The following is a 55,289-nucleotide window of genomic DNA, read 5'->3' as shown; positions in this document are numbered from 1 at the left end:
CGCGCAGCAAACGAGAGTCTCTTCAGGCAGCTGATTAAGTTTTTGAAATGACTCGAACATTTGCTCTGCAGTGCCTTCAAATAAACGCCCGCAGCCGCCAGAAAACATCGTGTCACCACAGAAAAGATAAGGGGAGCTGAAATATGAGATATGTCCTAAAGTGTGACCGGGTGTTGCGATGACACGGAAATTTAGCCCAAGCAGAGTAAATTCATCACCTTCGGCCACAATACGCTTCGCCCCTTTATCTGCAGTTTCCTGAGGACCGAAAACCGCCACATCGGGATAGTGCTGCAACAGTTCATCCACGCCGCCAACGTGGTCGTGATGATGATGCGTCAGCAAAATCGCCACGGGTTGCCAACGATTGGCCCTGATTTTATCCAGCACCGGCTGTGCTTCGCCGGGATCGACAATCAAACACCTATTGTCATCGTCCGTCAGTGTCCAGATGTAGTTATCCTGCAATGCGGGAATGCTGGTAAGATTCATAAACACCTCTCAGGTCGTAGAAAAAGGAAAATGGTAGAGCATGAAGCCGGCTAAAACACGCCAAATCCTGACTGCACCGCGCTCCTGGCGCGATATGCCAATGGGAGACTATTTTCGCGACGCACTCACTCAGCAACTGCAGCCTTATCTCGGCAAGCTGTATGGCTTTCATATGCTTAAAATTGGCAGCCTCAGCGCAGAAATCAACACCAGCCAGTGTGCCATATCGCATCAGGTGAATGTGGGCATTGAGGGCGATGAGTTGCAGGTTATCGCCAATAACACACAATTACCCTTTGAATCTAAATCAGTTGATGCCTGTTTAATGGCGCACACGCTGGCGTGGAGTCAGGATCCGCACCGCGTGCTGCGCGAAGTGGATCGGGTATTGATCGATGATGGCTGGATGATCATCAGCGGCTTCAATCCTTTCAGTCTATTAGGGATTAGCAAAGGCATTCCGGGTTTGCACTCGCGCGCGCCGTGGAGTGGACGGATGTTCAGCCAGGTGCGGCTGCTCGACTGGCTGGGCCTGCTGAATTATGAAGTGGTTTACCGCACCCGTTTTCAGGTGGTGCCGTGGCATCGGCAGGGCGGCAGAGTGATCAGCGCGCATTTGCCGGCGCTCGGTTGTTTGAACATTGTGGTGGCACGTAAACGTACGTTCCCGTTAACGCCCACCAAAATGAAGAAGAATCTGAGTCAAAGCCAGCTACGGCAAACCGTTAACGTTACGCGCCAGTTTCGTGAAGTGAAGGATCAGGATTCAACCTGATAACCGATATCATCCTGAGTAGGATTTCCCGCCGCGCTGCGCGCCAGTTCGTCGCAGCGTTCGTTCTCCGGATGCCCAGCGTGGCCTTTTACCCATTCCCACTTAATTTCATGGTTGCTGAGCGCCAGATCGAGGCGTTTCCACAGATCGACATTTTTCACCGGTTTTTTATCGGCGGTTTTCCAGCCGCGCTTCTTCCAGTTATGGATCCAACTGGTGATGCCTTGACGCACATATTGGCTATCAGTGCTGATCACCACGTCACACGGCTGCTTTAACGCTTCGAGCGCCACAATAGCCGCCATCATTTCCATGCGATTGTTGGTGGTGAGGCGATAACCTGTACTGAACTCTTTTTCATGCGCACCATAACGTAAAATGGCGCCATAACCGCCGGGGCCGGGATTACCCAGGCAAGATCCATCGGTGAATATTTCTACCTGTTTGCGCATCTCTGGTAGACTTCCTTCTGACAAAACGCCAAGTCTGACATAAAACGAGTCCTATGAGCACTGCAAATAACCGCCAGATCGTCCTCGATACTGAAACCACCGGCATGAACATGATCGGTGTGCATTATGAAGGACATCGCATCATTGAAATTGGTGCGGTTGAGGTGATCAACCGTCGCCTGACCGGCAACAACTTCCATATGTATCTGAAGCCCGATCGGCTGGTGGATCCGGAAGCGTTCGGCGTTCACGGTATCGCCGATGAATTCCTCGCCGATAAGCCGATATTTGCGGATATCGCCGACGAATTCCTTGAATACATCCGTGGCGCGGAGCTGGTGATCCATAACGCATCGTTCGATATCGGCTTTATGGATTACGAATTCGGCATGCTGAAGCGGGATATCGGCAAAACCGAAACCTTCTGCCAGATCACCGATAGCCTGGCGATGGCGCGTAAGATGTATCCCGGCAAGCGCAACAGCCTCGATGCGTTGTGCAACCGTTATGAGATAGATAACAGCAAGCGTACGCTGCACGGCGCACTGCTCGATGCCGAGATTCTGGCCGAAGTGTTCCTGATGATGACCGGCGGTCAAACCTCGCTGGCATTTTCTCTGGACGGTGAACAGAACAATCAGGGCGGCGGTGAGAACATTCAGCGCATTGTACGTCCGAGTTCAGGTCTGCGCGTGGTCAGCGCCAGCGATGAAGAGATAGTTGCGCACGAAGGTCGTCTGGATTTAGTGCAGAAGAAGGGCGGAAGCTGCCTGTGGCGCGTATAAAACGGCTGATTCTGCGTGCAAAATCGACGTTAAGCTGAAAAAAGCGCCAAACGAAACATTCCCACAGAAAAAGCGTTGACGGGTGTGAAAGCTGCTATTAATATGCGCCTCGTTCTCGACGGGGAACAAAGCGCGGAGCGGTAGTTCAGTTGGTTAGAATACCTGCCTGTCACGCAGGGGGTCGCGGGTTCGAGCCCCGTCCGTTCCGCCAATCTATTTAAAGAAGCCGATGCAGAAATGCATCGGCTTTTTGCTTTTTCCAAATCCTACACATTTGCCGTAGGGTCGCCATTCATGGCGACCCTTACCAACTTAATCCTTCTGCACCGCCACCGTCGCGCGATACGCCGCCACAGACTCTTCGCGGTCAGCGCGCGCCAGCCAGCGATAGCAGCCCGCACCCAACGCCACGCCGATAAACCAGCTAAAGTTCGCCACCGCATGCAGTGAAGGAATAAAGCTGATCACCAGACAAATGCCCACCGACGGCAGCAGCGCAGCAATCGCTTTCGGGTTGAAGCCACCGCGATACCAGTAACGGCCTTTCGGCGTGTCATCAAACAGGTCATCAACGTAGACTTTGCTGCGTTTGATCAGATAGAAATCGGCCACCAGGATGCCAAACAGCGGCCCAATGAACGAGCCCAGCACATCCAGCGTGTAGTGAATCAGTTCTGGCGACTGGAACAGGTTCCACGGCGTCAGTAACACTGAACCCACTGCGGCAATCATGCCACCGGTGCGGAAGCTGATTTTCTGCGGTGAGCAGTTAGAGAAGTCGAATGCCGGCGAGACAAAGTTCGCCACGATATTAATGCCGATAGTGGCGATAATCATGGTCAGCAGGCCAATCGCAACCGCCACGTCGTTACCCACCATGCTGACGGTTTCAATCGGATCGGTGATCATTCTGCCGAACAGCGATTGCGTACCGGAGACAATCACCACGGTGACAATCGAGAACAGCAGGAAGTTGAACGGTAAGCCCCAGCGGTTGCCGCGACGAATTTCGCCCATGCTTTTACCGTAACGCGAGAAGTCACCAAAATTCAGCAGCGGACCGGAGAAGTAGGAGACCACCAGCGCGGTGGCGGTAATCATCTGCCAGGTTTGCTCGCCGGTGCTCAACTGCTTGCTGGCCAGCGTGAAGGAGATGCCGTTGAAACCGGTTTTGTATACAATCCAGCCCGCCAGCGCCACCATCACCACGTACACCGCCGGACCGGCGACATCGATAAAGCGTTTGATCGCGCTCATGCCATGCCAGAACACCATCGCCTGCAGTAACCACATCACACCGAAACAGCACCAACCCAATTGAGATAAGCCGAGCCAGCTGCTTTGCGTCATGCTGCCCAGGGTTGGGAAGAACTTCAGCAGCACCAGCATCAGCGCGTTAGCCGCCAGATAAGTCTGGATGCCGTACCACGCAAAAGCGATCAGCCCACGAATAATCGCTGGGATGTTAGCGCCGAACACGCCAAACGCCTGACGCGAAATCACCGCATACGGTACACCCGCCATCTGGCTCGGTTTGGCCACCAGATTAGCGCACAGCTGCACAATGCAGATGCCCACTAACAAGCACAGCAACACCTGCCAGCTCGCCAGCCCGAGGGTAAAGAAGCTGGCGGCCACCACATAGCCGCCCATGCTGTGCACGTCCGACATCCAGAACGAAAAGATGTTGTACCACGACCAGTTCTGGTCGCGCGTCGGCGCCAGATCTTCATTACACAGGCGTGGACTGTATTGTGCGTTGGCTTCAGAGACCATCGCAGAGGTCACTTCAGTATGTTTTGGCATGAAACCTGCTCCTCTCTACATCATGGAAAAATAATCACAGCGTGAAACGGTATTGCAGGATCCAGGCCAGAATTGATTTCTTGTATACAAAAAATTAATTTCACGTATACGATGTGCAGCACACAGTCACTTACCGGAGCAGGTAATGAAGAGTGAAACAGGCCAGAAAACGGCTGCCGATCTGAACGATCGCGATGAACCTATCTATCAGGCGCTGCTTACCGCCATCGTTGAGCATCAACTGCCGCCGGGCAGTAAATTGCCGGAAGAAGCTTTATCGGACGTCTTCGGCGTGAGCCGCACCGGCATTCGTAAGGTGCTGCAACGCCTCGCCGCGGTGCAAATGATCACTTTGTCGCCCAGACGTGGTGCACAGGTGGCGACGCCGGGTGTTGATGAAGCCCGCGACATCTTTGCCACCCGCAGTTTATTAGAGTGCGCCAATTTGCCGGCGGTATTGAGCCACGTGCAGGCGCCGCACTTAGCGGCACTTGGCGTGTTAATTGAAGAAGAGCAGCAAGCACACGACCAGCACGATGGTGCCGCGGCGATTCGTCTCTCCGCCGCCTTTCATATTCAGCTGCAGGCGATCTCCGGTAACGAAGTGCTCACCGATATGGTGACGCGTCTCACGCAGCGTTCATCGCTGGTGATTGCCGCTTACGGTGCACCGTGGCAGCGCGGCTGCCGTTGCGATCATCACGATCGGCTGGTGGATCTGCTGCGGCAAAAAGATCTGCCGGGGTTAACGGCGGCGCTGCAGCATCACTTCGAACACATTGTTGCCAGCCTGCACTTTGAGCGCAGCGGCGAAACCTTGCCTGATTTCACCCGGTTATTTGCCGGTAACAAAGGAGCGGCATCATGAGCCTGATTCAGGTCATCAATCCCAATACCAGCTTAGCGATGACGGAAACCATGGGTGCCGCCGCGCGCGCCGTCGCCGCGCCGGGCACCGAGATTCTGGCGGTGTGCCCGACTCACGGCGTGGAGTCGATTGAAGGTCATTTTGATGAAGCCATCGCGGCGATTGGCGTGCTGGAGCAGGTGAAACGCGGCAAAGAGCAAGGCGTGAGCGGCCATATCATTGCCTGTTTCGGCGATCCGGGATTGCTGGCGGCGCGCGAACTGGCGAGCGGCCCGGTGATTGGCATCGCGGAAGCGGCCATGCACACCGCCACGCTGGTGGCGACGCGCTTTTCGATTGTCACCACCTTGCCGCGCACGCTGGTGATTGCGCGCCATCTGCTGCAGCAATATGGCTTCACTCACCATTGTGCCGCGCTGCACGCCATCGATCTGCCGGTGCTGGCGCTGGAAGACGGCAGCGGCGTGGCGCAGGAAAAAGTGCGTCAGCGCTGCATGCAGGCCAAACGCGAAGATGGCAGCGGCGCGATTGTGTTGGGCTGTGGCGGTATGGCTACGCTGGCGCAGGATCTCACCAAAGAGCTGGGCATGCCGGTAATCGACGGCGTCAGCGCCGCGGTAAAAATGGTGGAGTCGCTGGTGGCGCTAGGCTTTGGCACCAGCAAGCACGGCGATCTCGATTATCCACTCGAAAAACCGCTCAGCGGGGCATTTCAGCACCTAAACTAACCACTGGTTGAGCGACAGGAACTTACAGAATGAATGATGTATCTGGAAAGAAAGAGTACAGCTTCAACAAAAACTATCCGCGCGATCTGATCGGCTATGCTGGCAACCCGCCGCATGCGCAGTGGCCGGACAAAGCGCGCGTCGCGGTGCAGTTTGTCCTGAATTACGAAGAGGGTGCCGAGAACAACGTGTTGCATGGCGACGCCGGTTCCGAGCAGTTTCTTTCCGATATCATCGGCGCGGCCAGCTATGCCGATCGTCATATGTCGATGGATTCGCTGTATGAATACGGCTCGCGCGCCGGTTTCTGGCGCATCCACAATGAGTTTCAAAAGCGCGGTTTGCCGCTAACGGTGTTTGGCGTGGCGATGGCGCTGGCGCGTCATCCGGACATCGTCGAGGCGATTAAAGCGGCGGATTACGACGTGGTGAGCCACGGCTGGCGCTGGATCCACTATCAGGCGATGGATGCCAAAACCGAGCGCCAGCATATGCAGCAGGCGGTGGACGTGTTAACCGACCTGTTCGGCAAAGCGCCAACTGGCTGGTACACCGGCCGCGACAGCCCAAACACCCGACGTTTGGTGGTCGAGCAGGGCGGCTTTAGCTATGACAGCGACTATTACGGCGACGATTTACCGTTCTGGACGCAGGTCACCTGTCAGGACGGCACGGTTAAACCGCATCTGGTCATCCCTTACACGCTGGAGTGCAACGACATGCGCTTCGCCTCGCCGCAGGGCTTCAACACCGCGGAGCAGTTCTTCACCTACCTGCGCGACACCTTTGATGTGCTGTATGAAGAGGGCGAAACGGCGCCGAAGATGATGTCGATTGGCATGCACTGTCGTTTGCTGGGACGTCCGGGGAAATTTCGAGGTTTGCAGCGCTTCCTTGATCACATTCAGCAGCATGAAGATGTGTGGGTGTGTACGCGGCAGCAAATCGCCGATCACTGGATCGAGACGCATCCGGCACCGAGCGTTTAGCCCCTCATCCCAACCTTCTCCCGCCCCGATTCAACAAATCACACCACCTAATCATTCCCTCTCCCGCGTGCGGGAGAGGGTTAGGGTGAGGGACAAACCGCACCCAACTTAACTCATCAAACTCACCTGCGCCGCGACAATCCGCCAGCCGCACGGCAATCGCACCCACGTCTGCTGCTGGCGTCCAATCTTCTCCACGCCTTCACGCGTAAACTCCGTACTGCACACCGCATAGTCATCGCCAAAGGTGGTGATCACCGTATTACGCAACGTGCGATCCAATCCTTTCGACGGCCGCGCAGCGCGAAAAGCGCGAATCTCATCAATGCCATACAAATTCTCCCCCGCGCCCAAACGCACGGTACGTTTGTCGTGCCAGAACAGCTCATCCAGCACCTCCACATCATTGCTGATTAGCGCTTGCTCGTAGCGGTAAAAGGCGGCGGTGACTTCGGCGAGAATGGCCGGGCGATCGATATGTTCAGGTGTCATCTTCAGGCATCCATTAAGGTAGTTTGTGGCAGCGTCAGCCCTTGCTGTTGCAGCGCCCAGGCGGCGCGCAGTGCCAGATGTTCTTTAAACGGTGCGGCGATCAGCTGCAAGCCTATCGGCAAGCCGCTGGCGGTTTGCAGCGGCACGGTGCAGACCGGTAAGCCGAGGAAGGAAATCGGCTGGGTTAGCATGCCCATGCTGGCGCGCGTCGGCAAATCCTGGCCATTGATGTGAATGGTTTCCTGGCCGATGGTGGTGGCGGTGCAGGGCGTGGCGGGCGCAATCAGCACATCGAACTGCTCAAACAGCGGCAGCACCTGCTGCTGGAAGTGACGGCGGAAACGCTGGGCCTGTACGTACCACGCCGAGGGCAGCATCGCACCGGCCAGCAGGCGCTCACGCGAGTTGGGCTCGAACTGCTCCGGCTGCGTGCGCAGCATCGGCAAATAGTGATTGCCGCCTTCTGCGGCGGTCATGATAAAGGCCGCCGAACGTGCGATCTCCGCATTCGGCAAAGTCACTTCGTCGATTGCCTGCAGTGCTTTAGCCGCCACCGCCACGGCGGCGCGCGCTTCATCGCTGCACCAGGTTGAGAAGAATCCGCCGAGTACCGCGCTGCGCACGCCCTCTGCGCCCTTGCTGAGCCCCGCGCTGACTGGCGAGACGGGCTGTGCGGCCTGGAAGGCATCGCTGGCATCAGCACCTTGCAAGGTGTCGTACACCAGGCTCAAATCTTCAACCGAACGGGCAAATGGGCCGATGTGATCGAGGCTGGCGACAAACGGATGGCTGCCGCTACGCGACAGGCGGCCAAAGGTCGGTTTCAGACCGAAGATACCACACAGTGATGCGGGCACGCGGATCGAGCCGTTGGTGTCGCTGCCGAGCGAGAAGTGCACCAAACCCGCCGCCACCGCCGCCGCTGAACCGCCGGACGATCCGCCCGCCACGCGGGTTAAATCGCGCGGATTGTGCGTCGCGCCGTAATGAGTGTTTTCGGTGGTGAAGCCGTACGCATAGGCATCCATATTCAACATGCCGGAGAGCAGCGCGCCAGATTGACGCAGTTTGTTTACCGCCCACGCATCCTCGCGTGCCGCCGCCCGTTCGCTGAACAGGCTGGCCCCGGCTAAAGTGCTGTGTCCGGCGACATCAAACAGGTTTTTCACTGCGTAAGGAATCCCGGCCAACGGCGGTAAGGTCTCGCCGCGCTGGCGCTGCTGATCGATCTGATCGGCTTCGCGCAGCATGCGCTGGCCGGTGACTTCAGTCCAGGCGTTGATCGCAGGATTATGCTGTTCAATCGCCGCCAGCGTAGTTTGTGCGATATCGCGGGCGCTGATCTCGCCCTGGCTCAGCGCGTGCTGCAGGGCGTTAATCGATAAAGATGACAGTTTCATGGATGAAACACTCCCGCCACTTCCAGCCGATCGTCGAGCGGCAGCGCCATCAGCGGCTCGGCCATCGCGGCGATGCGGTTGAACTGCATCAGCAGCTCGGCGCGGCGCGCATCATCCAGCTCCAGCGCCAGAATCTGCTCCATTTGGGCGATATAGGTGGCCCAATCCGGTTGTGAACTCATCAATAATCTCCGTTAGAAACCGGCGGCGCTGCCGTTGCTGCGCGGATCGAACGCGCCTTCCAGCATGCCATTGTTGTGTCTGACGATCGCGCCCGCATGGCCGACCACTTCACTGAAATCGGCTAGCAGTTCAACCTCATGGCCGAGCGCGCGCAGCTGCTGCACCGTTTCCGGCGCGATGCGCGCTTCGAGCTTGAGCGAATCGGATGATTGTCCCCACGTGCGACCCAGCAGCCAGCGCGGCGCGCTCACCGCCTGTTGCAGCGGATGCCCCTGAATCACGTGACGGGTGAAAATCGCTGCCTGGGTTTGCGGCTGGCCGTCGCCGCCCATCGAACCGTACACCATGGTGCGGCCATCTTTGAGACGCGCGGCGGCGGGATTGAGGGTGTGGAACGGCTGTTTGCCCGGCTGCAGCGCCAGCAAATGGTCGGGTTGCAGGCTGAAAGCGGCACCCCGGTTTTGCCAGGTGATGCCGGTGCCGGGCAGCACCACGCCGCTGCCGAATTCGTGATAGACGCTTTGGATAAACGAAACGGCCAATCCGCTGCTGTCCATCACGCCCATCCACACGGTGTCGCCCGGTCCGCGCCCGGTGCCCCACGCAGCGGCTTGTTGATCGTCCACCTGCGCCGCCAGCGTTCTGAGATGCTCATCATCCAGCAGGCTCTGCACATCGATGTCGATGTGGCGCGGATCGGTGATGTGCTTGTCGCGCAGCGCAAAGGCTTTTTTGGTGGCTTCGACGATGCGGTGTACGGTTTGCGCTTCATCTGCGTCAGCCATATTGAGCCGATCGGTAATGCCGAGGATCGCCAGCGACACCAAACCTTGCGTCGGCGGCGTCATGTTCCAGATATCGCCTTCACTGTGCGCCAGATGCAGCGGCGTACAGCGCCGGGCTTGGTGAGTCTGCAAATCCTCCAGCGTGATTGGCATTCCCAGCGCGGTCATTTCGCGCGCCAGATGGTGCGCCAGTTCACCGCGATAAAAACTCTCGAGTCCGTGATCGCACAGCATGCTCAGCGTATTCGCCAGCGCCGGTTGGGTGAAGCGACTGCCGGCAACTGGCACGCTGCCGTCCGGTAAAAAGGTGGCGGCAAAACCGGGTTGATGCTGCAGCTCGTGCTGTTTGGCGGCGGTGGCGGCGGCTTGCGAGGCGGTGACCGGAATGCCGTCGGCGGCATAGCGAATCGCATCGTGCAGCAAGCGGGTTAATGGCAGCGGTGTAGCGCCGAGTTCCTGCGCCAGCGTCAACGCTTCCTGCCAGCCGCTGACGGTGCCCGCCACGGTTAAGGCGGCTTTGGGGCCGCGATGCGGAATATGTGTTTCGCCGTGATAGAAATCGAGATGCGCCAGTGAACCGGCTGCGCCGCTGGCGTCAATGGCGATGGGATCGCCGTTTGGCGGTACCACCAGCCAGAAGCCGTCGCCGCCCAAACCGTTCATGTGCGGGTAAACCACGGCGATGGTTGCGGCGGCGGCCACCATCGCTTCCAGTGCATTGCCGCCTTCGCGCAGTACGGCTAAGGCGCTTTCGCTGGCGAGATGATGTGGCGTAACGGCCATGCCTAACGGCGCCATGTTGCTCTGTATCATAGTGATTTTTTCTCTTGTTCTCTTTAAACACTCTGTTTAATCACCGCACATTCCGTAGCGGCGCGATTTATCGCGCAATAAATTGCGCCGCTACGGAATGTGCGAATTCGTGAATATCTGCAAATACTGCATAAATCTAAGCAAGAGCTGTTCCAGTTTTGGTCGGACATCAATCTGGATCGATTTATGCTAGCTTGTGATGAAACGAAAGTTACAGGACCGATGATGAAACAACTTGATGAACGCCTCCGTAGTCACTATCCGCAACTGTCGCCGCAGGAGCAGCGCATTGCCGACTTCGTGTTTGACCATTTTGATGACCTGATCAGCTACAACAGCGCCGAGTTGGCGCGGCTGAGCGGCGTGTCGAAGGCCACGGTCAGCCGTTTGTTCAAGCGTCTCGGTTACGAGAAATATAAGGATATGCGCGACGAGCTGCGCATCCTGCGCCAGAGCGGCATGCCGCTCACCGACAACCGCGATGCGGTGCAGGGCAACACCTTGCTGTCGCGCCACTATAAGCAGGAGATGGCCAACCTGACGCAGTGGGTCAACAGCATCGATCCACAGCAGTTTGGCGAGGTGATTAGCGCGCTGGGTGCGGCGAAACGGGTGTTTATCATCGGCATGCGTAACGCCTATCCGGTGGCGCTGCACCTGCGTCAGCAGCTGATGCAGGCGCGTCCGCAGGTGCATGTGCTGCCGCAGCCGGGCCAGACGCTGGGCGAAGAGCTGGTGGATATCACGCCCGACGATATCGTGGTGGTGATGGCGTTTCGCCGCCGTCCACGCATCATTCGTCCGCTGATGCAGCAGCTGCAGCAAAGCAACATCCCGGTGCTGGCGCTGTGTGAGCCGCAGGCGCAGGGCATTATCACCTTAGCGCGCTGGCAGCTTTGCGCGCCACTCGACAGCGTGTCCGCCTTTGATAGCTACGCCTCCGCCATGAGCCTGATTAACCTGCTGGCGAATGCGTTGCTGCATGAAATGTTGTCGCAGGGCCGTCAGCGCATCCATCAAATTGCCGATCTTTATCAGCATCTCGACGAGCTGGAACACCGTTAACGGGCGCCATTGTGGTGCATTGCACTGTTTTTGATCGTTCATTCCAACGGGCGCAATGCCCGTTTTTGCTGCCTTCAATGCGGTAAATCCCCGTTTTTTCCTCTTTCTTCTCGCGGCACTGCGGTTGGCACATTAGTTGCAGAATGATTCATCAAGAATCTTTTGTTTCACGTAAACTCACCGGGGTGCATAATGAAAAAAGTATTATTAGCGGTAGCGGGCGCGGCATTGCTGATGGCGCAGGTCGGGAGTGCGATGGCCGATCAGCTGCAGGATATTCAGAAGCGCGGCGTGATCCGCGTGGCGGTTCCGCAGGACTTCCCGCCGTTTGGTTCGGTTGGTACCGATTTGCAGCCGCAGGGCTACGACATCGATATGGCCAAGTACCTCGCGAAACAGATGAAACTGAAGTTGCAGCTGGTGCCCGTTTCCAGTGCTAACCGCGTGCCGTATCTGCAAACCGATAAAGTCGATCTGGTGATCTCCAGCATGGGTAAAAACGCTGAGCGCGAGAAAGTGATCGATTTCACCCGCGCTTACGCGCCGTTCTTCCTCGGCGTATTTGGTCCGAAGGGCGAAACGCTGAAAGATGCGGCGGCGCTGAGCGGTAAATCCATCGGCGTCACGCGCGGTGCGGTTGAAGACATGGTGTTAAGCGATATCGCCCCGAAAGAGGCGCAGGTGAAGCGTTATGAAGATAACAACACCACGCTGTCGGCCTACCTTTCCGGACAAGTGCAGTACGTTGCGACGGGCAACCTGGTGGTGGCGGCGATTGCGCGTCAGAACGCCGAAAAAGCGCCGGTTGCCCAGTTCATGCTGAAAGATTCACCGTGCTACATCGGCCTGAAAAAAGATGAGCCGGCGCTGAAAGAGAAAGTGAATGCGCTGATTGAGCAGGGCATCAAAGACGGCACGCTGAACAAGCTGTCGGAAGAGTGGCTGAAAGCGCCGCTGCCAGCCAACCTCGGCGCATAAAGCATGGCGCAACTTAACTTCGCCGATCTCTGGCCGCACTGGCCAGAGTTACTGGCCGGACTGTGGGTCACGATTCAGATCACCGTGCTCGCCACCGTGGGCGGTGTCAGCCTCGGTATTCTCGGCGCGGCGCTGCGCAGCGGCAAACCGAGCTGGGCGAGCCGCATTTGGGGCGTGTACGTCGAGCTGATCCGCAATACCCCGTTTGTGGTGCAGCTGTTTTTTATCGTCTTTGGTTTGCCCAATCTGGGTCTGAAACTGACGGCGGGCGAAGCCGCGCTGCTGGCGATGTTGATTAACCTTGGTGCGTACAGCACTGAAATAATTCGCGCCGGGATTCAGGTGACGCCGCGCGGGCAGTGGGAAGCGGGGCGCGTGCTGGGATTGACCCGCACGCAAACCTTTATCCGCGTGGTGCTGCCGCCGTCGCTGCAGCGCATTTATCCGGCGCTGGTCAGCCAATGCATCATTGTGATGCTCGGCTCGTCGGTGGTGTCGCAGGTGTCGTACGAAGAGTTGACCTTCGCCGCCAACCTGATTCAGTCGCGCACCTTTTTGAGTTTTGAAGTCTATTTCGTGACCACGTTGATCTATCTGGCGTTGTCGATTGCCATGCGCCAACTGCTGCTGGCGCTGGGACGTAAATGGTTGGGAGCGCAGCCGGCATGACGACTTTTACCGACTGGGACATCCTGCGCAACCTGCTGCTGGCAGCGCGCTGGACAATTTTACTCTCGCTGGTGGCGTTTTTTGGCGGCACGCTGGTGACCTTGCCGCTGCTGTTTATGCGCCTGCTGAAACGTAAATGGCCGATGCGCTTTGTGCGCGCGTACACCGAGCTGTTTCAGGGCACGCCGCTGCTGATGCAGCTGTTCCTCGCCTTCTTCGGCGTCGGCTTGTTCGGCATCGATGTCGCGCCCTGGACCGCCGCCTCACTGGCCTTAACGCTCTACACCAGCGCGTTTCTGGTGGATATCTGGTACGGCAGCATTCGCGCCCTGCCAAAAGGGCAATGGGAAGCGTCGCGCTGTCTCGGCCTGACGTTTGGTCAAACGCTGTTTCGCGTGGTCGCGCCGCAGGCGATTCGCATCGCTATCGCGCCTACGGTTGGGTTTGCCGTGCAGGTGATTAAAGGCACCGCGCTGGCCTCGATTATCGGTTTCGTCGAGCTGACCAAAGCCGGCACCATTTTGAATAACGTGACGTATGAGCCGTTCAAGGTGTTTGGCCTGGTGGCGCTCGGTTACTTCCTGATGTGTTATCCGCTGTCGCGTTACAGCCAGTACCTGGAGAAAAAATTCAATGCCGCTCATCACCATTAATCAGGTACAGAAGTACTACGGCGACAACCACGTATTGAAAGGTGTCGATCTCGACGTCGATCACGGCGAAGTGATCTCGATTATCGGCCGCAGCGGATCGGGTAAAAGTACCTTGCTGCGCTGCATGAACGGGCTGGAAGGCTATCAGGAAGGCAGCATCAAACTCGGCGGTATGACGATTACCGACCGCGAATCGCAGGCGCGTGAAATCAGCCGTTCGGTCGGCATGGTGTTCCAGAACTTCAACCTGTTCCCGCACATGACGGCGCTGGAAAACGTGATGCTGGCGCCGCGCCGCGTGCTGAAGAAAAGCGAAGCCGAATGCCGTGCGCTGGCAACGCAGATGCTGGAGAAAGTCGGCCTCGGTGAGCGCATCAATTACTATCCGGCCAATCTCTCTGGCGGTCAGCAGCAGCGCGTGGCGATTGCCCGTGCGCTGGCGATGCAGCCCAAAGTTTTACTCTGTGATGAGATCACCTCCGCGCTCGATCCCGAGCTGGTCGGCGAAGTGCTAAAAGTGCTGGAGCAGCTGGCCGCCGAAGGCATGACGCTGATTCTCGTCACCCATGAAATGAACTTCGCCCGCGACGTGGGCGATCGCGTGGTCTTTATGCATCAGGGGCGCGTCTGGGAGCAGGGCGACAGCAAAACGCTGTTCGCCAATCCGCAAACTGCGGAGCTGAAGCAGTTTATCTCCACGGTCCGCCTCTAAGCTTTCTTTAAGGAATACAACATGGATATCAGCCAATTTTCGCAAATCAATCCGCCACAGCGTCTGTTGATGGGACCGGGCCCGATCAACGCCGATCCGCGCGTGCTGCGCGCCATGTCGAGCCAGCTGATTGGCCAGTACGATCCGGCGATGACGCACTACATGAACGAAGTGATGGCGCTGTACCGTGGCGTATTCCGCACTGAAAACCGCTGGACGATGCTGATCGACGGCACTTCACGCGCCGGTATCGAAGCGATTCTGTTGTCGGCGATCCGTCCGGGCGACAAAGTGCTGGTGCCGGTGTTTGGCCGTTTCGGTCATCTGCTGTGTGAAATTGCCCGCCGCTGCCGCGCCGAAGTGCACACCATCGAAGTGCCGTGGGGCGAAGTGTTCACGCCGGATCAGATTGAAGACGCGATCAAAAAAGTGCAGCCGCGCCTGCTGCTGACGGTGCAGGGCGATACTTCCACCACCATGCTGCAGCCGCTGGAAGCGTTGGGCGCAATTTGCCAGAAATATGGCGTGCTGTTCTACACCGATGCCACCGCGTCGCTCGGCGGTAACGCGCTGGAAACTGATGCGTGGGGGCTGGATGCGGTGTCGGCTGGCATGCAGAAGTGCCTTGGCGGACCGTCCGGTACGTCGCCAATCACGCTGAGCCCGCAGATGGAAGCGGTGATCCGCAAGCGCAAATGCGTGGAAGAGGGCATCCGCACCGCCGATCATCAGGATGGCGACGACGAGATGATCTACTCCAACTATTTCGATCTTGGCATGATCATGGATTACTGGGGACCGGAACGCCTCAATCACCACACCGAAGCCACCACCGCGCTGTTTGGCGCGCGTGAATGTGCGCGTCTGATGATGGAAGAAGGATTAGATAACGGCATCGCGCGCCACAAGCTGCACGGCGATGCGCTGCTGAAAGGCATTCAGGGCATGGGCCTCGAAACCTTTGGCGATCTGCAACACAAAATGAATAACGTGCTCGGCGTAGTGATCCCGCAGGGCGTGAATGGCGATCAGGTGCGCAAGCTGGTGCTGGAAGATTTCGGTATCGAAATCGGCACTTCGTTTGGTCCGCTGCACGGCAAAGTGTGGCGCATCGGCACCATGGGCTACAACGCGCGTAAAGATTGCGTGATGCAAACCCTGAGCGCGCTGGAAGCGGTGCTGAATCATGTTGGCTTCCGCACCACGCAAGGCGCGGGGATGCAGGCGGCGTGGGATCTTTACGGGAGCCGCGCATGAATAAAAGCCTGATGACCGCCAGCGAGGCGCAGATCGCCGCCGCTCGCGTCATGGCGCGCTGTGATGCGCTGGCTGAGATCAGCGAAAGCGAAGATGGCCTGACGCGCGTTTATCTGTCGCCGGAACAGCTGCGTGCCAACGCGCGCGTCGGCGAATGGATGCAGGCCGCGGGCATGACGACGTGGCAGGACGCGGTGGGCAACATTTGCGGTCGCTACGAAGCGGCGCAGTCGGGCGCGCAGGCGCTGCTGCTCGGTTCGCATCTGGATACGGTGCGCAACGCCGGTCGCTACGACGGCATGCTCGGCGTGTTAAGTGCGATTGAAACCGTGCAGTGGCTGCACGATAGGCAGCAGCGTTTGCCGCTGGCGATTGAGATTGTCGGCTTCGGCGACGAAGAGGGCACGCGTTTCGGCATTACGCTGCTCGGCAGCCGTGGCATTACCGGCAGCTGGCCGGAAAGCTGGGTGACGCACCCGGATGGCAACGGCATCACCGTGGCGGAAGCGATGCAGGATGTCGGTTTCGATGCGGCGAAAATTCTCGACGCGGCGCGTGAGGTCAATGAGATCGCCGCCTATCTGGAACTGCATATCGAGCAAGGTCCGTGCCTTGAGCAGGAAGATTTGGCGCTTGGCGTGGTCACGGCGATCAACGGCGCGCGTCGTCTGAATTGCAGTTTTATCGGTGAAGCCGGCCACGCGGGCACCGTGCCGATGACGCATCGTAAAGATGCGCTGGCCGCTGCCGCCGAATGGATGGTGTTTATTGAGCACATCACGCAGGAGCACGATCCCCAGCTGGTGGCGACCGTCGGCACGCTGAGCTGCTTGCCGGGCGCGGTCAACGTGATCCCCGGTGAAGTGCAGCTGTCGCTCGACGTGCGCGGTCCGCAGGATGAGCCGCTGGAGCGTTTACTCTCCACGCTGCTCACTCAGGCGCAGGCGATTGCGCTGCGTCGCGGCTTAACCTTCAGCGCCAACGAGTATTACCACATTGCCGCCACCGCCTGTGATGCGCGGTTGCAGCAGGCGCTGAGCCACGCGGTAGAAACCGTGCAAGGGCGCAGCCTGTCGCTGCCGAGCGGCGCGGGACACGATGCAATTGCTATCGCCGAGCGCTGGCCGGTTGGCATGCTGTTTGTACGCAACCATCGCGGTATCAGCCATCATCCGGCGGAATCGGTACAAACCGCTGATGTGGCGCTGGGCGTGCAGGCGTATCTGCAAGCGGTTTGCGATATTGCGCGCGCTAAGGAATAAAGATGGATTTGGTAAGCTTCAATCAGCTTTCACCCCAAGCTGCGCAGGCGGCGATTGCGCACTGCGTGGCGATTCCCGCCTGGCAACAGGCGCTGGTGGCAGCGCGACCTTTTGCCGACGTTGCGGCTTTGCAGGCCGAAGCCGATCGTTTGGCGCAGTTGTGGCAAGCCGCTGATCTTGAGCAGGCGCTGAGTGCCCATCCACGCATTGGCGACAACGTGGCGGGCGCAGACAAAGAAGCCACGCTGTCGCGCAGTGAGCAGTCGGCGATGCAGCAGGCGGACGGCGCGCTGCAGTTGGCGATGCTGGCGGGCAATCAAACCTATGAGCAGCGCTTTGGCCGGGTATTTCTGATTCGCGCCAAAGGGCGCAGCGGCGAAGAGATGCTGGCGGAATTGCAGCGTCGGCTTAACAACGATGCAGCGAGTGAACAGCGTGAAGCGCTGGCGCAGCTGCGTGAAATTACCCTATTGCGGCTAAAGGAGAGCATCACATGAGCACCATTACGACGCATATTCTCGATACTGCGCTGGGCAAACCGGCGATTGGCGTGGCGGTTTCGCTCGAGCAAAATAGCCCGGAAGGTTGGCTGCCGCTGGTGGAAGGCAAAACCGACAGCGACGGACGCATCAAAGATCTGACGCCTGAACCGCTGGCGCCAGGTCATTACCGTTTAACAGCGGAAATTGGCGACTACTTTGCCGCCGAAGGGCGCGATGCGCTCTACGTGAGCGCGCAGATCGATTTCGTGATTGGCGCCACAGGCAGCCATTATCATCTGCCGTTTCTCATCTCGCCGTGGTCGTGGTCGACCTATCGCGGCAGCTGATAAAGCGCACCTGTCGTAGCGGCGCGATTTATCGCGCATCTTTTTCGCGATTAAATGCGCAATAAATTGCGCCGCTACGAAAGGTGCATGCCTTAATCGCGATAATGTGCGGCACTTCACGCGCTGCGCTTGAAAGCCAGTAACTATCAAAACCTTCGGTTCATCCAAATATATTCTTGGCTAAAGTACGGTTAATCTTAGTCGCATATTAGAAAGCAATGTGAAGCCAATGGAGCCGATAAACATGAGCACGCACGACAATAACGATAATGCAGCAGCTGCAGGCAAGTGCCCCTTTCATCACGGGGCGTCTGAAGAGAAGAGTGTTCTGGCGCGCGGCGCCGGTGGCGGGACATCCAACCGCGACTGGTGGCCCAATATGTTACGCGTCGATCTGTTAAACCAACACTCCAACCGTTCCAACCCGCTTAGTGACACCTTCAACTACCGCGACGAATTCAGCAAACTGGATTACTCCGCGTTAAAAGCCGATATCCGCGCACTTCTCACCGATTCGCAATCCTGGTGGCCAGCCGACTGGGGCAGCTATATTGGGCTGTTCATTCGCATGGCGTGGCACAGCGCGGGTACTTATCGCACCATTGATGGTCGTGGCGGTTCAGGTCGCGGTCAGCAGCGTTTTGCGCCACTGAATTCATGGCCGGATAACGTCAGCCTCGATAAAGCGCGCCGCCTGCTGTGGCCGGTAAAACAGAAATACGGTCAGAAAATTTCCTGGGCCGATCTCTACATTCTGGCGGGCAACGTCTCGCTGGAAAACGCGGGCTTCCGCACCTTCGGCTTTGGTGCCGGTCGTGAAGACGTGTGGGAACCGGATATGGATGTGGATTGGGGCCACGAAACCGAATGGCTGGCGCATCGCCATCCAGAAGCGCTGGCCAATGCCCCGCTGGGCGCCACCGAAATGGGCCTGATCTATGTCAACCCGGAAGGCCCGGAAGCCAGCGGCGATCCGAAATCCGCCGCGCCGGCGATTCGTGCCACCTTTGGCAACATGGGCATGAACGACGAAGAGATCGTGGCGCTGATTGCTGGCGGTCATACTTTGGGTAAAACCCACGGCGCGGCAGAAGCCAGCCATGTGGGCGTGGATCCTGAAGAGTCACCTATTGAAGCGCAGGGCCTTGGCTGGACCAGCAGCTACGCCAGCGGCGTGGGTAAAGATGCCATCACTTCCGGTCTGGAAGTGGTGTGGACGCAAACCCCAACGCAGTGGAGCAACTACTTCTTCGAGAACCTGTTTAAATACGAATGGGTGCAGACGCACAGCCCAGCGGGCGCGATCCAGTTTGAAGCCGTTGATGCCGAAGCGATTATCCCGGATCCGTTTGATCCAGAGAAAAAACGTAAACCGACCATGCTGGTGACCGATCTGACGCTGCGTTTCGATGAAGAGTTCGGCAAGATCTCGCGCCGCTTCCTCAACGATCCGCAGGCGTTCAACGAAGCCTTTGCCCGCGCCTGGTTCAAACTGACGCACCGCGATATGGGGCCAAAAGCGCGTTACATCGGTCCGGAAGTGCCGAAGGAAGATCTGCTGTGGCAGGATCCATTACCGCAGGCGATTCATCAGCCAACGCCGGCTGATATCAGCGAGATTAAAGCGCGCATTGCCGCTTCAGGCTTGAGCGTTAGCCAGCTGGTTTCTGTGGCCTGGGCTTCGGCCTCGACCTTCCGCGGTGGCGACAAACGTGGCGGTGCCAACGGTGCGCGTCTGGCGTTAGCGCCGCAGAGAGATTGGGCGGTGAATGCCAGCGTGATTTCAGATGTGCTGCCAACCTTGCAGAAGATTCAGCAGGAATCAGGCAAAGCCTCGCTGGCCGATGTGATTGTGCTGGCAGGTAGCGTGGGTATCGAGCTGGCCGCTTCAGCCGCTGGCGTGGCAACGCAAGTGCCGTTTACGCCGGGGCGTGTGGATGCGCGTCAGGATCAAACCGACGTTGAGTCGTTCAACTTCCTGCAGCCGCTGGCCGATGGTTTCCGTAACTATCGCCGCAGCGCCAAAGGTTCTTCAACCGAAACGCTGCTGCTGGATAAAGCACAACAGCTGACGCTGAGCGCGCCAGAGCTGACGGTGCTGCTGGGTGGCCTGCGTGTATTGGGCGCCAACTTCGACGGCGGCCAGCACGGCGTATTCACTGACCGCGTTGGCGTACTGAGCAATGACTTCTTCGTCAATCTGCTCGACATGCGCACCGCGTGGAAAGCCACCGATGAGAGCGAAGAGTTGTTTGAAGGTCGCGATCGTCTGAGCGGCGAAGTGAAGTTCAGCGCCACACGTGCCGACTTAGTATTTGGATCGAACGCTATCTTGCGCGCGCTGGCCGAGGTTTACGCCAGCAGCGATGCGAAGCAGAAGTTCGTGACCGACTTCGTTGCCGCCTGGACCAAAGTGATGAACCTGGATCGCTTCGAGCTGTAAGCTAAAAAAGCCGCAGCGGATTTCTCTGCTGCGGCTTCCTCTTTTAATCTTCGCGAAATGCTTCGAAGGGCAGGTTAAAACGTTTAGCCAGCGCGGCTTTGTGTTTGTCTGTCAACGAACGTTCTCCTTTCAAAATTCGGTTCACGTAAGAACGCTGACCAATTTCATTCACAAAGGATGACTGGTTGAGATTATGTTGATCCATCAATACCCGCAGTAACGCGACTCCGCCAGGTAATGCAGTGATACGCGCGTTAAACGCGGCAAACTCCGGCGCACTATCTTCATATTTCGCCACTTTATCGGTGAGCATTTCAATCAGCGGATGATCAGGTTGATGTTCAATCAGATACTCCACCAGTTCTAACGCCTGCTCATAATCAGCTTTCGCGTTACTTCCGCCCAGCAGCGGGACGGCTTTAATCAGATTGTTGCTGGCCTGGATGGCTTCGGCGATCATTCTTTGTTCTCCCGATAATGCTTTACCCATTTGTCATACTCGGCATGCGTTACAACGTGTTTAATGAAGATTCGTTGGGCTATAAAATCAGCAAAAAACATCACTCTGAGATTATTTCCACCCACGTTAATCACCCACCATTTCGCCCGGTATTTCATTCGGTCAAGACTTGGAAAATAGGCTCTGAGCGCATCGGGATCGGCAAAATCGTTGCCATTTAAAGTTCGATAAGTGGCATCCAATGCTGCTGCATCATTTGGAAAACTCCGTGTCGCTTCTGTGAACACTTTCCTTGAGATAACGTGCATCATTCCCTCGACATGTTCCAACATGGAAACATTCTAGCGCAACAACGCCACGTTTCCAAGAAGGAAACAAAATTTTAGAGGTTTTTAAGAGAGGGGAAAATGTGCCGCGCAGTGTCCACGCGGCCAAGAGGTTACTTCAGCGTATAACCATCCGCATCGCGCCATGCCGGGAACCGCTCACGGTAGGCTTGCAGCTCTTCCAGCGATAGCTCCGCATCAAGACGTGCGCGCGCAAAAGGCTCTCCGCTCGCCAGAATCTCGCCCAGCGGCGAAATAATTCGGCTGTCTCCACTGTACTGATGCTGATTGCCATCGCTGCCGACGCGGTTACAGCCAGCAACGTAAGCCTGATTTTCAATCGCACGCGCTAATAGCAGCGACTGCCAGTGCAGCGCACGCGGTGCGGGCCAGTTGGCGACATACAGCGCCAAATCGTAATCGTTATGGCTGCGCGAAAACACCGGGAAGCGCAGGTCGTAGCAAATTTGCGGCAGAATACGCCAGCCGCGCCACTCAAACACTTCACGCGTTTCACCTGCCACATAGTGCTGATGTTCATTGGCCATGCGGAACAGATGACGTTTGTCGTACTGATGCAGCGTGCCGTCTGGCTCGACCAGCAAGAAGCGGTTCACCGCGCCTTTTTCCGTCTGGATTGCCGCGCTGCCGCCGACTAACGCATTGCTGGTTTTCGCGTGCGCGTGCAGCCACGCCACGACGTCATCCTGCGGCAGCGAACTTTCGGCGGCTTCCATAGCAAAACCGGTGGTGAACATCTCCGGCAGCAGAATGATGTCGCGGCCTTCAATGCCTTTCAGCACGCCATCGAAATGACGCAGGTTGGCCGCGCCATCCATCCAGCTCAGGGTTTCCTGCAGCACGGTAATTTTCAAAGCTGACATAAGCGCTCCGCAGCGGCGTCGAGCGTCGCTTCCTGTTTGGCAAAGCACAGGCGAATCAGCTTGTGTGGGAAAGGTTCGGCGCAGAACACCGACAGCGGAATCGCCGCCACGCCGACTTCTTTGGTCAGCATCTGGCAGAAGCTCACGTCATCCAGATCGGAAATTGCGCTGTAATCCACCAGCAGGAAGTAAGTGCCTTCACACGGCAGCACCTTGAAACGGCTGGCGGAGAGCGCCTGGATAAAGCGATCGCGGCGTGCGCGGTAGAATTCCGGCAGTTCGCGATAGTGCTCAGGCTCCTGACGCAGCATATCGGCAATCGCCAGCTGTGCCGGCGTATTCACCGAGAAGGTTAGATATTGATGCACTTTGCGGATTTCAGCGCTGATCGCCGCCGGTGCAATGCAGTAACCCACTTTCCAGCCGGTCATGTGGAAGGTTTTACCAAAGGACGACACCGCGATGGCGCGCTGACGCAGTTCAGCATGCGCTAACACGCTGGCGTGGCCCTCTTCAGTGAAACAGATGTGCTCATACACTTCGTCGCTCAGCACATAGATTTCCTGCTCAGCAATCGCCTGCCACAGCTCGGCATAATCGCTTTTGCGCCACACGGTGGCGGACGGATTGTGCGGCGTGTTCAGAATCACTAAGCGGGTTTTGCTGCTCAGCAGGCTGCGGAATTCGCGCCAGTCAACGCGGAAACCCGGCGGCTGCAGGGCGATGCGTTTCAACACGCCGCCCGCCAGCTGTACCGCAGGCGCATAGCTGTCGTAGCTTGGGTCAAAGCAGATCACCTCGTCACCAGGACGCACCAGCGCGGTAATCGCAGCGTAGAGCGCTTCGGTCGCGCCTGTGGTAATGGTGATGTCGCTGTTAACGTCAGGCGTGTGGCCGTAAAGCGCAGCGGTTTTCTCAACAATCGCCTCACGCAGTGGCAGTACGCCAATCATCGGTGCATATTGGTTGGCGCCCTGGCTCACGTGATGCGCCAGGCGCTCCTGCAAATAGCGCGGACCGTCAAAATCGGGGAAGCCTTGCGAAAGGTTGATGGCGTTGTGCTGCTGCGCTAACGCGCTCATTTGCGTAAAGATGGTGGTGCCGAGCGCCGGTAATTTGCTCTCGGGGATCAGGTTGTGCTGCGTCATTGTTTTGTGGCCTTAAGCGCGAATGTCGTTGCGGAGAAACCCTGTGTTGCTGCCACTATAAACAGGATGTTAACATTTGGCAATCGAGACGCTTAGACGTCTAAACTAACCTGCGGAGCCTGTATATCGCTATGACGGATTTTCTTCCACTGGAACATTTAGTGGCTGCCTGCCACTGGATTGGTGGCAAAGGCTGGGCACCCGCAACCGGCGGTAATATGTCGGTGCGGCAGGACGCGGAGTATTGTCTGCTGAGTGCGTCCGGCAAAGATAAAGGCAGCCTGACGCGTGATGATTTTATCCAGGTTGAGATCGCTAGCAACGCGGTGCCATCGGGCCGCACGCCCTCAGCGGAAACCGGCCTGCATACCTTGATTTATCGTCTGTTTCCGCAGGCGGGCGCGGTGCTGCATACGCACACGGTCAACTCGACGGTGCTGTCGCGGGTGGAGAAGGGCAACGCGCTGGTGCTCAGTGGTTATGAGATGCAGAAAACGCTGGCCGGGCAGCAGACGCATCTGAACACCGTCGCCATCCCATTATTCGATAACGATCAGGACATTACGGCGCTGGCGCAGCGTATTGAAGCTTTTGCCGCCGATACGCCGCTGCAATATGGTTTTCTGCTGCGCGGCCACGGTTTGACCTGCTGGGGCAAGGACGTGAACGAAGCGCGTCGCCATCTCGAAGGTTTGGAATTCCTGTTTGAATGTGAACTGCAACGTCGCCTGCTGGAGGCCAAATGATCCGCGCCATAGTTACCGATATTGAAGGCACCACCAGCGATATCCAGTTTGTGCATCAGGTGTTATTCCCTTATGCACGTCAGCATTTAGCGGCGTACGTGCGGGAAAATCATACGGATGAAAACGTCGCCGCCGCACTCAACGCGGTGCGTGCAGAGTCCGCTGCGCCTCAGGCCTCGCTGGAGGAGCTGATTACTACACTCACGAATTATATCGATGAGGATCGCAAGTCGCCGGGCCTCAAAGCCTTGCAGGGCATGATTTGGCGCGCCGGCTACGTTGAAGGCCAGTTCACCGGCCATCTTTATCCCGACGTGCTGCCGGCTTTTGAGCGCTGGCAGCAGCAGGGGATTGGCCTGTATGTTTATTCCTCGGGATCGGTCGCCGCGCAAAAACTGTTATTTGGCTACAGCGATGAAGGTGATTTAACCTCGCTGTTCAGCGGCTATTTTGATACCGGCGTCGGCGCGAAACGTGAAGCGCAATCGTATCGCAATATCGCCGAAAAAATCGGCCTTGCGCCTCCGTCATTGCTGTTCCTGTCGGATATTTATCAGGAGCTGGATGCGGCAGCGGATGCGGGCTGGCATACCGTGCAGTTAATTCGTGGCGAGGCGGATAACGCCAGTCGCCATCACCAGGTCAACGATTTTTCCCAGATTAAACCGGAGTCGATTTAACATGAGTGCATTGACCATTTTTACCGATACCGAAGCCCAGCAACCGGTGTGGCACAGCACCGATGCCGAGGCGATTCGCGAGCGTCTCAACGCGAAAAACGTGCGCTTTGAACGCTGGGAAGCCGATCGCGATCTGGGTGCGGATCCTGATGCAGAGACGGTGATCAACGCCTATCAACATGCAATTGATCGTCTGGTGGCTGAGAAGGGCTATCAGAGCTGGGATGTGCTGAGCATGCGTGCGGATAATCCGCAGAAAGAGGTGTTGCGCACCAAGTTCCTCAATGAACATACGCATAGCGAAGATGAAGTGCGTTTCTTCGTCGAAGGTTCAGGGTTGTTTTGTCTGCATCTGGATGGCGAGGTGTATCAGATTTTGTGTGAGAAGAATGATCTGATCTCGGTGCCGGCTGGCACGGCGCACTGGTTTGATATGGGTTCTGAGCCGCACTTTACCGCGATCCGTATTTTCGATAATCAGGAAGGTTGGGTGGCGAATTTCACCGGCGATAAGATTGCTGATGCGTATCCGCGCTTAGCATGATTGTAGGGTCGTCATTTATGACGACCTTTTTATCACCCGCACCCAACCCTACGGCTGAAACATCCCCTCCTGAACCTGCTCGGGCGTCACCACGCCAGTATCCAGCACCCAGCCGCTAATCAACGCCGCGGGCGTCACATCAAAAGCCGGGTTATAGACAGCCGCACTCTCTGGTGCCCACTGTACGCTACCAAAACTGCCTGCAACGCCGGTCACTTCGCTGGCGGCGCGCTGCTCGATGGGGATGGCGTCGCCGTTTGGACATTGACGATCCAGCGTGGTGTGCGGTGCGGCGACGTAGAACGGAATGCCGTGATAGTGCGCCAGCACGGCCAGGCTATAGGTGCCAATCTTGTTCGCGACATCACCGTTCGCCGCAATACGATCCGCGCCGACCCAAATGGCATCGACCACGCCGCGCGCCATTAAACTGGCGGCCATAGAGTCGGTAATCAGCTGATAAGGAATGTTCAGCTCACCCAGCTCCCACGCGGTTAAACGGCCACCTTGCAGCAGCGGTCGCGTCTCATCCACCCAAACATTTTTCACCAAACCTTGCTGGTGGGCATAAGCGATAACGCCGAGCGCCGTGCCGACGCCCGCGGTCGCCAGCCCGCCGGTATTGCAGTGCGTCAGCAGTTGGCTGCCCGGTTTTACCAGCGTGCTGCCGGCGCGGGCGATGTTGTCACACAGTTGCTTATCTTCGGCCACCAAACGCAGCGCTTCGCGGCTCAGCGCTGTGACGAAATCACCTTCGGCCAGTGCAGTTTTCATGCGATCGAGGTTATTCATCAGGTTCACGGCCGTTGGACGCGCAGCACGCAGCACCTCCAGCGCCGCCGCTAATTCCGTGCGCGCGGCGCCTTGTTCACCCAGCAGCGCCAGCAGCAAACTGGCTGAGAGGCCAATCAGCGGCGCACCGCGCACGCGCAAAGCGTGAATGTGTTCGACCAACTGCGCGACGCTGTGCGCAGGCAGCCAGTTTTGTTGTTGTGGCAGCGCCTGCTGGTCAAGGATCCACAGTTGATTATCGCGGACCTCAAGGCTGGTGGTACGAAGTGTTTGCATGATGTGAAATCCCTGTTGCGTTAATGCTGGCTATTGTGCCAACATGCGTAACGGATGTATAGACGTCTGAACGGCTTATTACTATCGATAATCGAGGAACAGGCAATGTCGCAATACCGTACGTTCAATGCTGCCGATGCTGTGGAATATGCTAAACAATTTGGCGGCGTGGACGATCCGTCAGCGCTGGTGAGCGCCGAGGAGATCGGGGATGGCAATCTCAACCTGGTGTTTAAAATTTTCGATAATCAAGGCCGCAGCCGTGTGGTGGTAAAACAGGCGCTGCCTTATGTGCGTTGTGTCGGTGAATCCTGGCCGCTCACGCTGGATCGCGCGCGTCTCGAAGCGCAGACGTTGATTGAGCACTACAAACATTGCCCGCAGCACACCGTTAATGTCACCCATTACGACGCCGAATTGGCGGTGATGGTGATGGAAGATCTCTCCAGCCATCGTATCTGGCGCAGCGAGCTGGTGAAGGGCGCATATTATCCGCAGGCCGGTCGTCAGGTTGGCGAATATCTGGCGCAGACGCTGTTCCATACCTCCGATTTCTTCCTGCATCCGCATAAGAAAAAAGCCGAAGTGGCGCGTTTCATTAATCCGGAAATGTGCGAAATCACCGAAGACTTATTCTTTAACGATCCGTTTATTGACCATGAACGCAACAAATATCCTGCGGCGCTGGAATCGCTGGTGGTCAGCCTGCGCAGCGACGATGCGCTAAAAATCGCCGTAGCCGGTCTCAAGCATCGCTTTTTCGCCGATGCGGAAGCATTGCTGCATGGCGATGTGCACAGCGGTTCCATCTTTGTCGCCGATGGCAGCCTGAAAGTGATTGATGCGGAGTTCGGCTACTTTGGGCCGATAGGTTTTGATGTCGGCAGCGCGATTGGCAACTTGCTGATTAACTACTGCTGCCTGCCGGGCTTGCTGGCACCGCGTGAGGCGGCTGAAGGGCGTGAACGTCGTCTGAGCGACGTGCAGGAAGTTTGTAATCAGTTCGCCAGCCGCTTCCTGGAATTGGCGAAAGAGAAAACCCGCGATGTGGCGCTGGCTTATCCCGGTTACGCCGAATCCTTCCTGCGCAAAGTGTGGCGCGATACCTTGGGTTATTGCGGTACCGAGTTGATCCGCCGCACGGTGGGAATGTCTCACGTTGCGGATTTCAAACAGATTGAAGATGAGACCATGCGCACCGAGTGCATTCGCAGCTGTATCACGTTGGGACGCACGCTGATTCTGGCTGCCGATCATGTTGCTGATGTCGATGCGCTGATTGCGCGGATTCGTCAGGCGGGTTAATGCTGGTGTCGGGAAATCAAGCAGGGGCTGCAGAATAACCGGCTGACGCTGCGCAGCAAAAAACCAGATAGTCAAACTGCGGGGCGACGGGAGAGGTCATTCCCGAGAGTGGAGAAAGAGAGGCCCTGGAAGTACCCGACAGCCAAAAGAAAAAATGCCAGTCAGGCTTAACTGACTGGCATTAGCCCCGTTTCTGAGGCTTTTTTTTTTCACGTTTAAGCTGGATTTTTTAGCTTCATAACGATGTATTCAACACCCGGCTCATTCGGTAACAGCTGAAGGGACGATTCAATGACAGTAATTTTCCCTACGTTGATGTCATCCAGGCGGCCACGCACAATCTTATCGGTGTGAACGTTTAAGTCGATGCTAAAAACATCAGCGCTTGCGATCATTTTGTCACGTTCAGACTGTGGCAAGGCATAAACTTCTTCGAAGTTCATTGGAAAACCTTTATTTGCTGAGTGAAAGTTAATTACTAACGGATTACGCAGAAAGACGTTCGTTCCATGCGTCCCTGTACTGGATATTACCATCCACAATACGCCAGGTGATTTTTTCATACTGCAGGCTGACGCTTTCCGTGTGGTTCAGCTTGTCATTGCCCGACAGTTTTGTGTTGGCCACGCCGCAGTTAACGCCGGTGACTTTCACGTTTTCCATCAGCACGGTGTAATAGCACACCTCTTGGCCCGCATCGCTGATGTTGTAGAAACGAATTTCGGCGCTTTTCAGCGTCTGGCCGGTGGCCGCTGCTTTATAGAGATAAGGCGTTGAGCTATCCACCTCTTTCTCGATCATCATTGATGAATGCTGGCGCGTGCCGGTTATTTTGCCGTTAGCGGTGTCTACCGGCAGGTTAATACCGTGGCTCAGGCCGATAATTTCAATGCTGCCTTCACGTTCGTGAACATCGACAGAACCTCTAATATCCGCGCCACCATCGTCTTTAAGCCACATATACGGAGGAATTGGCATTTATTTGCTCCTTATTTTTTTGATTAACTTCATTGTTAAAATGTAAATAACAACCGTGATGGGAATCACTGTGCATACGGACATGTAGAAATAGATGTCGTAAAAACGATCCGCTCCAATCTCTTCATTCCCGTAGATCATTTGGCCGATTTTCAAGGCTAATTGTTCGTTAAACCATAACTCTGGCGGGCCAAGAGTACGGGCGACAACGAGCATCAGCGTGAGAAAAAAAGCGACTTTGGCCGCTCTACGGGCAAGTGTTTGAATAACCACCGGCAACCACCTCAATGTATCCGCGCGCCATTAAATTTTTCATGCAAGGAACCGGGATCGGCGCTGTTCTCAGAAGGGCATTACGAATTAGCGCATAGTCTGAATTAAGGTGGAGAGTTATACATCCTTCAGATACGCGGCCGGGATGGAGGCGAAATAATCCGCGTTTGACGTCATTAATCCACGTTTCATCATCAATGCTCAGATCGTCACGATATAAAGCAAACCATTCGTCGCGATCAAATTCAGCACCGTTAAAAACGCGGTTATATAAATCCTGTGACTTTGCCTTAGCTCATGAAAGCAGGCCACCCCTCCCACGCTCAACGATCCAGTATTTACCCGGTGGGATAGGTCCAACGTTTGGGACGGCCATACATGCAGTAATATTTCTGTAGGCACCTTTCCCGGAAAACGCCATGAAGACGCCCACGCCATACAGATTCAACGGCACGAAATCTGCGCCGTTCAAAATCATCTTACCGATAATTGGCATCGTTAATCCCTAACCTTTAATCCATGTAGTAACTAATGTTTATGTTACATTCCTCAGATTATCAGGACCAGAAATAATTAGAGTTGATAATCAATAAAGCTTTTACGATCACGCTTTGCTATTGGCGTTGTTAACACAACAACGAGAGATATAGAATCTCAACGAACAACCCCCTTTCGCGCAAGACGTACGACACAAACAGGATATTCGTTATGTCGCAGACGCTGAACGATCAGGATTTTAAGAACGCCGCCACCAAACTCAGCTGCAGTGAAGCCGCCGTGCGCGCCGTTGCCGAAGTAGAGAGCTCCGGTATCGGGAAATCAAGCAGGGGCTGCAGAATAACCGGCTGACGCTGCGCAGCAAAAAACCGGAGATGGTGCGTCAGGAGCTATGGGGCGTGCTGCTTGCGTATAATCTGGTGAGATATCAGATGATAAAAATGGCGTCGACGCTTAAGTGATACTGGCCTAATCAGCTGAGCTTCAGCGAGTCTGCGGCCTGGGTAATGAAGCTGCTCTGGACGCTTGAGGGCGCGTTACCGGGGCGGATCCCGGAACTGGTGAAAAATGTGGGCGCGATAGCGCAGATAGTCAAACTGCCGGGGCGACGGGAGAGGTCATTCCCGAGAGTGGAGAAAGAGAGGCCCTGGAAGTACCCGACAGCCAAAAGAAAAAATGCCAGTCAGGCTTAACTGACTGGCATTACTCCCAGCGGAGGCTTTTATGTTTTATGCGGCTTCACTGGCCCGCGGGTTGGATTTCGTCTGCGGCTTTGGCACCGCCAGCGCTTCCGGCGCGAAATCATCGACGTTAATCGCTTTCAGGCGGCTGGCTTCAGCACGAATCAGCACCTGCGCTTCGCTCTCATCAATCCAGCCCTCTTTCAGACCACGTTGCGCCAGCGCATCCAGTCGGGTAAACGACAGATGTTTTTTCTGCTGCTTGCATAAACGATCGTGAATCACTTCGGCGGCCATCACATCCTGCAGCGCCTGCTCCAGCTGACCTGCAGGATTATGTGCGCTTGGTGCCAGATATTGACCACGGCCCAAACGGGTACGGGTCGCAGAAGGCAGCTGCAGCAGTTTCGCCAGCTTGTGGTCCAGTTTATCGGACGGTGCCGGGCAGTGATGACCACCGGCGAAAATCACCAGTCGCAGCGCACCGGCCACCATGCGGTTCGGGAAGTTGCGCAGCAGATCATCCATCGCCACTTCAGCCTGATGCAGCGCATCCTGCACGCCCCAATGTACCAGCGGCAAATCGGCTTCGTTGCGGCCTTCATCGTCATAGCGCTTCAGGGTGGCGGAGGCCAGATACATCTGGCTCAGCACATCGCCGAGACGCGCCGAGATACGTTCACGACGTTTCAGGCTGCCGCCCAGCACCGCCATCGATACATCTGACAGCAGCGCGAGGTTGGCGCTTAAACGGTTGAGGTGCTGATAGTAGCGGCGCGTGGCGTCGCGGGTTGGCGTGGCGCTGGTGCGGCCGCCGGTTAAGCCCAGCCACAGGCTGCGCACTTTATTACTGCCTACGTGGCCAATATGGCTGAACAGCGCGCGGTCAAAGGTCACCAAATCGTTTTTCGCTGCGGCGTTCATCTCTTCCAGCACCCACGGATGGCAGCGGATCGCGCCCTGGCCGAAGATGATCATGCTGCGCGTCAGGATGTTAGCGCCTTCCACGGTGATGGCGATCGGTGCGCCCTGATAAGCACGCGCCAGGAAGTTGTTTTCGCCCAGCATAATGCCTTTACCGCCGGCGATATCCATCGCGTCGATAATGGCGCGCTGACCGCGATGGGTGCAGTGGTACTTCACAATCGCCGACAGCACCGCCGGTTTTTCACCAAGCATAATGCCGCTGGTGATCAGCGTCGCGGCGGCATCCATCACGTAAGCGTTACCGGCAATGCGCGCCAGCGGCTCTTCGATACCTTCCATCTTGCCGATGGAGACTTTGAACTGGCGACGGATATGCGCATAGGCACCGGTCGCCAGCGCAATGCTTTTCACGCTGCCGGTTGAGTTCGAAGGCAGCGTGATGCCGCGACCGACAGACAAACACTCCACCAGCATGCGCCAGCCTTGCCCGGCCATTGACGGGCCGCCGATGATGAAATCGATCGGCACGAAAATGTCTTTACCGCGCGTTGGACCGTTCTGGAACGGCACGTTGAGCGGGAAGTGGCGCTGGCCAATCTCCACGCCAGGCGTGTGCGTTGGGATCAGGGCGCAAGTGATGCCGAGCTCTGCGGTATCGCCCAGCAGGTGATCCGGATCGGAGAGTTTAAACGCCAGGCCAAGCACGGTGGCAATCGGTGCCAGCGTGATATAGCGCTTGTTCCAGGTAAGGCGCATGCCCAGCACTTGCTGGCCTTGCCACTCGCCCATGCACACCACGCCGGTATCGGGAATTGCACCGGCATCAGAACCCGCTTCCGGGCTGGTCAGGGCAAAGCACGGGATCTCATCACCGCGCGCCAGACGCGGCAGGTAATGATCTTTCTGCTCATCGGTACCGTAATGTTGCAGCAGTTCGCCTGGGCCGAGTGAGTTTGGAACGCCGACGGTGATCGCCAGAATGCCGGAGACGCCCGCCAGTTTCTGCAGCACACGCGCCTGCGCATAGGCGGAGAATTCCAGGCCGCCATACTCTTTCTTAATGATCATGGCGAAGAAGCGATGCTGTTTCAGATATGCCCACAGTTCCGGCGGCAGATCGGCCATTTCATGGGTGATTTCGAAGTCGTTCGCCATGCGGCACGCTTCTTCTACCGGGCCGTCGATAAAGGCTTGCTCCTCTTCGGTCAGGCGCGGCTGCGGATAGTTGTGCAGCTTCTGCCAGTCCGGTTTGCCGCGGAACAGATCGCCTTCCCACCATGTGGTGCCGGCGTCGATCGCCTCTTTTTCAGTACGCGACATCGGCGGCATCACTTTCTGGAAGCTGTGCAGCGCCGGTTTCGAGAACAGGCTGCGACGCATCACCGGCAGGTTAAACGGCAGCAGAATGATCGCCAGCGGCAGCAACATCCACGGCGTCCATATGTCAGCGGCCGCCAGCGCGCCGGTCCACAGCAGCAGAATCACGCTGCTCAGCTGAAGCGAAATTTGGTGGTAGAACAACACGCTAAGCAGGATTAGCGTCGCAACGATTGAGGCAACCAACATAATGAACCACTCCATAAGTAGTAAGAGGTCTGACCTGTTATGGGTGTAGGTTTAGAATATGGGGCAAAATTTATCAATCTGTTTACATCGCAATTACAACACATCTCACAAATTCGTTGCACGATGCGCAACAACTGCCAAACTTCCTCGAGACGCCGCGCTTTTCCTTATGGCAGGCGCTTTGCGGCTTAGCCCCATTCCGTTAAACTTGCCGGGTCAATCTTTCCTCTAAAGGACATCTCTATGTATCAGGACATTATTCGCTCAGAACTCAATGAAGCAGCCGATACGCTCAACACGTTCCTGAGTGACGAAGCCAACATTCACGCGATTCAGCGCGCCGCAGTTCTGCTGGCCGATAGCTTTAAAGCGGGCGGCAAGGTGCTCTCCTGCGGTAACGGCGGCTCGCACTGCGATGCCATGCATTTTGCTGAAGAGCTGACTGGACGCTACCGTGAAAACCGTCCTGGCTACCCGGCGATTGCCATTTCTGATGTCAGCCATCTCTCCTGCGTGAGCAACGATTTTGGCTATGACTATGTGTTCTCGCGCTATATCGAAGCGGTAGGCCGTGAAGGCGATGTGCTGCTGGGGCTTTCTACCTCCGGTAACTCTGCCAACATCATCAAAGCGGTGGAAGCTGCGCGCGCTAAGGGCATGAAAGTGATTACCCTGACCGGCAAAGATGGCGGCAAGATGGCAGGTTCAGCGGATATTGAAATTCGTGTGCCGCACTTTGGCTATGCCGACCGCATTCAGGAGATCCATATCAAAGTGATCCATATCCTGATGCTGTTGATTGAAAAAGAGATGGTTAAGTAATGATGCGTTCCTCTCGCCGCGCGCGAGAGGATCTAACTTAAGGCGGTTGCTATGTGCGAATTGCTCGGGATGAGCGCCAATGTCCCCACGGACATCTGTTTCAGTTTTACCGGTCTGGTGCAGCGTGGCGGTGGAACCGGGCCGCACAAAGATGGTTGGGGCATCACTTTCTACGAAGGTAAAGGGTGCCGCACCTTCAAAGATCCGCAGCCGAGCTTTAACTCGCCGATAGCCCGTTTGGTGCAGGAATACCCGATCAAATCGCATTCGGTGGTGGCGCATATCCGCCAGGCGAATCGCGGTGAAGTGTCGCTGGAAAATACCCATCCGTTCACGCGTGAGCTGTGGGGCCGCAACTGGACCTATGCACACAATGGTCAGCTTAAAGGTTATCGTCAGCTGGATACCGGGCCATTCCGTCCGATTGGTGAAACCGACAGCGAGAAAGCGTTCTGCTGGATGCTGCACAAACTGACCGAGCGCTATCCGCGCACGCCTGGCAACTGGCCGGCGGTGTTCCGCTACATTGCCGAGCTGGCAGCAGAAATGCGTGAGAAGGGCGTGTTCAACATGCTGTTATCGGATGGGCGCTATCTGATGGCGTTCTGTTCGACCAATCTCTACTGGATTACGCGCCGTGCGCCGTTTGGCAAAGCCACGTTGCTCGATCAGGATGTGGAGATTGATTTTCAGCAGCAGACTACGCCGCAAGATGTGGTGACGGTGATTGCTACGCAACCGCTGACGGGTAACGAAACCTGGCACCGGATAGTGCCAGGCGAGTGGGCATTATTTTGCCTGGGTGAGCGCCAGGAATGATTTCGAGGCAGCATCCGGTGTAGAGATCACCGGCGTGCTGTTCACCGCATATTGGCCGGTGGCCGTCACGTTCACGGTTGGCGGCACACGGTACTTAGCGAAGTACGCATAGCCCGGCTGCAGTTCACGCCAGAATTTAATGTAGGTCGAATATTTATGACGCTGCATGTTGCTGTCGGTCATGCGGAACGGATAGATATTGACCTGAATCTCCTGCTGACCATTACGCAGCGCGGCGTTGGTGTAGGTGAAGATCTCATCCATCGATGCATCCGTCATTGCGTAGCAGCCCACTGACACGCAATCACCGTGAATCATTAAATAGTTACCGTTATAGCCTTTAGCGCGATCGTACTGATTGGGAAAACCGGTATTAATAGCGCGATAAAAACGGCTATCCGGTTTTAACTGGTTCAGCTTGACGTTATAAAAACCTTCCGGACTTTTGAAATCGCCCTGACGACGTTTAGGTCCTAAACCGCCAGAGAAATTACAGATGCGATAGCTGTCCAGTAGACGATATTCATTCCCGATTTTGCCGTACAGTTCCAGCGTACGCTCTTCCTTGAAAATCTGAATAAAAACGGGGGTGCCAATTAGTTGTTTCTTTAACTCTTTGCTCACCGGAGCCAGCGGTTGCGTAGGCTCGGGGTTCATTGCCCAGCTAAGGACCGGCATAAGAATCATCGCAAGCGTTAATGCGATTCTGCCCATTCTGTAGATACCTTGATGTGAAGAGAGACGATGACGCTGTGCGTCCGGGTATTGCATTATCGGAAATATCCGCTATCGCAGCGCAACATTAACATTGTCTGGCTTTTAATCAAGCCAGTGTCCGAGAAAATGGCGCGTTCCTAAAAGGAATACGACCACTAATTTGTAAACTTTAATTAGAGGAACAAAAAAATCGCTTTTTTGCGCTGCGCTTTAAAACCATTTAATCCTGACGATGAATAAGACATGTCTTGGGTGTTGAAAAAAATCACGTACCTATACTGCGCCGGTCATTTTCAACAGGTAAATATTAATGGAAACTCCAGCGCGCCCGTCTCTTTATCAGGTAGATAACCTGCACTATATGTTGTCGTCTGGTCCCGACATGATCAATGCACACTTACGCAGCGGCAAAGCGTGGGAGCCCACCACGCTGCAAATTGCTCAGTTACTTATTGAAGGTATTGAGCGTCCGGTATTGGTCGATGTGGGGGCAAATTTAGGCGCCTGGTCGGTGCCGATGGGCGATCACATTCGCGCCAAAGGTGGCACCTTGTATGCCTTCGAGCCGCAACGTCAGGTGTTCTATCAACTGTGCGCCAACCTGTTCAGCAATCAGCTGTTTCACTGCCATGCTATGCAAATGGCGATTGGTGATGTGAACGGTGAAATTGACGTTCCGGTGTTGGATATGCAAACCGAAGTAAATGTCGGGGCGCTGTCGCTGGATGCCGATATTCGTGCGCAGCAGAAGATGCTTAGCACCGACTTCACCAGCAGTGAATCCGTGCGCATCGCCACCTTAGATAGCCTGAAATTACCGGCGGCGCACCTGGTTAAAATCGATGTTGAAGGGCTCGAATTAGAAGTGCTCAAAGGTGCACGGCACTGGCTGGAAAGCTCGGGTTATCCTGCCATTTTGTTTGAAGTGTGGGGCGATTATCTGCCTGCATTAATTCCTAAACGTAATCGCCTGCTCAATTTGCTGAAGCGTGCTTTAGGCTACGAGGTCGATATGTTCGGCGAACTCGGTATCGCTCAGCATCCGCAAAATAAACGGCTTGAGATTAAAAGAAACGATCAGGGAATGGAGATTCGTCGCCTGTTTTAATCCTGCAATTTAGCAAGCCAACACTTTTGCATCTGTACAAATATCCAGTATTATAATGAGGTCTCGATTGATACTGGATTAGTGGCAAACGTGAAAATCATTCATGTCGATATGGACTGCTTTTACGCAGCGGTGGAAATGCGCGATGACCCGTCATTGCGCGATATCCCCATTGCGATTGGCGGCAGCCGTGAACGGCGTGGCGTGATCAGCACCGCGAACTATCCGGCACGTAAATATGGCGTGCGCAGCGCGATGCCAACCGGCATGGCGCTGAAACTCTGCCCGCATCTGCGGCTGCTGCCTGGTCGTTTTGATGCTTATAAAGAAGCCTCCCGCCAGATCCGCGACATCTTCTCGCGTTACACCTCGCTGATTGAACCGCTGTCGCTGGATGAAGCCTATCTGGATGTTACCGATAGCTTGCACTGTCATGGCTCGGCGACATTAATGGCGCAGGCGATTCGCGCCGATATCCTGCGTGAAACCGGGTTAACCGCTTCCGCCGGGATCGCGCCGATCAAGTTTCTCGCCAAGATCGCTTCCGATCTCAACAAACCCAACGGGCAATATGTGATTACGCCTGATGCGATGTCTGATTTTTTACTGACGCTGCCGCTGAGCAAAATTCCTGGCGTGGGTAAAGTGGCGACCAAAAAGCTGGAAGAGATGGGCTTGCGCACCTGCGCCGATGTGCAGCGCGCCGATCTGGCGTTACTGCTTAAACGCTTTGGCAAGTTTGGCCGCATCTTGTGGGAACGCAGCAACGGCGTGGATGAGCGCAATGTGGTGGTTGAGCGGGAACGCAAATCGCTCGGCGTTGAACGCACGCTGATGGAAGACATCCACAGCTGGGAGCAGTGTCTGGAGATTATTGATTTTCTCTATGCCGAGCTGGATCGCCGCTTAACCGCTATCAAGCCGGATAAGCAGATCGCGCGACAAGGCGTGAAACTTAAGTTCAATGATTTCCAGCAAACCACGCAGGAGCACGTTTGGCCGGTGCTGAATAAAGACGACATGATCGCGGTGGCGCGTCAGGCGTGGGATGAACGCAGAGCAGGGCGCGGCGTGCGGCTGGTGGGGTTGCATGTCACGATGGTGGATCCGCAGCTGGAGCGGCAGTTGGTGTTGGGGTTGTGAGATTGTGCGCGCTGCCCCTCATCCCGGCCTTCTCCCGCAAGCGGGAGAAGGAGAAAACAAACCGCACCGATCGGTTTCCTTTCCCGCCAGCATGAAAGCGAGAAGACAGCGCCGATCGGTTCCCTCTCCCACATGTGGGAGAGGGTTAGGGTGAGGGAAAACTACTTCTTACCGTACTTCGCTTCCAGCGTCGCAAACCACGGCGCGATGAAATCGCTGTTCTCGCCCCAGCCTGGAATGATCTTATTCAGCGACGCCACATTGACCGCGCCTTGCTGGCTGTTCAGCTGCTGCTGAGAAATTGAAGACGCTTTAAACTCGTAAGTCGCCGGTGTGGTTTCGCCTGCAATCTTGTTCGCCACCAGACGCATATTCACCGCGCCAATGGTTTTCGGATCCACCGCCACGGTTTGTACCCACGGACTGTTCTTTTCATGCATCAACTGCAGATCCTGATTGGATACGTCGATGCTGTACAGTTTGATCTCGGTACGACCATTCTCCTGCAGGGCTTTATACGCGCCCTGGCTGAAGGCATCCCACGAACCCCAGATCGCATCGATCTTGCCTTTCGGGTATTTCGCCAGAATCGCGCCAATCTTGTTGGCGGTATCGCCCTGAACGTCGGAAGAAACCGCGCCAATCGATTCCAGCTGATGAATGCCCGGATTCTCTTTCAGCAGCTTCTCATACACTACCTGACGACGATCCATCGCCGGGAAGCCAGCCACCCACAGCTTGACGATATTCGCCTTACCGTTGAAGTCTTTGATTAAACTGCCGAGCGATTCCTGTGCCAGCGAAGCATCGTTCTGCGCCGTCACGGTGACGCCCTCTACCGGCGTATTAACCGGCGTATCAAACACCGACAGCTTGATGCCCGCTGCGGCAATACGCTGCACCAGCGCAGTCGAGTAGGGATCTTTACCGTGCGACAGGATAATGCCGTCATATTTCTGGCTAATCGCCTGGTTCACGAAATCCTGGAAGCGCGCATCGTCGCCATTGCTGAGGAAAGTGCTGACCTTAAAGCCCAACTGGCGGCCTTGCTGAATCGCACCGGCGACAAACTGCGTAGTGTTATCGTCCGAACCCAGGTTGCGGATGATGGCGATGCGTACCGGGCCTTCATGGTTGGCGATAACCGCAGGCACTGCGGCATCGGCGAAGGCGGCGCTGGCGTTGAGCAGGCTAACCGCCAGCAGCGAAAGGGTAATTTTTTTCATTATGATCTCTTTCTGATTAAACGCGCCTTAACGGCGCTGGATGTAAGTCATCGCCAGCGCCAGCGCCAGTACCAGACCTTTAATAATGTCCATCGCGTAATAGGGCACCGACAACATCACCAGCCCGTTCTGCAACACACCAAGAATGATGGCGCCCACCAAGGTACCCAGCGCATTCGGTTTGCCCGAACCGGCCAGCGAGAAGCCGATCCACGCTGCGGCAACGGCATCCATCAGATAACCGCCGCCGGCATTCACCTGTGAAGAGCCGATGCGTGACGCCAGCAGAATGCCGCCCAAACCGGCCAGCAGCGAAGCCAGCACATACGCCAGTACGCGATAGCGCGTGGTACGAATGCCGGAGAGACGCGCCGCTTCCGGATTGCCGCCCAGCGCATACATACGACGGCCGTGCTTAGTCAGCGATAGCGCCAGCTGCGCCACAATGGTGACCACCAGCATGATAATTACGATGGTCGGCACCTGGCCGAGCAGACCAAAGGCCGCAGGAATGGTGCCCTCGGCCATGTCACCGCTCGGCAGCACCATATTCTCAGTGATGGAACCGCCAAAGCTGTAGGTCATCGCCACGCCCTGAATCACAAACAGCGTGGCGAGAGTGGCGAGCATGTCGGGAATACGTAGCACCACAATCAGGAAGCTGTTGAACAAGCCAACCAGCGTACACAGCAGCAGCGTAATAATGATGGCTTCGGTGGTGCCAAAGCCGTGCCAGACGAACAGCGAAATCACCAGCGCATTGGCCAGCGATGCGGTGGATCCCACCGACAGGTCAAAGCCGCCAATGGTCAGCGAAATCGACACGCCAATCGCAATCACCGTGACGATGGCGATGGAGCGCAGGATGTTGATGATGTTGGTCGGTTCGAGGAAGCTGTCTGAAGCGAGACCAAATGCGGCAATCAAAATCACCACCGTCAGCAACATGCCCCACTTATAGAGGAAATCAAACAGCTGATGGCGCAGAGAAGGCTGCGAGTTTAGGGATAGTTCTTTGCTGCTCACGCAGGTGTTCCTCCGGTGGAATAAAGCAAAAGTGCCTCTTCTGTGGCGGTGTTGCCCTCCATCTCTGCCACAATGCGCCCATCCCAGAGCACACAAATGCGGTCGCACAGACAGACCAATTCAGAAAACTCGCCCGAGGCATAAATGATGCCTTTGCCCTCGCGCGCCAGGCCATCGATCAGCGTGAACAGATCGGTTTTGGCTTTGATATCGACGCCTTTGGTTGGCTCATCAAAAATCAGCACATCGGCGTTGTTGCGCAGCCACTTGCCAATTGCCACTTTCTGCTGGTTGCCGCCCGACAAACGACGCAGGATTTGCCCCGGTCCGGTGGTACGCACATTCAGGCGCTGAATCACCTCTTCCGCCCAGCGCCACGCCTGGCGATGACCAAACAGGCTCCAGCGCGAGAAGCTGTTATCGGCGCTGATGCTCAGGTTCATGCTCACCGGTTCATCGATGAAAATGCCCTCTTTGCGGCGCTCTTCCGGGACCAGCGCCATGCGGTTTTCTACTGAATCATGCGGTGAACGCGGTCGCCACGGTTTGCCGTGCAGTTCGCCCTGCGTCACGCGGCTTTTACTGGCACCAAACAGCGCTTTGCACAGCTCGGTTTTACCGGCGCCCGCCAGACCAGCAATGCCCAGGATTTCCCCTTTATGCAGACGCAGCGAAATTTCCTGCAGTAAGCGATCGTCGTGTAAGCCTTCCACCGACAGCAGCAGCGGTTGAGTGGTACGGGCGCGACGCGGCGGAAAAACATCATCGAGCCGATGTCCCAGCATTTTTTCCACGATCTGCTCACCGCTTAGCGCCGCCATCGGGCTGCTTTCGATCAGACGACCATCGCGCAGCACCGTTAAGCGGTCGCAAATCGCTTTCAGTTCGTGAATGCGGTGCGAGATAAACACCACGCCAATGCCGCTGGACTGCAAGCGACGCACCACGGTAAACAGGCGCTCGCTCTCATGCTGATCGAGCGGGGCGGTGGGTTCATCCAGGATCAGGAAGCGGCAGTGATGGGACAGGGCGCGCGCCAGCAGGATTTGCTGCTTCTCCGCCAGCGAGCAACGCTCCACCAAACGGTTGACGTCGATGTTCACTTCCAGCTGCGCCAGTAACGTACGCGCCTGGCGGCGAATCTCGCGCCAGTTGTAGGCGTGACCCGGTTCGGCTAAACGATCGAGCAGAATGTTTTCGGCCACGCTGAGCTGTGGCACCAGCGCCACATCCACTTCCTGCTGCACCAGATGAATGCCGAGTTTTTTGGCATCGCGCGGTGAGCGAATGGTGACTGGCACATCATCCAGCAGAATCTCACCGCTGTAATCATCGTGTGCACCGGCCAGCACCGCCATCAGCGTAGATTTTCCGGCACCGTTAGCGCCCGTTAACGCGTGCACCGAGCCGCCTTCGGTCAGAAAATCCACCTGCGCGAGCGCGGCGAAACCGCCAAAGGCAATGGAGATATTACGCATCTCCAGGCGGTTGATCGCACTCATTGAGCCGGGCCTTTAATTAGTTGAGTTGGGGGCATTTTTTCCTGAACCATCACTCTCGGCAACGAACGAAAGGGCATAAGCTAGCACGAAATCTTATTAGCCATCCAGACATCTGGACGTGACGGCGGCTAAATCTGCATGGCAGGCAAGAGTTGGGGTAATCAGGAGGCGGTAAGCGAGATTATCAGGGGATTGTGCTGTGAAACCAGGTCGCCATAAATGACGACCCTACGAATTTTGTAGGGTGCGCATTCATGCGCACCTGGAAAATGGAAGGCTGTGGTCTGCGAAGAGATTACGCTTTTTCTGGCACCACGCTCAGCAGCGCGGTCAGCAGTTTCCAGTACAGGCCCACGCTTTCGATGTGAACCTGCTCATCCGGCGAATGCGGGCCGGTGATGGTTGGGCCAATCGAAACCATATCCATGTTCGGATACGGCTTTTTGAACAGACCACACTCCAGACCGGCGTGAATCACCTGAATGTTCGGCGTTTTGCCAAACAACGCTTCATAGGTTTTACGCGTCAGCGCCATAACCGGTGAATCGGCATCAGGCTGCCAGCCCGGATAGCCGCCTTTTGGTGCGCTTTTCGCCCCGGCCAGATCGGCCAGCGAGGTCAGCACTTCAACCACCCAATCTTTACCGGTATCGATCAGTGAACGAATCAAGCAGATGATTTCGGCATTATCCTGATCCATGGTCACCACGCCGACGTTCAGCGAGGTTTCCACCACGCCTTTTGCGACGTCGGAATTACGGATCACGCCGTTTGGCGTAGCGTTCAGCAGGTTAAGGAAGCGATCGCGGCTGTCAGCGTTCAGCGCCTGGCCTTGATGCGCCAGCGATTCGGTGACCACGGCGATGTTCTTCTCTTTAATGCCTAACTCGTTCAACAGCGTCGCCTGGAAATGTGCCGCAGCAGATTTCAGTGCATCAACCTTATGGCTGTCGATCGCCAGCGTAGCAAAAGCTTCACGCGGGATGGCGTTACGCAGCGTACCGCCGGTGAATTCGATCAGACGGACATCGAGTTCACGCGCGTGCAGCGCCAGGAAGCGTGCCAGCAGCTTGTTGGCGTTGCCGAGACCATGATGAATGTCGGCACCGGAGTGACCGCCTTTCAGGCCTTTCAGCGTCAGCTTCAGGGTTTCATAGCCCGCAGGAATTGCTTCACGCGTCAGCGGCAAGGTGGTGATGAAGTCGATACCACCGGCGCAACCCATGTAGATCTCACCTTCCTCTTCCGAGTCGGTGTTGATCAAAATGTCGGCCTGCAGCCAGTTCGGCTGTAAACCAAAGGCGCCGTCCATACCGGACTCTTCGGTCATGGTCAGCAGCACTTCAATCGGACCGTGAATCAGGCTGTTGTCAGCCAGCACCGCCAGCGCAGACGCCATACCAATGCCGTTATCCGCGCCCAGCGTGGTGCCGCGCGCTTTCACCCATTCGCCATCAACATACGGCTGAATTGGATCTTTGGTGAAGTCGTGCACCGTGTCATTGTTCTTCTGCGGCACCATATCGAGGTGCGCCTGCAGCGCCACCGGCGTGCGTTTTTCCATACCGGCGGTAGCGGGTTTACGAATCAGGATGTTGCCAACCTGATCGCGCTCAACCCAAAAACCTTGCTCTTTTGCCCAGCCTACAACGTGTTCGGCCAGTGCTTCTTCGTGGTAAGAAGGGTGCGGAATGGAACAGATTTTGGCAAAAATATCCCACAGCGGTTGGGGTGAAAGTTGCGACAATTCAGACACCATGCATCTCCTGTGTCAGCGTGGCGGACAGACCGCACGCACGCGGGTTTCCAGTAAAAATCGTCGTCAGAAAATCTGACGTGATGGGCCTGAGAATATCACTGTTTCTCGCCGGGTGCGTAATCAGGCGCGCTAAAAACCTGCAACCAGTAAGACAGATGCTGGTTTTTAAGGCGTCAGATCCTTATAATCTCGCGCAACCTTTTCCCCCTTGCATATTTTTTAAGCCAAGTTTCTTGGCCGGGATTCCTTTATATGAGCGAAAAATACGTCGTAACCTGGGACATGTTGCAAATCCATGCCCGTAAACTGGCCCAGCGCCTGCTTCCTGTGGAACAGTGGAAAGGTATCATCGCGGTGAGCCGTGGTGGTCTGGTTCCGGCATCGCTGCTGGCGCGTGAACTCGGTATTCGCTATGTCGATACCGTGTGCATCTCCAGCTACGATCACGATCATCAGCGCGAAATGAAAGTGCTGAAGCGTGCCGAAGGCGACGGTGAAGGCTTCATCGTGATTGACGACCTGGTGGATACCGGCGGCACCGCGCAGGCGATCCGCGATATGTATCCAAAAGCGCGTTTCTGCACCATCTTCGCGAAGCCAGCTGGCCGTGCGCTGGTGGACGACTACATTGTCGATATCCCGCAGAACACCTGGATCGAGCAGCCTTGGGACATGGGCGTGGTCTACATCCCGCCAATCGTCAAAAGCTAATTGATGCATCGCAAACAACGCCCGGTTATGCCGGGCGTTGTGCTTTCTGCGCCTCGCGCGCGTATGGCGGGTGCAGTACACTCTTAGCCATCGCCACGTTGTTGGCAGGAGAATAGCTGAGATGTCTGATAAAAACCTGAGCGAAGAACTGTTCAAACCGCGTTTTAAACACCCGGAAACCTCCTCATTAGTGCATCGCCAGCATCATGCCGCCGTGCAGGTGCATAACGCCCTTGAAGGGGATACGCAGCGCGGCTGGTATCGCATGCTGAACAAGCTGCTGTGGACGTGGCGCGGTCTGTCGCCGCAGGAGATCAGCGAAGTGCTGGCACGTATCGCGGTGAGCGAGTTCGAACGCACCAATGAAGCCTTGCTCGATACGGTGATTGGCTATCGCGGCGGCAACTGGAATTACGAGTGGTCGAAGCAGGCGGCGATCTGGCAGCAGCGCGCGTTAGAGAGCGAAAACCATGACGATGCCGGTCAGCATTGGCTGCATGCCGCCAATCTGTTCAGCCTCGCGGCTTATCCTTATATCAAAGGCGATGAGCTGGCCGATCAGGCGCAGGTGCTGGCCAATCGCGCCTACGAAGAAGCCACGCAGCGTCTGCCGGGCGAACTGAAATCCCTGACCTTCCCGATAGGCGGCGGCAGTCCGGTGACGGGCTTCCTGCACATGCCTGCGCAGGCCGAAGCGCCGTATCCCACCGTGCTGCTGTGCGGCGGCCTTGATTCGCTGCAGAGCGATCACTATCGCCTGTTCCACGACTATCTGGCGCCGCGCGGCATCGCCATGCTGACGCTGGATATGCCATCGGTAGGCTTCAGCAGCAAATGGATGCTCAATCAGGACACCAGCCAGGTGCATCAGCAGGTGCTGCGTGAACTGAGCAATGTGCCGTGGATCGATCACACCCGCGTGGCGCTGCTGGGCTACCGCTTCGGAGCCAACGTGGCGACGCGTCTGGCCTATCTGGAAGTGCCGCGAGTACGCGCGGTGGCGACGCTGGGTGCCATGGTGCACAGCGTGTTTGTGGATGCGCAACAGCAGCAGCAGCTGCCGGATATGTACATGGATATGCTGGCGAGCCGTCTCGGTATGTCCTCAACTTCCGACAGCAATCTGCGCACGGAACTCAATCGCTACTCGCTGAAGGTGCAAGGCTTACTCGGCCGCCGCACGCCAACACCGATGCTGGCGGCTTATTGGCCGGATGATATTTTCGGTCCGGAAGCGGACGCGCAGCTGATCGCCAACTCCTCGTCGCAGGGCAAGGCGCTGGCGATTCCCGCCAAGCCGGTATTTGCCAGTTTCGACAAAGCGTTGAATCAAATTTGTGACTGGCTGGAAAAACAGTTGAAAGGCTAACTGGCGAAATCTCTGAACTCTGCTACTACTTATATCCGGGATTTTCCATTTTTATGTTAATGGAAAGCTGGAAGTGCAATTTAAAGGGTTAAGGGAAAAGAGATGACATTACCGAGTGGTCACCCCCGTAGTCGCCTGCTTAAGCGCTTCACCGAATTGGGGCCGTATATCCGTGAAGGCAAATGTGAAGAGACACGCTTCTTCTTCGATTGCCTCGCAGCCTGTGTCAACGTCAAGCCTGCACCAGAACTGCGTGAGTTTTGGGGCTGGTGGATGACGCTGGAAGCCTATGAAGATCACTTCACATACGAATATCATTTTGGCCTGTTTGATAAAGCGGGTGATTGGGGCGCTGCGACTATCAAAGGCAAAGAGAACAATGCCAAAGTGGAAAGCACGCTGCGTAATTTCCATGAGCGTCTGAAAGCGATGCTGCTGGAACAGAAACTCGATCTGCGCCCGGCGGAAGGCTTCAAAGAAGAGCCGGTGAAACTGAGCGCCTGACAGGCATTTAAGGGTTTAAAAAGGAAAGAGCCGGTGATGAGCCGGCTCTTTTTTTATAGACACAACGAGGGTAAAGATAAATCAGAACTGATAGGTCAGGCCAACCGCCACAACGTCATCGTTGTTCAGGTTCAGCTTGTTGTTGTCATCCAGCTGGTTGATTTTGTAATCCACGAAGGTCGACATGTTTTTGTTGAAGTAGTAAGTCATGCCCACGTCGATGTATTTAACCAGATCCTCGTCACCGATCCCTTCGATGTCTTTGCCTTTGGTCTGGATATAGCCGAGGGACGGACGCAGGCCGAAGTCGAACTGATACTGCGCCACCACTTCGAAGTTCTGCGCTTTGTTAGCAAAGCCGCGGGTGCCGATTGGCGTCATGTTGCGGGTTTCGGTGTAGATAGAAGCCAGGTAGATGCTGTTCGCATCGTACTTGATACCGGCGCCCCATGATTCGGCTTTATCACCGCTACCCAGCGCTTGCAGCTGCTGCTGATTGGTACGGTCTGAAGAGGTGATGGCCGACATCAGGCTGATGCCGGTGTCAGCGATGGTGTAACCCAGTGACGCACCGTAACCGTCGCCGTTCTGACGCGACGTATCGGTGATGCTGCCACGGGCGTTAGCGCTGGTGGCGTCGTTTTTGCCCTGATATTGCAGCGCGAAGCGCAGGCCATCAACCAGACCAAAGAAGTTGCTGTTGCGGTAAGTGGCTACGCCAGTGGCACGCGCAGTCATGAAGTTATCGGTACGCGCCGTACCGTCACCGCCGAACTCTGGGAATACGTCAGTCCAGGCTTCGACGTCATACAGCACGCCGTAGTTACGACCGTAGTCGAATGAACCGTATTGGCCGAATTTCAGACCAGCAAAGCCCAGACGGGTTTTGTTGCCTGCGTTGGCATCAGAACCTTCAGAGTTATTCACGTTGTACTGATATTCCCACTGACCGTAACCGGTCATCAGGTCATTAATCTGCGTCTGGCCTTTGAAACCGATACGCACGTAAGATTTGTCGCCGTCGCTTGACGCGTTATCGCTGAAGTAGTGTTCAGCTTTAACACGGCCGTAGAAGTCCAGTTTATTACCGTCTTTGTTATACACTTCTGCGGCGTTTGCGGTGGAAGCCAGTGCCAGCGCTGATACAACTAATGCCAGTGTGCTCTTCTTCATTTTGCTATCAATCCCAATGAGTAAAATTTGTTGTACCCGTGAAAGGTTTTGTAAAACACCGACTTTTTACCGGTTGGTGATGAACGTTTTATGACAGTTTTTCGGATTTCTTGTTAATCGCGAACTTTTGGTCTACCGCATTGTCAGGGGATTTTTGTGCTTTTCCCCTTGCTGTTGTTGGCTTCCTTGCTCACTCCTGATAAAACGTCCCTTCGCAGATTTTTTTCTTACATGGCAGGAAAAACATGAGTGGCAGTCAGACCCTTGTGGTCAAGTTGGGTACTAGCGTCCTCACCGGCGGTTCACGTCGGTTGAATCGGGCGCACATGGTGGAGTTGGTTCGTCAGTGTGCGCAGCTGCACGCCGCGGGCCATCGCATTGTTATCGTTACCTCTGGCGCCATTGCCGCCGGACGCGAACACCTTGGTTACCCCGAACTGCCGCCTACCATCGCCTCAAAGCAGCTGTTGGCTGCGGTGGGGCAGAGCCGTTTGATCCAGCTGTGGGAACAACTGTTTTCGATTTACGGCATTCACATCGGGCAGATGCTGCTGACGCGCGCCGATATGGAAGACCGTGAACGTTTCCTTTACGCGCGTGACATGCTGCGTGCGCTGCTCGACAACCACATCGTGCCGGTGATTAACGAAAACGATGCGGTGGCGACTGCCGAAATTAAAGTGGGCGACAACGACAATCTGTCGGCGCTGGCAGCGATGCTGGGCGGCGCGGATAAACTGCTGCTGCTGACCGATCAGCAAGGGCTGTTCACCGCCGATCCGCGTACCAATCCGGAAGCGGAGTTGATCAGCGACGTGCACCAGATTGACGATGCGTTACGCACCCTCGCGGGCGGCAGCGTGTCGGGCCTGGGAACCGGCGGCATGGCGACCAAACTGCAGGCGGCGGACGTGGCTTGCCGCGCGGGGATCGATGTGATCATCGCCGCCGGCAGTCGTCCGGATGTGATCAGCGATGTGCTGCATGGCAAACCGGTCGGCACGCGCTTCCACGCGCAGCAGTCGCCGCTGGAAAACCGCAAGCGCTGGATCTTTGGCGCACCGCCTGCGGGCGAAATCACCATTGATGATGGCGCGCTGGCCGCAATGCTTGAGCGCGGCAGTTCGCTGCTGCCAAAAGGCATTCGTGACGTGCAGGGCAACTTCTCTCGCGGTGAAGTGATCCGCATTCGTAACCTGCAGGGGCGCGATATCGCCCACGGCGTGACGCGCTACAATAGTGATGCCATGCGCATGATTGCCGGTCATCACAGCCAGGAAATCGGCGAGATCCTCGGTTACGAATATGGCCCGGTAGCGGTGCACCGCGACGACATGATCGTCAGTTAAGGAGCGGATGATGTTAGAACAGATGGGTAAAGCGGCGCGTGCTGCGTCGTACAAACTGGCGGAACTCTCCACCGAACAAAAAAATCAGGTGCTGCTGACCATCGCCGATCGTCTGGAAGCGGAAAGCGCGGACATTCTGGCGGCGAACGAGCAGGATCTGGCGGATGCGCGCCAAAATGGCATGAGCGAAGCGCTGCTCGATCGCCTGACGCTCAACCCGCAGCGTCTGAAAGGCATTGCCGATGACGTGCGTCAGGTATGTCGCCTGGCCGATCCGGTCGGTCAATTGATCGATGGCGGCCAGCTCGATAGCGGCCTGCGCATTGAACGTCGTCGCGTTCCGCTGGGCGTGATTGGCGTGATCTATGAAGCGCGCCCGAATGTCACCGTGGATGTCGCTTCGCTGTGCCTGAAAACCGGCAACGCGGCGATTCTGCGTGGCGGCAAAGAGACTTATCGCACCAACGCCGCCACCGTGCGCGTGATCCAAAATGCGCTGACCCAGCACGGTTTACCGGCGGGCGCGGTGCAGGCGATTGAAAACCCGGATCGCGAACTGGTGAATCAGCTGCTGAAGCTCGATCGCTACGTCGATATGCTGATCCCGCGCGGCGGTGCAGGTTTGCACAAGCTGTGCCGTGAAAACTCCACCATTCCGGTGATTACCGGCGGTATCGGCGTGTGCCATCTCTATCTCGATGAAACCATGGAGACCGAAGCCGCGCTGGAGGTGATCGTCAATGCTAAGAAGCAGCGCCCAAGCGCCTGCAACTCGCTGGAAACGCTGCTGATCCATCGCGATCAGGCGGACAGCTTTATTCCCGCTTTCCTGCAACGTATGGCGCAAGAGAAGATTGCGCTGCACGCCGACGAAAATGTGCTGGCGCTGCTGCAAAACGGTGCCGCCGAGGTGGTGGCGGTGCAAACGGAAAATTATGATGACGAATGGTTGTCCAACGATCTGAACGTCAAGCTGGTGGCGGATATTGATGAAGCCATCGCGCATATCCGTGAGCACGGCACGCAGCACTCTGATGGCATTCTGACGCGCAGCATTGGCAACGCCAATCGCTTCGTCAACCAGGTTGACTCATCGGCGGTATACGTTAACGCCAGCACACGTTTCACCGACGGCGGCCAGTTTGGCCTCGGCGCCGAAGTGGCGGTCAGTACGCAGAAGCTGCACGCGCGTGGTCCAATGGGACTTGAAGCGCTGACCACCTACAAATGGATAGGGTGGGGCGACGATACGCTACGTCGCTAATGTTCGCTCCTGCATGATAATGGGCACCGAAAACGGTGCCCATTTTTTTCGCTTTCGATCCAGTTATTCCAAGAGCTTTTTGATTTATTTCTGTCATCTATGGCGGGCTCGCGGCTTTTCACCCATTTTTTCCTTTAGATGCTGGTCTTACTGCTACAGAACAATCCTGAAAACCCCTGTCAGAACAAGCGATATGGCACTGAACACTGGTTTCGCCCTAACCGAAGGGGATAATGATTGTCCAGCTTCATTGATAAAAGCGGTTGGGTAGTAAACTGCCGGTAATATAAAATGAACTGGTAGCAAAAATGAAAATAACATTCAGTCTTTTACTGAAGGCAGATTATTAACTGATGGTTAAAAAAGAAAGTACGAGACAAGCATTCACTGCCAGGCTGATTGCCGCATGCGAAAGCGCGGGAATTGTCGGACATGGACGGAACAAACAGGTTGCGCTTGCTCTGCAAGAGAGGGGATGCAAGATCTCAACGCCGGGGGTGTGGAAATGGTTTAACGGACAATCGATACCCGATGATAATAATTTACTGGCGCTCAGCCAGTTACTCGACGTGCGCGTTGAGTGGCTGCAATTTGGCATGGAAAAACCGGCCGCCTTGCTGACGCAGCGAAGTCTGGTGAATCCACAGCATCTGTTTCGCGTGGAGAGTCTGGATATCGGCCAGCACGGCGTACGCAGCAGCTCTACGCGCGATGAACTGGTGGAAACCATTCAAGCCATTGAATATGGGCTGGAAGAGGCGCGGGTGCTGTTTAACGGCCGTCCGGCGGAAAATATTCGCCTCATCGCACTGAACAGCGATTCGATGGCTGGCACCTTTGCGCCGCGCGATCAGTTGTTTGTCGATATCAGCGTGCATCGCTTCGATGGCGATGGCATTTACCTGTTCACGCTTGACGATCAGCTCTATCTCAAACGCCTGCAACTTCAGCACAAAAAGGTCGCGGTGATCTCCGATAACAAGCGCTATGAAACCTGGTATCTCACGCTGGAAGAAGCCAAGACGCTGCAAGTGGTGGCGCGGGTGATCATGAGCCAGGCGCGGGATTACCAAATCCTGGGCTGATCACAAAACGCCAGATTGCGACAAAAAAATATTTTGGCTGAAATCATAAATTTAACTGATGGTAAATAAAAAATTAACCATTGGTGTTTGCCAATGCATTAGAACCTGTTAATAATTTGAGCATGGATGGACAACATACCTGCTCACGGATGAGCCCGCTCTTAAACAATTGAGGCGCTGCACAAGCGCGATACATACCATCCAAAGTTAGTGAACTTTGGGATGGGGTGGATACGCACTTTGCAGCGTTGTCAGTTGCCCTCTGATTTTCACTCTCCTCTACTTCACCCTGGCCGCGAATGCAGCCGGGCGAGTTGACGTCGAGTATTTTCCAGAGGAACAGCGAACGCGTCGGCATCAGCCGAATTGCCGTGCCTGCCACCCCATCGCCAAAGACTCATTAACAGGAGGAGTTATGGCGATTATCCAGTACGGGAAGTCAGTATTTTCAGGCAATGCACGCACGCGCCGCCATCGGCGACGCCAGTCCCTCAGCCGCCTTAAGCGCAGCATCGACAGCGCACTCGGCATCGAATACGAAAACGTTACCTTGCGCACCGCTGAACGCATCTGCCAGCGCCAGACGCTGTCGCGCGTTGACAGCGCCGTGTTAGCGCCCGTTCGTGTTCAGCAGGCACAAGCCAGCTTCGATAACTGCTGTTTGCCCCACGTCTATCTGTATGCCGTGCGCTAAACCTGCATCACTTTCCCCAGTTTTAAACGGAACGTTTCATTGTTGCTCAATGTTTAACCATCCTTGAGCGTTTCGCTTATATGAAAACGCGCTCAATGTCGTAAACGATCAGCAGGATTTATGTTTTTTGCCGTTTTGCGCAGCCATTTTCAGACTGTTGCGCCCCGTCAAAGAGGAATTTCTATGAGCCAGATTATTGCCATCCTGAATTTCGAAGAGGGTTACCGCGAAGCGCCTTACCTCGACTCGCTGGGTTTCCCAACGGTCGCCGGCGGCATTCGCATCGGCCCCAAAGGTGCCTCGCTCAGCAACTACATCTTCCAGGTGCCGCGTCCCGTCGGCGATGTGTGGAAGCAGTGCATTGTCGAGGGCAAGGTGCAGCAGATGCATCAGCGTGCGCTAGTGCAGCAGGCGCTGGCCAAATGCAACGAGGCGCGCTGCGATGTGCTGATCAGCATGGGCTATCAGCTGGGTGTGGATGGGCTGGAGATGTTTCGCGGCATGCTCACCGCCATCACGCAGGGCGATTTCAACAGCGCGGCCAACGCCATGCTCGACAGTCTGTGGGCCAGCCAAACCTCGGGCCGCGCGCGCCGCCATGCTGAAGTGATGCGCAGCGGCACCTACGACATCTATCGGGGGCTGCTATGAATCTGAAACTGCTGATTTTTGTCACTGCGGTGCTGGCGGTGGTGGTGGTGGTGATGGTGATGCAGCGCTTCACCACGCTGGAGTTCGTGAAACATGCGCGGCTGTTATTCAAAACCTGGTCGGTGTGGCTGGCGTCACTCGGTTCGATGCTCAGCGCGTGGGTGCAATCGTTCCCCACCGCTGCGCTTGATGCCTGGAACAGCATGCCGCCCGACGTGAAAGCGATTCTGCCGCACAACTATTTGGGGCTGATTGGCGCCTTCATGGTGGCGATGGGCGTGATTGCCCAATTCGTGCGCCAGAAAGGCCTCAACCAGCAGAAAACGGCGATGGAGGAAAAAGCATGACACTTCTCATGACATTGTTCGGCGGCAGCTGGCACTGGGTTGCCGCCCTGGCGGGCGTCTTCGCCGCGCTGGTTGCCAGCTACTTCGGTGGCAAAAAAATCGGCAAGGTGCAGCAAGCATCCCAATCTGCCGTCGAGCACGCCGATAAAGCCGCGGCGCAAGCGGTAGCGGTTAACCAACAGCAGCAACAGCTGCGCGAGGAGGCCAAACGTGTGGAAGCCAGCAATCTTAATCTTGATGACGCTGCTGCTCGCGACAAGCTGCAGCAATCGAAATACCACCAGCGCTGAAGCGCCCGTCGTCATCGACTCTGCCTGTACCCTTTTTTCCCCGATTTACACCCACGGCAATGACGCCGAGCGCATGGACGTTCGCACCGTGCGCGCCATTAACAACCACAACGACCTTTGGGATCAGCACTGCGGCCAGCCGGCTCAGTAACGCTGCTCTCTTGAATTTGCATTACCTACCCGAAAAGCCGAGGAGGCTATGATGATCGAAGTTAACTCTTATGCAGAACTGCGCACCACTGTACCGGCCAAAAACGGCGATCTGGCATTCTTACGTCGCTACAACGCTGACTCCACCTTCCACGGTGGCGGTGATTTTACCGGTTTTATCGGCACCACCACGGCGGTAGAAGATGGCGGTACGCTGGTGATCGGTAACGGTTTTTACTGGAAACGCGTGATTAACGATCCGTCGGAGATCAACGTTTATCACTTCGGTGCGAAAGGCGACGGTTACGCCAACGATACCGATGCGTTTAACCGTATGCTGGCGTGGACGCAAAACTACTCGGGCAACATCACCGCATTACCGGTGCGTTTCCCAGGCGGTAAATTCCTGATTAGCCCAATCGACATCAGCGGCACCGAGCGCGCCTTCTTCGGCTTGCAGGGCGATGACGTGGAGCTGGGTTCGCTGCCGCGCACCACCATCATTTCCGACAAAAGTGCCAACACGGTGTTCAAGGTGAAGGCGCGTCGTACCTCAATCCGGGGTATCGCGTGGAACGGCCAGGCATCCGCCGATATCACCACCAACAAAAGCACCATCACCGCCGATATGTGCAGCAACGTGCAGCCGTTCTTCGAAAACACCTGTATCGAAGGCACCACCGTCAATATCTACTGTTTCCGCGCGCAGAATAACGGCGGTACGGTGATCAAAGTGCTGGATACCCTCGACAGTAAATTCGACCAGATTTACACCCTTTATACCTACGGACGCGTGTTTGATGTGGGCTGGTCGAACTCGCCGAAAGGCGCGTGGGATCACTCCACGGCGATTGAGCTGTGTAACTGTAACTTTCAGACCGGTTACGGTGACGCCACGCTCTACATGCCGCGCGTGACGCAGGGGGTTATTCGCAATGTGTGGATTGAGCACACGCGCAATCCGGGCGATCTCTCTGACGGCGGCTGGACGGTGGATACGCTGAACATTGAGGATTGCGGTACGCCGTTGAATCTCAACAATGCGCGCGTGGTGATCCGTCAGCTCAACCTGCAATCTGGCGCGAAACTCAGCCTGGATGCGGTGGCCGGACGTTGGTTATCCACCTTTGAGTACGGTTATCGTCGCGACGAGAATTACGGCACCTTTATGACCGGATCGCTGCGTGCGGGCTATTTCAGCGGCTACAAAATTACCAATAACACCGACACCGATAACTGGTATCGCGTTGGGCAGCTGTTCTTCCCGAACGCCAACCAGCAGTGGGTGATGGAGTTTATTGGTAAAGCGGATGCCACTCAACCAACGGGCACCGCCGGTTCGCCGGTCAACGTGGCGGCGACCGGGAAAACCTGGGTTAATCTGCAGCGTCTGGAAACGGTGTGGGCCGATGCCTATCACATGGGACAACCTGCGGTGCTGGATATCCGCTACAGCCGTGTGGGCACCACCTATGCAGCGGTGTGGGTAAAACTGCGCGCCAATAGCGGTGACACCATGATGAACCTGAAATGTACCGGTCCAACGCGTTTCGATACTGGTTCCTGCTCGCTGTTCCAGCAGGACTTCTCGGTCGTGACCGATACCACCAAACTGGGCGGTTTCAAACCGGCGGCGCGCTTCGGCCTGCACAACGGTTTGGCCGGTATTGGGGCGAACGAGAAAGGGGTGCTGACCGTCGCGACGGCGGCCGGTACGCCGACCAACAAAACCGCGCCTACGGGCTTTGTGCTGGTCAACATTAACGGTGTCGATCGTAAACTTCCTTATTACGATTGAGGTCCAGCATCTTTTTGGCGAGGCTTCGGCCTCGCCTTTTTTTTGTCTAATAGACGATAACAAGATATCTATCTCTACAAGCTGGTCGAAATCACTTCTGTATAATTTTCAAACACACAAATTGATGTACACTTTGATGTGCATTATGATGCATTCAATGAAATGTGATGAGAGGTGATTTATGGAACGTATTCTCGCGGAAAAATCGATAAATATTACTGAATTAAGGAAAAACCCGGCTAAGTATTTCATTGATGAGCCGGTTGCAGTTCTCTCCAATAACCGACCCGCAGGTTATATGATCAGTGCTGAGGTGTTTGAAGAGCTTATCGATCTGTTGGAAGAGAAACAGGGAAGAGTGCATACCGCTGCGCGATTCAGGCCCAATGCTAATCGCTTGAGTGACATTGCGGAGGGTGGGGAGAAACTGCTGCAAAGCGCTTCTGATAAGGATCTGACCGAGTTCGCCGAATGAACATTAGGGTTTTTAAATCGACCTTGATCCGTCAGCAATTGAGCCCGGCAGAGCTTGATGATTTGGCGACGGATTTTCTTTCCTATAAAAAAGACGGTGAGTTGCCTGATACGTTTGGTCGGGATGCACTTTATGATGATGACCGAACCTATCCATTGGTAAAAGAAGAGCAGGTAGCTCACATTCATCTTGCCGATGCGAATGCACCTTTTCCCAAATTTTTACGTCAGTTCAAGCGCACCAGCGATCAGGCCCATTTGGTTTATTGCCGGGGTGCGATGGATACAGATGCCTATTTACTGATGATCATCCTGAAACCCGAAGCGCATAAAATGGCGCGCAATAATAACAATATGCACAAGATCGGAATGATGGCCGAAGCGTTCAGGATGAAGTATTAAGTTATTGAAATTCCTTCAATGCTTTTCAGTTAAGAAATCATTTTGCTTTAAATTTGGTATGGGCGCTGACACATCTGCTGCGTCACGGGCCGTCCTCGTGCCGTTAGCGCGGTGCCTTCGGCTTCCACGTTGGGCCAGGAGCCTCACGCATCCATGCGTGAGGCTCCTGGCCCAACGTAAAAGCCTCAGCGCTGCGAATAGCCCTTTTGCCGCAGCAGACGCGCCAGCGCCGACAGCCAATGAGCCATCTTCAACAACACGCACTGAAGCTTAATAGCAGGCCGGGGTCACTTTTGGGCAGGCAATCCGCAGCGCTGAACGAAGCGAGGAAGCCAGGAGAGCCCGCAGGACGCGGGCGAAAGGCGAAGCCGGGACATGGAAGTCCCG

General features: G+C 56.0%; 58 protein-coding genes, 1 tRNA gene and 4 pseudogenes (1 of these 63 running past the window's edge). 40 read left to right on the top strand and 23 right to left on the bottom strand.

The genetic code is table 11. The annotated features are described in order from the left end of the window. Nucleotides 1-492, bottom strand: partial view of a hydroxyacylglutathione hydrolase gene (gene gloB / locus HX773_RS20615; RefSeq protein WP_176973084.1) — the 5' portion only. Its footprint begins 264 nt before the window's first position; 492 of the gene's 756 nt are visible here — the first part of the coding sequence; it begins with the start codon at nt 490-492; its stop codon lies off the left edge, out of view. A gap of 40 nt (nt 493-532) precedes the next feature. On the opposite strand from gloB, the gene HX773_RS20610 reads away from it, so the two are divergent. Beyond that, entirely contained in the window at nt 533-1,267 is a 735-nt protein-coding gene (locus tag HX773_RS20610; protein ID WP_176973083.1) for a class I SAM-dependent methyltransferase, read from the top strand. Here the strand turns inward: HX773_RS20610 and rnhA are convergent. Beyond that, a pseudogene (gene rnhA / locus HX773_RS20605) lies at nt 1,252-1,819 on the bottom strand (ribonuclease HI). The gene HX773_RS20610 and the pseudogene rnhA overlap by 16 nt on opposite strands. Here rnhA and dnaQ point away from each other — a divergent pair. Continuing rightward, nucleotides 1,773-2,504 carry a DNA polymerase III subunit epsilon gene (dnaQ, locus tag HX773_RS20600; protein WP_176973081.1) on the top strand — a complete coding sequence of 244 codons (732 nt, stop codon included), beginning with the start codon at nt 1,773-1,775 and terminating at the stop codon, nt 2,502-2,504. The pseudogene rnhA and the gene dnaQ sit on opposite strands and share 47 nt — an antisense overlap. 134 nt (nt 2,505-2,638) lie before the next feature. Next, nucleotides 2,639-2,715: transfer RNA gene (locus HX773_RS20595), tRNA-Asp, on the top strand. A 101-nt stretch (nt 2,716-2,816) separates the two neighbouring features. Here the strand turns inward: HX773_RS20595 and HX773_RS20590 are convergent. After that, a complete protein-coding gene (locus HX773_RS20590; protein ID WP_176973080.1) occupies nt 2,817-4,310 on the bottom strand; it encodes an NCS1 family nucleobase:cation symporter-1 in 1,494 nt (497 codons plus the stop codon). 145 nt (nt 4,311-4,455) lie between these two features. Here HX773_RS20590 and HX773_RS20585 point away from each other — a divergent pair, with 145 nt between their 5' ends. The 3 genes from HX773_RS20585 to puuE are packed head-to-tail and all read left to right on the top strand — an operon-like array spanning nt 4,456 to nt 6,895. Then, entirely contained in the window at nt 4,456-5,178 is a 723-nt protein-coding gene (locus HX773_RS20585) for a GntR family transcriptional regulator (protein ID WP_176973079.1), read from the top strand. Beyond that, nucleotides 5,175-5,906, top strand: a complete 732-nt coding sequence (hpxA, locus tag HX773_RS20580) for an allantoin racemase (RefSeq protein WP_176973078.1) — start codon at nt 5,175-5,177, stop codon at nt 5,904-5,906. The genes HX773_RS20585 and hpxA overlap by 4 nt, the downstream gene beginning before the upstream one ends. A gap of 29 nt (nt 5,907-5,935) precedes the next feature. Further along, nucleotides 5,936-6,895, top strand: a complete 960-nt coding sequence (puuE, locus tag HX773_RS20575; RefSeq protein ID WP_176973077.1) for an allantoinase PuuE — start codon at nt 5,936-5,938, stop codon at nt 6,893-6,895. 108 nt (nt 6,896-7,003) lie between these two features. Here the strand turns inward: puuE and hpxZ are convergent, their stop codons facing one another. From hpxZ to HX773_RS20555, 4 genes are read right to left on the bottom strand one after another with little or no spacing between them, the layout of a single operon-like run. Further along, entirely contained in the window at nt 7,004-7,387 is a 384-nt protein-coding gene (hpxZ, locus tag HX773_RS20570; RefSeq protein WP_176973076.1) for an oxalurate catabolism protein HpxZ, read from the bottom strand. A gap of 2 nt (nt 7,388-7,389) precedes the next feature. Then, nucleotides 7,390-8,787 (bottom strand): AtzE family amidohydrolase, encoded by a 1,398-nt coding sequence (locus HX773_RS20565; protein WP_176973075.1) that lies wholly within the window; start codon nt 8,785-8,787, stop codon nt 7,390-7,392. Beyond that, nucleotides 8,784-8,969: an oxalurate catabolism protein HpxX gene (hpxX, locus tag HX773_RS20560; RefSeq protein ID WP_176973074.1), complete on the bottom strand. Its 186-nt coding sequence runs from the start codon at nt 8,967-8,969 to the stop codon at nt 8,784-8,786. The genes HX773_RS20565 and hpxX overlap by 4 nt, the downstream gene beginning before the upstream one ends. 12 nt (nt 8,970-8,981) lie before the next feature. Continuing rightward, the gene (locus HX773_RS20555) at nt 8,982-10,568 is read right to left on the bottom strand and encodes a gamma-glutamyltransferase family protein (protein WP_176973073.1); all 1,587 of its coding nucleotides are present in this window, start codon (nt 10,566-10,568) and stop codon (nt 8,982-8,984) included. A gap of 225 nt (nt 10,569-10,793) precedes the next feature. Between HX773_RS20555 and hpxU the strand changes: the two genes are divergently transcribed. The 10 genes from hpxU (at nt 10,794) to katG (ending at nt 20,436) form a co-directional block, all read left to right on the top strand. After that, nucleotides 10,794-11,633, top strand: a complete 840-nt coding sequence (hpxU, locus tag HX773_RS20550) for a MurR/RpiR family transcriptional regulator HpxU (protein WP_101762543.1) — start codon at nt 10,794-10,796, stop codon at nt 11,631-11,633. Nucleotides 11,634-11,825: 192 nt separating this feature from the next. Then, entirely contained in the window at nt 11,826-12,611 is a 786-nt protein-coding gene (locus HX773_RS20545; RefSeq protein WP_097094836.1) for a transporter substrate-binding domain-containing protein, read from the top strand. 3 nt (nt 12,612-12,614) lie between these two features. After that, a complete protein-coding gene (locus HX773_RS20540) occupies nt 12,615-13,280 on the top strand; it encodes an amino acid ABC transporter permease (RefSeq protein WP_176973072.1) in 666 nt (221 codons plus the stop codon). Continuing rightward, nucleotides 13,277-13,933, top strand: coding sequence for an amino acid ABC transporter permease (locus tag HX773_RS20535; protein WP_176973071.1), 657 nt, complete (start codon nt 13,277-13,279; stop codon nt 13,931-13,933). Before HX773_RS20540 ends, HX773_RS20535 begins: the two co-directional genes overlap by 4 nt. Then, nucleotides 13,914-14,645 (top strand): amino acid ABC transporter ATP-binding protein, encoded by a 732-nt coding sequence (locus tag HX773_RS20530; protein WP_101762541.1) that lies wholly within the window; start codon nt 13,914-13,916, stop codon nt 14,643-14,645. The genes HX773_RS20535 and HX773_RS20530 overlap by 20 nt, the downstream gene beginning before the upstream one ends. Before the next feature lie 21 nt (nt 14,646-14,666). Continuing rightward, nucleotides 14,667-15,902 carry an alanine--glyoxylate aminotransferase family protein gene (locus HX773_RS20525; protein ID WP_176973070.1) on the top strand — a complete coding sequence of 412 codons (1,236 nt, stop codon included), beginning with the start codon at nt 14,667-14,669 and terminating at the stop codon, nt 15,900-15,902. Next, the gene (hpxK, locus tag HX773_RS20520) at nt 15,899-17,164 is read left to right on the top strand and encodes an allantoate amidohydrolase (RefSeq protein WP_176973069.1); all 1,266 of its coding nucleotides are present in this window, start codon (nt 15,899-15,901) and stop codon (nt 17,162-17,164) included. The genes HX773_RS20525 and hpxK overlap by 4 nt, the downstream gene beginning before the upstream one ends. 2 nt (nt 17,165-17,166) lie before the next feature. Then, a complete protein-coding gene (gene uraD / locus HX773_RS20515) occupies nt 17,167-17,661 on the top strand; it encodes a 2-oxo-4-hydroxy-4-carboxy-5-ureidoimidazoline decarboxylase (protein ID WP_176973068.1) in 495 nt (164 codons plus the stop codon). After that, nucleotides 17,658-17,993 carry a hydroxyisourate hydrolase gene (uraH, locus tag HX773_RS20510; protein ID WP_008105232.1) on the top strand — a complete coding sequence of 112 codons (336 nt, stop codon included), beginning with the start codon at nt 17,658-17,660 and terminating at the stop codon, nt 17,991-17,993. Before uraD ends, uraH begins: the two co-directional genes overlap by 4 nt. Nucleotides 17,994-18,237: 244 nt before the next feature. Next, complete coding sequence (katG, locus tag HX773_RS20505; protein WP_176973067.1) at nt 18,238-20,436, top strand: catalase/peroxidase HPI; 2,199 nt, start codon at nt 18,238-18,240, stop codon at nt 20,434-20,436. Between the two features lie 43 nt (nt 20,437-20,479). On the opposite strand, the gene HX773_RS20500 is transcribed toward katG, so the two are convergent. The 4 genes from HX773_RS20500 to HX773_RS20485 all read right to left on the bottom strand — a co-directional run bounded on the left by HX773_RS20500 (nt 20,480) and on the right by HX773_RS20485 (nt 23,254). Beyond that, complete coding sequence (locus HX773_RS20500) at nt 20,480-20,896, bottom strand: type II toxin-antitoxin system HigA family antitoxin (RefSeq protein WP_176973066.1); 417 nt, start codon at nt 20,894-20,896, stop codon at nt 20,480-20,482. Then, entirely contained in the window at nt 20,893-21,204 is a 312-nt protein-coding gene (locus tag HX773_RS20495) for a type II toxin-antitoxin system HigB family toxin (protein WP_176973093.1), read from the bottom strand. The genes HX773_RS20500 and HX773_RS20495 overlap by 4 nt, the downstream gene beginning before the upstream one ends. Before the next feature lie 131 nt (nt 21,205-21,335). Next, on the bottom strand, nt 21,336-22,106 hold the full coding sequence (locus HX773_RS20490; RefSeq protein WP_176973065.1) for an amidohydrolase: 771 nt from the start codon (nt 22,104-22,106) through the stop codon (nt 21,336-21,338). Next, nucleotides 22,094-23,254 carry a pyridoxal phosphate-dependent aminotransferase gene (locus tag HX773_RS20485; protein ID WP_176973064.1) on the bottom strand — a complete coding sequence of 387 codons (1,161 nt, stop codon included), beginning with the start codon at nt 23,252-23,254 and terminating at the stop codon, nt 22,094-22,096. The genes HX773_RS20490 and HX773_RS20485 overlap by 13 nt, the downstream gene beginning before the upstream one ends. A 131-nt stretch (nt 23,255-23,385) precedes the next feature. Here HX773_RS20485 and HX773_RS20480 point away from each other — a divergent pair, with 131 nt between their 5' ends. From HX773_RS20480 to HX773_RS20470, 3 genes are read left to right on the top strand one after another with little or no spacing between them, the layout of a single operon-like run. After that, a complete protein-coding gene (locus HX773_RS20480) occupies nt 23,386-24,000 on the top strand; it encodes a methylthioribulose 1-phosphate dehydratase (protein WP_176973063.1) in 615 nt (204 codons plus the stop codon). After that, entirely contained in the window at nt 23,997-24,680 is a 684-nt protein-coding gene (gene mtnC, locus HX773_RS20475; RefSeq protein ID WP_176973062.1) for an acireductone synthase, read from the top strand. Before HX773_RS20480 ends, mtnC begins: the two co-directional genes overlap by 4 nt. A gap of 1 nt (nt 24,681) precedes the next feature. Further along, entirely contained in the window at nt 24,682-25,224 is a 543-nt protein-coding gene (locus tag HX773_RS20470) for an acireductone dioxygenase (RefSeq protein WP_176973061.1), read from the top strand. Between the two features lie 48 nt (nt 25,225-25,272). Here HX773_RS20470 and mtnA read toward each other — a convergent pair whose 3' ends face one another. Continuing rightward, entirely contained in the window at nt 25,273-26,292 is a 1,020-nt protein-coding gene (gene mtnA / locus HX773_RS20465; protein ID WP_176973060.1) for an S-methyl-5-thioribose-1-phosphate isomerase, read from the bottom strand. A gap of 105 nt (nt 26,293-26,397) precedes the next feature. Between mtnA and mtnK the strand changes: the two genes are divergently transcribed. After that, a complete protein-coding gene (gene mtnK / locus HX773_RS20460; RefSeq protein ID WP_176973059.1) occupies nt 26,398-27,597 on the top strand; it encodes an S-methyl-5-thioribose kinase in 1,200 nt (399 codons plus the stop codon). Between the two features lie 84 nt (nt 27,598-27,681). Then, a pseudogene (locus tag HX773_RS26195) lies at nt 27,682-27,768 on the top strand (hypothetical protein); the annotation flags it as partial. Nucleotides 27,769-27,812: 44 nt separating this feature from the next. On the opposite strand, the gene HX773_RS20455 reads toward HX773_RS26195, so the two are convergent. The 4 genes and pseudogenes from HX773_RS20455 to HX773_RS20440 form a co-directional block, all read right to left on the bottom strand. Then, nucleotides 27,813-28,040 carry a hypothetical protein gene (locus tag HX773_RS20455; protein WP_176973058.1) on the bottom strand — a complete coding sequence of 76 codons (228 nt, stop codon included), beginning with the start codon at nt 28,038-28,040 and terminating at the stop codon, nt 27,813-27,815. Nucleotides 28,041-28,083: 43 nt separating this feature from the next. Further along, on the bottom strand, nt 28,084-28,575 hold the full coding sequence (locus HX773_RS20450) for a type VI secretion system tube protein TssD (RefSeq protein WP_176973057.1): 492 nt from the start codon (nt 28,573-28,575) through the stop codon (nt 28,084-28,086). Continuing rightward, on the bottom strand, nt 28,576-28,848 hold the full coding sequence (locus HX773_RS20445) for a hypothetical protein (RefSeq protein ID WP_370463627.1): 273 nt from the start codon (nt 28,846-28,848) through the stop codon (nt 28,576-28,578). Continuing rightward, nucleotides 28,823-29,344: pseudogene (locus HX773_RS20440) on the bottom strand (DUF2778 domain-containing protein). Before HX773_RS20440 ends, HX773_RS20445 begins: the two are co-directional and overlap by 26 nt. Nucleotides 29,345-29,556: 212 nt before the next feature. On the opposite strand from HX773_RS20440, the gene HX773_RS20435 reads away from it, so the two are divergent. Together HX773_RS20435 and HX773_RS26005 are read left to right on the top strand one after the other, a co-directional pair. After that, a complete protein-coding gene (locus HX773_RS20435; protein ID WP_176973056.1) occupies nt 29,557-29,697 on the top strand; it encodes a hypothetical protein in 141 nt (46 codons plus the stop codon). Further along, a pseudogene (locus tag HX773_RS26005) lies at nt 29,649-30,038 on the top strand (IS4 family transposase); the annotation flags it as partial. The gene HX773_RS20435 and the pseudogene HX773_RS26005, both read left to right, overlap by 49 nt. A gap of 36 nt (nt 30,039-30,074) precedes the next feature. Here HX773_RS26005 and fadE read toward each other — a convergent pair. Then, a complete protein-coding gene (gene fadE / locus HX773_RS20430; RefSeq protein ID WP_176973055.1) occupies nt 30,075-32,519 on the bottom strand; it encodes an acyl-CoA dehydrogenase FadE in 2,445 nt (814 codons plus the stop codon). A 243-nt stretch (nt 32,520-32,762) separates the two neighbouring features. Between fadE and lpcA the strand changes: the two genes are divergently transcribed. Both lpcA and HX773_RS20420 read left to right on the top strand, forming a co-directional pair. Further along, a complete protein-coding gene (gene lpcA, locus HX773_RS20425) occupies nt 32,763-33,341 on the top strand; it encodes a D-sedoheptulose 7-phosphate isomerase (protein ID WP_176973054.1) in 579 nt (192 codons plus the stop codon). Between the two features lie 51 nt (nt 33,342-33,392). Beyond that, nucleotides 33,393-34,160 (top strand): class II glutamine amidotransferase, encoded by a 768-nt coding sequence (locus tag HX773_RS20420; protein WP_008108933.1) that lies wholly within the window; start codon nt 33,393-33,395, stop codon nt 34,158-34,160. On the opposite strand, the gene dpaA is transcribed toward HX773_RS20420, so the two are convergent. Then, complete coding sequence (gene dpaA, locus HX773_RS20415) at nt 34,131-34,874, bottom strand: peptidoglycan meso-diaminopimelic acid protein amidase (protein ID WP_176973053.1); 744 nt, start codon at nt 34,872-34,874, stop codon at nt 34,131-34,133. The two genes, HX773_RS20420 and dpaA, sit on opposite strands and share 30 nt — an antisense overlap. A gap of 313 nt (nt 34,875-35,187) precedes the next feature. Between dpaA and HX773_RS20410 the strand changes: the two genes are divergently transcribed. Continuing rightward, on the top strand, nt 35,188-35,985 hold the full coding sequence (locus HX773_RS20410; protein WP_176973052.1) for an FkbM family methyltransferase: 798 nt from the start codon (nt 35,188-35,190) through the stop codon (nt 35,983-35,985). Between the two features lie 90 nt (nt 35,986-36,075). Further along, complete coding sequence (gene dinB, locus HX773_RS20405) at nt 36,076-37,128, top strand: DNA polymerase IV (RefSeq protein WP_370463626.1); 1,053 nt, start codon at nt 36,076-36,078, stop codon at nt 37,126-37,128. 161 nt (nt 37,129-37,289) lie between these two features. On the opposite strand, the gene HX773_RS20400 is transcribed toward dinB, so the two are convergent. The 4 genes from HX773_RS20400 to pepD form a co-directional block, all read right to left on the bottom strand. Continuing rightward, entirely contained in the window at nt 37,290-38,354 is a 1,065-nt protein-coding gene (locus tag HX773_RS20400) for a sugar ABC transporter substrate-binding protein (protein WP_176973051.1), read from the bottom strand. 27 nt (nt 38,355-38,381) lie between these two features. Continuing rightward, nucleotides 38,382-39,380: an ABC transporter permease gene (locus tag HX773_RS20395; RefSeq protein ID WP_101762520.1), complete on the bottom strand. Its 999-nt coding sequence runs from the start codon at nt 39,378-39,380 to the stop codon at nt 38,382-38,384. Then, nucleotides 39,377-40,882 carry a sugar ABC transporter ATP-binding protein gene (locus tag HX773_RS20390; RefSeq protein ID WP_176973050.1) on the bottom strand — a complete coding sequence of 502 codons (1,506 nt, stop codon included), beginning with the start codon at nt 40,880-40,882 and terminating at the stop codon, nt 39,377-39,379. The genes HX773_RS20395 and HX773_RS20390 overlap by 4 nt, the downstream gene beginning before the upstream one ends. A 295-nt stretch (nt 40,883-41,177) precedes the next feature. Then, the gene (pepD, locus tag HX773_RS20385; protein WP_176973091.1) at nt 41,178-42,638 is read right to left on the bottom strand and encodes a beta-Ala-His dipeptidase; all 1,461 of its coding nucleotides are present in this window, start codon (nt 42,636-42,638) and stop codon (nt 41,178-41,180) included. Nucleotides 42,639-42,893: 255 nt separating this feature from the next. Between pepD and gpt the strand changes: the two genes are divergently transcribed. From gpt to crl, 3 genes are all read left to right on the top strand, one after another. Next, a complete protein-coding gene (gene gpt, locus HX773_RS20380) occupies nt 42,894-43,352 on the top strand; it encodes a xanthine phosphoribosyltransferase (protein WP_007887137.1) in 459 nt (152 codons plus the stop codon). A 121-nt stretch (nt 43,353-43,473) separates the two neighbouring features. Continuing rightward, on the top strand, nt 43,474-44,721 hold the full coding sequence (gene frsA / locus HX773_RS20375) for an esterase FrsA (protein WP_176973049.1): 1,248 nt from the start codon (nt 43,474-43,476) through the stop codon (nt 44,719-44,721). 102 nt (nt 44,722-44,823) lie between these two features. Continuing rightward, a complete protein-coding gene (gene crl, locus HX773_RS20370) occupies nt 44,824-45,225 on the top strand; it encodes a sigma factor-binding protein Crl (protein WP_008108946.1) in 402 nt (133 codons plus the stop codon). An 81-nt stretch (nt 45,226-45,306) separates the two neighbouring features. On the opposite strand, the gene ompC is transcribed toward crl, so the two are convergent. Then, nucleotides 45,307-46,398, bottom strand: a complete 1,092-nt coding sequence (gene ompC / locus HX773_RS20365) for a porin OmpC (protein ID WP_176973048.1) — start codon at nt 46,396-46,398, stop codon at nt 45,307-45,309. 245 nt (nt 46,399-46,643) lie between these two features. On the opposite strand from ompC, the gene proB reads away from it, so the two are divergent. The 10 genes from proB (at nt 46,644) to HX773_RS20315 (ending at nt 54,902) form a co-directional block, all read left to right on the top strand. Then, nucleotides 46,644-47,747 carry a glutamate 5-kinase gene (gene proB, locus HX773_RS20360; RefSeq protein WP_008108950.1) on the top strand — a complete coding sequence of 368 codons (1,104 nt, stop codon included), beginning with the start codon at nt 46,644-46,646 and terminating at the stop codon, nt 47,745-47,747. Between the two features lie 10 nt (nt 47,748-47,757). After that, a complete protein-coding gene (proA, locus tag HX773_RS20355) occupies nt 47,758-49,011 on the top strand; it encodes a glutamate-5-semialdehyde dehydrogenase (RefSeq protein ID WP_176973047.1) in 1,254 nt (417 codons plus the stop codon). Nucleotides 49,012-49,364: 353 nt separating this feature from the next. Beyond that, nucleotides 49,365-50,096 carry a S24 family peptidase gene (locus HX773_RS20350; RefSeq protein ID WP_007887129.1) on the top strand — a complete coding sequence of 244 codons (732 nt, stop codon included), beginning with the start codon at nt 49,365-49,367 and terminating at the stop codon, nt 50,094-50,096. 415 nt (nt 50,097-50,511) lie between these two features. Then, entirely contained in the window at nt 50,512-50,790 is a 279-nt protein-coding gene (locus HX773_RS20345; protein WP_176973046.1) for a hypothetical protein, read from the top strand. A gap of 183 nt (nt 50,791-50,973) precedes the next feature. Beyond that, nucleotides 50,974-51,441, top strand: coding sequence for a hypothetical protein (locus HX773_RS20340; RefSeq protein ID WP_176973045.1), 468 nt, complete (start codon nt 50,974-50,976; stop codon nt 51,439-51,441). 2 nt (nt 51,442-51,443) lie between these two features. Further along, nucleotides 51,444-51,788: a hypothetical protein gene (locus HX773_RS20335; protein ID WP_176973090.1), complete on the top strand. Its 345-nt coding sequence runs from the start codon at nt 51,444-51,446 to the stop codon at nt 51,786-51,788. After that, nucleotides 51,785-52,078 carry a hypothetical protein gene (locus HX773_RS20330; protein ID WP_176973044.1) on the top strand — a complete coding sequence of 98 codons (294 nt, stop codon included), beginning with the start codon at nt 51,785-51,787 and terminating at the stop codon, nt 52,076-52,078. The genes HX773_RS20335 and HX773_RS20330 overlap by 4 nt, the downstream gene beginning before the upstream one ends. Nucleotides 52,079-52,280: 202 nt before the next feature. Beyond that, entirely contained in the window at nt 52,281-54,026 is a 1,746-nt protein-coding gene (locus HX773_RS20325; protein WP_176973043.1) for a glycosyl hydrolase family 28-related protein, read from the top strand. A 181-nt stretch (nt 54,027-54,207) separates the two neighbouring features. Beyond that, nucleotides 54,208-54,501: a type I toxin-antitoxin system antitoxin YafN gene (yafN, locus tag HX773_RS20320; RefSeq protein WP_176973042.1), complete on the top strand. Its 294-nt coding sequence runs from the start codon at nt 54,208-54,210 to the stop codon at nt 54,499-54,501. Further along, entirely contained in the window at nt 54,498-54,902 is a 405-nt protein-coding gene (locus HX773_RS20315; protein ID WP_218168317.1) for a type II toxin-antitoxin system YafO family toxin, read from the top strand. Before yafN ends, HX773_RS20315 begins: the two co-directional genes overlap by 4 nt. Nucleotides 54,903-55,289: the final 387 nt, after the last annotated feature.

This window comes from Pantoea sp. B9002 (genome assembly GCF_013385945.1).
Classification (GTDB): Bacteria; Pseudomonadota; Gammaproteobacteria; order Enterobacterales; family Enterobacteriaceae; genus Pantoea.
Note: the sequence above shows the minus strand (reverse complement) of the source record. Positions and strands in the feature narration are given on the sequence as shown.

Excerpts from the sequence above, each read along its gene's own strand:
- HX773_RS20590 (WP_176973080.1), bottom strand. The coding sequence starts at position 4,310 with ATGCCAAAACATACTGAAGTGACCTCTGCGATGGTCTCTGAAGCCAAC.
- mtnK (WP_176973059.1), top strand. The coding sequence starts at position 26,398 with ATGTCGCAATACCGTACGTTCAATGCTGCCGATGCTGTGGAATATGCT.
- HX773_RS20555 (WP_176973073.1), bottom strand. The coding sequence starts at position 10,568 with ATGATACAGAGCAACATGGCGCCGTTAGGCATGGCCGTTACGCCACAT.
- fadE (WP_176973055.1), bottom strand. The coding sequence starts at position 32,519 with ATGTTGGTTGCCTCAATCGTTGCGACGCTAATCCTGCTTAGCGTGTTG.
- hpxK (WP_176973069.1), top strand. The coding sequence starts at position 15,899 with ATGAATAAAAGCCTGATGACCGCCAGCGAGGCGCAGATCGCCGCCGCT.
- proA (WP_176973047.1), top strand. The coding sequence starts at position 47,758 with ATGTTAGAACAGATGGGTAAAGCGGCGCGTGCTGCGTCGTACAAACTG.
- HX773_RS20350 (WP_007887129.1), top strand. The coding sequence starts at position 49,365 with ATGGTTAAAAAAGAAAGTACGAGACAAGCATTCACTGCCAGGCTGATT.
- gpt (WP_007887137.1), top strand. The coding sequence starts at position 42,894 with ATGAGCGAAAAATACGTCGTAACCTGGGACATGTTGCAAATCCATGCC.
- HX773_RS20315 (WP_218168317.1), top strand. The coding sequence starts at position 54,498 with ATGAACATTAGGGTTTTTAAATCGACCTTGATCCGTCAGCAATTGAGC.
- dpaA (WP_176973053.1), bottom strand. The coding sequence starts at position 34,874 with ATGGGCAGAATCGCATTAACGCTTGCGATGATTCTTATGCCGGTCCTT.
- ompC (WP_176973048.1), bottom strand. The coding sequence starts at position 46,398 with ATGAAGAAGAGCACACTGGCATTAGTTGTATCAGCGCTGGCACTGGCT.
- HX773_RS20390 (WP_176973050.1), bottom strand. The coding sequence starts at position 40,882 with ATGAGTGCGATCAACCGCCTGGAGATGCGTAATATCTCCATTGCCTTT.
- HX773_RS20410 (WP_176973052.1), top strand. The coding sequence starts at position 35,188 with ATGGAAACTCCAGCGCGCCCGTCTCTTTATCAGGTAGATAACCTGCAC.
- HX773_RS20435 (WP_176973056.1), top strand. The coding sequence starts at position 29,557 with ATGTCGCAGACGCTGAACGATCAGGATTTTAAGAACGCCGCCACCAAA.
- hpxA (WP_176973078.1), top strand. The coding sequence starts at position 5,175 with ATGAGCCTGATTCAGGTCATCAATCCCAATACCAGCTTAGCGATGACG.
- hpxX (WP_176973074.1), bottom strand. The coding sequence starts at position 8,969 with ATGAGTTCACAACCGGATTGGGCCACCTATATCGCCCAAATGGAGCAG.
- HX773_RS20325 (WP_176973043.1), top strand. The coding sequence starts at position 52,281 with ATGATCGAAGTTAACTCTTATGCAGAACTGCGCACCACTGTACCGGCC.
- HX773_RS20485 (WP_176973064.1), bottom strand. The coding sequence starts at position 23,254 with ATGACGCAGCACAACCTGATCCCCGAGAGCAAATTACCGGCGCTCGGC.
- HX773_RS20545 (WP_097094836.1), top strand. The coding sequence starts at position 11,826 with ATGAAAAAAGTATTATTAGCGGTAGCGGGCGCGGCATTGCTGATGGCG.
- hpxZ (WP_176973076.1), bottom strand. The coding sequence starts at position 7,387 with ATGACACCTGAACATATCGATCGCCCGGCCATTCTCGCCGAAGTCACC.
- yafN (WP_176973042.1), top strand. The coding sequence starts at position 54,208 with ATGGAACGTATTCTCGCGGAAAAATCGATAAATATTACTGAATTAAGG.
- mtnC (WP_176973062.1), top strand. The coding sequence starts at position 23,997 with ATGATCCGCGCCATAGTTACCGATATTGAAGGCACCACCAGCGATATC.
- HX773_RS20340 (WP_176973045.1), top strand. The coding sequence starts at position 50,974 with ATGAGCCAGATTATTGCCATCCTGAATTTCGAAGAGGGTTACCGCGAA.
- lpcA (WP_176973054.1), top strand. The coding sequence starts at position 32,763 with ATGTATCAGGACATTATTCGCTCAGAACTCAATGAAGCAGCCGATACG.
- HX773_RS20525 (WP_176973070.1), top strand. The coding sequence starts at position 14,667 with ATGGATATCAGCCAATTTTCGCAAATCAATCCGCCACAGCGTCTGTTG.
- HX773_RS20490 (WP_176973065.1), bottom strand. The coding sequence starts at position 22,106 with ATGTCAGCTTTGAAAATTACCGTGCTGCAGGAAACCCTGAGCTGGATG.
- HX773_RS20500 (WP_176973066.1), bottom strand. The coding sequence starts at position 20,896 with ATGATCGCCGAAGCCATCCAGGCCAGCAACAATCTGATTAAAGCCGTC.
- HX773_RS20450 (WP_176973057.1), bottom strand. The coding sequence starts at position 28,575 with ATGCCAATTCCTCCGTATATGTGGCTTAAAGACGATGGTGGCGCGGAT.
- HX773_RS20400 (WP_176973051.1), bottom strand. The coding sequence starts at position 38,354 with ATGAAAAAAATTACCCTTTCGCTGCTGGCGGTTAGCCTGCTCAACGCC.
- HX773_RS20495 (WP_176973093.1), bottom strand. The coding sequence starts at position 21,204 with ATGCACGTTATCTCAAGGAAAGTGTTCACAGAAGCGACACGGAGTTTT.
- uraD (WP_176973068.1), top strand. The coding sequence starts at position 17,167 with ATGGATTTGGTAAGCTTCAATCAGCTTTCACCCCAAGCTGCGCAGGCG.
- frsA (WP_176973049.1), top strand. The coding sequence starts at position 43,474 with ATGTCTGATAAAAACCTGAGCGAAGAACTGTTCAAACCGCGTTTTAAA.
- crl (WP_008108946.1), top strand. The coding sequence starts at position 44,824 with ATGACATTACCGAGTGGTCACCCCCGTAGTCGCCTGCTTAAGCGCTTC.
- HX773_RS20480 (WP_176973063.1), top strand. The coding sequence starts at position 23,386 with ATGACGGATTTTCTTCCACTGGAACATTTAGTGGCTGCCTGCCACTGG.
- hpxU (WP_101762543.1), top strand. The coding sequence starts at position 10,794 with ATGAAACAACTTGATGAACGCCTCCGTAGTCACTATCCGCAACTGTCG.
- puuE (WP_176973077.1), top strand. The coding sequence starts at position 5,936 with ATGAATGATGTATCTGGAAAGAAAGAGTACAGCTTCAACAAAAACTAT.
- HX773_RS20585 (WP_176973079.1), top strand. The coding sequence starts at position 4,456 with ATGAAGAGTGAAACAGGCCAGAAAACGGCTGCCGATCTGAACGATCGC.
- uraH (WP_008105232.1), top strand. The coding sequence starts at position 17,658 with ATGAGCACCATTACGACGCATATTCTCGATACTGCGCTGGGCAAACCG.
- HX773_RS20610 (WP_176973083.1), top strand. The coding sequence starts at position 533 with ATGAAGCCGGCTAAAACACGCCAAATCCTGACTGCACCGCGCTCCTGG.
- HX773_RS20470 (WP_176973061.1), top strand. The coding sequence starts at position 24,682 with ATGAGTGCATTGACCATTTTTACCGATACCGAAGCCCAGCAACCGGTG.
- katG (WP_176973067.1), top strand. The coding sequence starts at position 18,238 with ATGAGCACGCACGACAATAACGATAATGCAGCAGCTGCAGGCAAGTGC.
- HX773_RS20455 (WP_176973058.1), bottom strand. The coding sequence starts at position 28,040 with ATGAACTTCGAAGAAGTTTATGCCTTGCCACAGTCTGAACGTGACAAA.
- HX773_RS20535 (WP_176973071.1), top strand. The coding sequence starts at position 13,277 with ATGACGACTTTTACCGACTGGGACATCCTGCGCAACCTGCTGCTGGCA.
- mtnA (WP_176973060.1), bottom strand. The coding sequence starts at position 26,292 with ATGCAAACACTTCGTACCACCAGCCTTGAGGTCCGCGATAATCAACTG.
- proB (WP_008108950.1), top strand. The coding sequence starts at position 46,644 with ATGAGTGGCAGTCAGACCCTTGTGGTCAAGTTGGGTACTAGCGTCCTC.
- HX773_RS20345 (WP_176973046.1), top strand. The coding sequence starts at position 50,512 with ATGGCGATTATCCAGTACGGGAAGTCAGTATTTTCAGGCAATGCACGC.
- HX773_RS20565 (WP_176973075.1), bottom strand. The coding sequence starts at position 8,787 with ATGAAACTGTCATCTTTATCGATTAACGCCCTGCAGCACGCGCTGAGC.
- HX773_RS20530 (WP_101762541.1), top strand. The coding sequence starts at position 13,914 with ATGCCGCTCATCACCATTAATCAGGTACAGAAGTACTACGGCGACAAC.
- HX773_RS20330 (WP_176973044.1), top strand. The coding sequence starts at position 51,785 with ATGACACTTCTCATGACATTGTTCGGCGGCAGCTGGCACTGGGTTGCC.
- dnaQ (WP_176973081.1), top strand. The coding sequence starts at position 1,773 with ATGAGCACTGCAAATAACCGCCAGATCGTCCTCGATACTGAAACCACC.
- HX773_RS20420 (WP_008108933.1), top strand. The coding sequence starts at position 33,393 with ATGTGCGAATTGCTCGGGATGAGCGCCAATGTCCCCACGGACATCTGT.
- HX773_RS20540 (WP_176973072.1), top strand. The coding sequence starts at position 12,615 with ATGGCGCAACTTAACTTCGCCGATCTCTGGCCGCACTGGCCAGAGTTA.